Origin of the sequence: Mycobacterium malmoense (genome assembly GCF_019645855.1) — a bacterium.
Lineage (GTDB): Bacteria > Actinomycetota > Actinomycetes > Mycobacteriales > Mycobacteriaceae > Mycobacterium > Mycobacterium malmoense.
Window position 1 is genome coordinate 113,461 of record NZ_CP080999.1, and the last position, 57,671, is coordinate 171,131.

A 57,671-nucleotide genomic window follows, 5' to 3' on the forward strand; every position below is an offset into this window, starting at 1 on the left:
GCCGGCGGGGTGCAGCAGCATCTCCCTGATCGCGTCGCAGTTGCCACCGGCGTAGTTGAAGAGCGGCACCATCAGCATGGCGGTCGCGTCCGACTCGAGCATGAGGTCGTAGAGGGTCGACAACGGATCCTCGCCCCGCTGCTTGGCGATCGCGGCGACGGTGCGGTCCGGCGTGGGCTCGTAGTCGGGCGGATCGCCGAGCGCGTAGAGACGGTCCAACGAGTGCTGCACGAAGGCGAACATGCCGTCGAACAGCAGCGTCGGGTCGACGGGCAGATCGTCCTCGGACAGGATCGCGGCCTTCACGGCCGGATCGGCCAGGCGCCGCGCGATCTCCTCGCGGCCGCATTCGGCCTTGAGCCTGCGATAGGTGGGCCGATGGCTGAAGGCATGGTGGCCCTGGAATCCGATCATCATGCCGAACGGGCGCGCCGCGATCTGTGGGTGTAGTCGACTGCCTGCCTCATGGGCGGCGGCGGAGAGGTCCAATTGCGCGCGCCAGAGGTTCGGATCGGCGTCCACCTGAATGAGGGCGAACGACAGCGGCCGGTCGATTTCGCCGCCCAGCCGCCGCATCCAGTCCAGCTCCTTCTTGGGGCCGACGATGTCCTCGCCCGCGGCGCCCTGCGGGGCCAGTTCGAACACCGCCTGACCGCCGGCGGCCATGGCGCGGCCAAGCCCGAACAGTTCTTCCTCGGCGGCGAACGTCCCGGGCACGGGTTCGCCGTCCATGGCCCGGTGGGCCAGCGTGCGCGACGTGGAAAACCCGAGCGCGCCGGCTTCGATCGCCTCGGTGACCAGCCGGCCCATCGCCGCAATGTCGTCGGCCGTGGCCGGCTCGTTGCGGGCGCCCCGCTCCCCCATCGCGTACGCGCGGACGGCGCCGTGGGCCACTTGGCTGCCGACGTCGATCGCGAACTTCTGCTTGCCGATCGCGTCGAGGTATTCGGGGTAGCTCTCCCAGCCCCAGGTGATGCCCTCCGTCAGCGCGGTGCCGGGGATGTCCTCGACACCCTCCATCAGCCTGATCAGCCATTCCTCGGTGCCGGGTCGCACCGGGGCGAAGCCGACACCGCAGTTGCCGGTGACCACCGTCGTGACCCCGTGACCGCTCGACGGCTCGAGCAGGCTGTCCCAGCTCACCTGGCCGTCGTAGTGGGTGTGGATGTCGACGAAGCCGGGGGCCACCACATGCCCTGTCGCATCGATGGTTTCGGCGGCCTCGGCCATCTCCAAGCCACCCATCTCCGGGCCGTTGGCACCCCGGCGGACGACGTCGACGATCTTGCCGTCCTTGACGCCGATGTCGGCGCGATAGCGCTCCGCGCCCGTGCCGTCGACGACGGTGCCACCGGTGATCTTCAGGTCGAACACGCGACTCTCCTCTCGTCGCCATGGGCCGCTGACGCGAGACGCACAGCATTTCGCTACGCGACGTAGCGTAACTCCTGACGATATTCCTGCCGATAGATCGAGTCAATGAACCTTCTGCAGGTTCGCGGTCTGCCACCGCGGGCCGGCTCTTAGCGGCCGCGAAGACGTGCATGACCCGGCTACATCGAATCTTTCAGTGCCACAATGGTTTCCAGGTCGTCGAGCGCTTCGACACCGCGCCGAAGGCCTTCCACGGCGATGTCTTCGACCTGCATTCCCCCCATCCCGGCGGTGATCAGGGGCGCGACATATCCGTACAGCGCGCCCTGCCGGTACCGCAGCCACAGTTCGTCGCGATCCAGCTCGGGTCCGCCGGCCGCCGCGAGCGCGCGTCGGTAGTCGTCGAGTAGGTCGCGTTGAGTCGCCCGGCGGTCTTCCGGCGTCAGACTCGTGATCAGGGTGTAGGCCAGTTCGCGGGAGGGGTGCCCGCGCCGCACCGCCTGCCAGTCGAGAAGTCCCGCCTTGCCGCCGCAGAAGTACATGTTGCCGGGATGGGCGTCGCCGTGCATGACGGTATGTGGGGGAGCGTCGATCAGCGCGGCGACGGTGCGGTAGTTGTCGGCGATGAAGCGGCCCTTCTCGACGGGGATGCCGGCCGGCGTGGTCGTGCGCCCGGCAAGGCGCTTCATGGAGGCGTGCATGAGCGGACCGGTCAACAACGAGGTGACGTCGCTCGATGGCGTGTAGAGCCATGCCAACGGGCCACGGCCGTCGCGGGGCAGGCGGTTCCAGAAGGCGGCGTGCAGGTCGGCCAGCAGTTCGACGACGAGGCTGGCCTGGTCGGGGGAAAGCGGGTGCAAGGTGTCGGGAAATTCGCACGACTCGGCGGGAAGGTCTTCCAGGACCAATAGATAGCGGCCCGTCCAGGCGTCGAATGCCGCGCCGTAGGCATCCGGGACGCCGGTGAGTTGCGGCGCGAGTTGACTGTAGAAGCGCACCTCGGTGTGTCCGAGCCGGCCGAGTTCACCCATCAAACGGGTGGCGGCGGTCTTTGCGGCGATCTTGACGAACACCGACTCGGGTACGTTTTTTCCGGTCAACGCCAACCGGGCCCGTGTCGATGTCCCCGCGTGGCCGTCAAGGACGCGGACGGATCCGACGTGGGTCCCCATGACCCTGGACAGGACCGCGGCGTCGATGTCTTCGACGGTGCGGGGCAACCCCACCCGGCCTCCGAGCGCGGCGTCGGCAGTCACCCGACCGACGCCGCGACCCAGATGGGCGGCCAGGCCGACGACTGAGAATACTTGTCTGACAACACTTTTCATCAAATATCCGTCCCGCCAAGCTTCACCCATCGGCAATACCGCTCAGCGCGCTGTCAAGCGTGCTGTGAAGCGAGAGCACGCTGTCTATTCCCATGAGTTTGATCGGCCTACTGGTGGCCGCGCCGTTCGCGACGACGGCGAACCGAGTAGGCGGCACGACCTCGGCCTGCGCGGTAACCAGGACGGTCATCCCCGCCGAGGCGAGAAAAGCCACCTTCGACAGATCAACGATCAGCGCCGCGGGCCGGGCGGCCAGCGCGGTGTGGATCGCCTCGGCCAGCCGCGGCGCACTGAGCATGTCCACTTCACCCGAGACGGTGACCACGACCGCCCGATCTATCCGGTGTGTTCCCACTTCGAAAGCCATCGGATCGACCGAGTCGCCGGATTGTTCGGCCATGCTCATCACCCACATTCGTCCCGCGTGGGACACCGCTGGCTCTGACGGCCACTGTTAGCCGGGGGCGAAACACGCTTCACGAGGAGAACCCCACTTTGCCGATTCTGCTCCGCTAGGCGGAAGCGCAGCCGCACGTGTTTAGTCGATGGTAAGCCACGCGGAAAGCGGCGGTCTCGGGCGACGGCGCGGCGCCGCCGGCGAATCCGGCCGAACCAATTCCGGCGCCGCGACGTAGTCCGAGTGTGTGCGAGGGTCACCGAAAGAGCCCGAAAGAGCCGGAAAGGACGGTGGGCATGGAGCCCGGTGACCGTGACGCCGAGCGTCTCCACCGCCTCGCGCTGACTCGGCGGAGCGCATTGCTGGGGATGGGCGCGGTAGCCGGCTTCGCCGCGGCGGACGTGACCGGGTTTGCCTATGCCGGCGGCTGGCTGCGGCCCGGCGCGCCGGCCCCGCTTCTTCCCTCAAGGTTCGCCGATCGCTTCGAACACGTCTACGGCCGCCATGACGGGTTTCGGCGGAATCATGCCAAAGGCCTCAGCGCCACAGGGTTTTTCGCGAGCAGCGGGGCGGGCGCTGCGATCTGCCGGGCGGCGGTCTTCCAGCCGGGCACCGTCCCGCTGGTCGGTCGGTTTTCGCTGGGCGGCGGTCTGCCGGATCAGGCCGACAAGCCCGACACCGTCCGCGGCCTGGGCCTGCTGTTCCAGGCGCCCCACGGCCAGCAGTGGCGCACCGCGATGATCAACCTTCCCGTTTTCACCGACAGCACCCCGCAAGGGTTTTACGAGCGGTTGCTTGCGTCCAAACCGCTGCCCGAAACGGGCAAGCCCGACCCGAAGAAGATGGCCGCATTCCTCGATCGCCATCCCGAGACCGTCGCGGCGATGAAAATCATCAAGCAGTCGCCGCCCAGCGCGGGATTCGCGGACAGCACGTTCTACGGGCTGAACGCTTTTTGGTTCACTAACAGCGCTGGCGCCACTGTTCCGGTGCGTTGGTCCGCAGTGCCGCAGGATGCCGGGGGCCAGGACGCCCCGGGGCCGTCGCCCGGCAAGGACTATCTTTTCGACGACCTCATTCGCACGCTGGCGCGCCGGCCGCTCCAGTGGCGACTCGTTCTCAGGATCGGCGAGCCGGGCGATCCGACCAACGACGCCACCAAACCGTGGCCGCGGTCGCGGCGGTCCGTCGACGCCGGCACCATCACCATCACCGCCGTGCAGACCGAGGAAGCCGGCAACGCGCGCGACATCAACTTCGACCCACTGGTGCTGCCAGACGGCATCACCGCCTCCGATGACCCCTTGCCCGCGTCCAGATCGGCCGTTTACGCGCGTTCCTTCACCCGCCGCGCCGAGGAACCCAAGTCGCTCAGCGAGGTCAACGTGGCCCGGGTGCTCTCATGACGGGCGAGCCAACCGAAACCACCACCGCCCCAGGATGTTTCGCGCTCACTTCGCGGATTCTGCACTGGCTGATGGCGCCGATGGTCATCGCGCAGCTGCTCGTCGGCGTGGCCATGATCGCTTCCTTGGGCTACTACCCGCTGCTGTTGGCCATCCATCGCCCGTTGGGGGTGGTGATCCTGGCCTTCGCGGTGCTGCGCCTGGTGAACCGGCTGACCCAGCGGCTCCCACCCTTCCCGGCCACCATGAGTCGCGTCGAACGCCGCATCGCGTCGTGGTCGGAGTACTTGCTTTACGCCTTGCTGCTCGTCCAGCCCCTGACCGGGTGGGCCATGCTGTCGGCGGCCCGATTCCCGATCATCCTGGGAGGGCCACTTCGTCTGCCCGGCATCGCGCCGCACGACATCGACGTTTATGCGGTGCTCCGACAGGCCCACAGTGTCTTCGCCTTCTTGCTTTTCCTGACGTTCACCGCCCATGTCTGCGCCGTGCTATTCCACACGCTGGTCTTGCGCGACCGGCTGCTTGATCGCATGGCACCGTGGCCCACCAAACCCGCGGCGCCGCAACATGACCAAACCAAGGTGTGACGCGTTGGGATCGTCGGCGCCCCGACAGCTACCAGGCTGCCGCGTTGAAGGTCGCGGTGGACGCGATCAGCTAACCGACGACCTGCCTGCTCGCGCCGTGATCGGCCGAATATGATCGGCACCGTTCGAACTTGACGGTGCGTCGCCACGACAGCGCCATGAGGGAGTGGAGAATTCCATGGCGAACCAGAAGCAAGCGGACCGGATGACCTCCGGCAAGGGATTCGTCGCAGCGCTCGACCAGAGCGGTGGCTCGACGCCAAAGGCGCTGCGCCTGTACGGCATCGAAGACAACGCGTATTCCTCCGAGAAGGAGATGTTCGACCTCATTCACCAGATGCGTTCGCGGATCATCACCTCGCCGGTGTTCACCGGCGATCGGGTGCTGGCGGCGATCCTGTTCGAGCAGACCATGGACCGCGAGATCGCGGGCAAGCCGTCGACCACCTACCTATGGGAGACCAAGGGCGTCGTGCCCATCCTCAAAATCGACAAGGGGCTGGCCGAGGCGTCCGACGACGTGCAGCTGATGAAGCCGATGCCGGGGCTGGACGAGCTGCTGGAACGGGCCGTCGGCAAGGGTGTGTTCGGCACCAAGGAACGCTCGGTGATCGGCGGCGCCAACCGCGAGGGCATCGCCGCGGTGGTCGCCCAGCAGTTCGAGGTGGCCCGGCAGGTGCTGTCGCACGGGCTGGTACCCATCCTCGAACCCGAGGTCACCATCTCCATCCCGGACAAAGCACAGGCCGAGGACATCCTGCGCGACGAGATCACCAAACAACTCGACACCGTGCCCGACGGGCAGCGAGTGATGCTCAAGCTCAGCCTGCCCAGCGAGGTCAACCACTACCGCGACTTTGTCGAGCACCAGAAGGTGATGCGGGTACTCGCGCTGTCCGGCGGCTACTCCCGTGCGGAGGCCAACAAGCTGCTGGCGGAGAACACTGGGGTAATCGCCAGCTTCAGCCGCGCCCTGACCGAGGGCCTTTCGGCCGGCCAGTCCGACGAGCAATTCAACGCCATCCTGGATGAGGCGATCCAGTCGATCTACGACGCCTCAGTCGCCGGCTGAGCCGGCGCGGGCCCGGCCGATCGAGCCGGACGAACGGTGCTAATGGCTTCTACCCCTGGGTTATCTCGGTTTGAGTGTCGCATGACGTGCCGAGAATGACCGGGAGCGGTATTATGTAGAGTCGGCTGTGAACCTGCAAAGCGATGAGGCTCGCTCAATGCACTAGGGGCTCAGTTGATCGAGCCGGACCAATGGTGCTAATGGCTTCTACCCCTGGTGATCCGCGCGTCGGGAGGTAGGAGCTGCAATGGCCGCTGGGGTACCTGGACGGATATGCCCGGCGGTTTCCCGACCGTGATGGCGCCGGTCGATTCCGGGATCGTGGCCGAGGCCGCGGCATGTCAGGCTGGGAGCGGCTCTCGGTTCAACCGCGGCGAACGTTGCGCCGACGCGGTCCTCGGCCGGTTTCGAGTCAATGGTCGTCCAGCAATTCGATACCCACACCTGCAGCGTGGATTCCACGGTGATCGCGGGGACCAAGAGCACATCGCGGTAGCGACCGTCACGCGATAGTCCTTTCCGGCCCCGAAAATCTCCTGCATCCCTTCAAGGAGTGGATCAATGCTGCTCGAATTCTGGCAGAACTTCACCCATAACCTGTTCAAACCGCTGTTGCTGTTCTTCTACCTAGGATTCTTGATCCCAATCCTCAAGGTGCGCTTCGAGTTTCCGTATGTGATCTACCAGGGGCTGACCATGTATTTGCTGCTGGCCATCGGGTGGCACGGCGGCGAAGAACTCGCGGAGATCAGCCCGGCGAACATCGGCGGCATCGTCGGATTCATCGTGGTGGGCTTCGTCTTGAACTTCCTGATCGGCACCCTCGCCTACTTCCTGCTCGACCACATGACGACGATGCGGCGCATCGACCGGGCGACGGTGGCGGGCTATTACGGCTCGGACTCGGCAGGAACCTTCGCCACCTGCGTGGGCGTCCTGACCGGCCTCGGCATGGCCTTCAACGCCTACATGCCGGTCATGTTGGCCGTCATGGAGATTCCCGGTTGCTTGGTCGCGCTCTACTTGGTAGGGCGGCTGCGGCGCAAGGGTATGGACGCGAACGGCCTGATGCCGGATGAGCCCGGCTACAGCCCGGGGGCCGGACCCGGTGCGGCCGTCCTGCCCAGCCGCGAACAAGACCTCGACGCTGAAAGTATTGAACGCGGACACGAGGCTGAACGCCGGATGGAGATCGCGCTGGAAAAGCGTGACGATTCCCGCTCGGACGCGCCGGGTCGTCGAAAAAAGGCGCCGCCCATCATTTCCCGCGAGCTCCTGGGCGAAGTCTTCCTCAATCCCGGGCTTGCCCTGCTCATCGGCGGCATCGTCGTCGGCCTCATCAGTGGGCTGCAAGGTGCGAAGGTCGTCCACGACGACGACACGTTCTTTGTGTCGGCGTTTCAGGGCGCACTGTGCCTGTTCCTTCTCGAGATGGGTATCACGGCCGCCAGCAAGCTAAGGGACCTCAGATCGGCGGGCCTCGGCCTCATCCTCTTCGGTCTGGTGATGCCGAATCTTTTTGCCACGATTGGGATTAGCGTCGCCCACGGCTACTCCTACCTCACCCACACCCAATTCAAGCCGGGAACGTACATCCTGTTCGCGGTGCTGTGCGCGGCGGCGTCCTACATCGCCGTCCCGGCGGTGCAGCGACTGGCGATCTCCGAAGCCAGTCCAACGTTGCCTCTGGCCGCCTCGCTAGGTTTGACGTTTTCCTACAACGTCACCATCGGGATACCGGTCTACATCGAAATCGCCAGCCTCTTCACGTGATTGAGCGTGCGGGGCCGAAACCACGGCGGCGGGAAAAGGAATTCACGATACGGATTACGACCCCGACGTCCGCGCTACGGGTAACCGGGTGACCGAAACGGCAAGGTCGACGCTGCGGGCGCCGTGTGGCGGGCCGGGCGCTATGCGCACGGGTTGATTTTCGGCTATCCTGGACAGCGGCGATGGGGCTCGCCATAACTGCCGCACCTGGCTAATGGCCTCTATCCGGTGACTAGTCGGGTAGAGGCAGGTGATAAGCGATGTACGCCTCGATTTCTCATTTCAACGCGATCGCTGGCCGGCGGGCGGCGGGCACAGTCGACTCATCCGTGTGGCACGTTCGAGCGGCAATGCGCTCGGCGATACCGCCTTTGATCCCGCCCACGCTCGCATACCTCGACAAGCGTCGCCAGCATGTGCAAAAGTCTGTCCGCTACAACGGTTCCGGTCAGATGCTCGACATTTGGCGCGGCCAGAATCAGCGACCCAATGCACCCGTGCTGATTTGGGTGCCGGGTGGCGCCTGGGTGAGCGGCAGCAGGATGACATTCCAGGGTCACGCACTGATGTCACGCATGGTCAAGCGGGGCTGGGTGTGCCTGTCCATCGACTACCGGGTGGCGCCGTGGTACCGGTGGCCGTGCCAGCTGGAGGACGTGCGGGCCGCGGTCGACTGGGCGCGCAACAACATCGCGGACTTCGCAGGCGATCCCGATTTTGTTGCGATCGCCGGGGCTTCCGCCGGCGGACATCTGGCCACGCTGACCGGACTGCTGGACGGGGCCGATGCCGTTGTCAGCATCTACGGCAGCTACGACTGGGAGAGCAGGTCAACGCTGTGGCGGAAGCTGTTCATGGAATATCTCGAACGAGTCGTCGTCGGCAACCGGTCCGACCTGTGCCCGGAAATTTTCTGCGAGGCATCGCCGGTGGCCCAGGTACACCCCGGCGCTCCGCCGACGATGATCGTGCACGGCACCAAGGACCGGCTGATCCCGATCGACGAAGCGCGCAACTTCCATCGGGAGTTGCGCTCGGTGTCGCGATCGACGGTGCGCTATCTCGAGCTACCCGTTGGGCATGCGTTCGACGTTCTCGACGCCCGCCGGTGTGCCGAGGCCAACAAGGCCATCGCCGAATTCCTTGACCAGGTGTGGGCCGCACGCGGCCAGGCGGTGGCTTGATCGAAGCGGAAAGACGCGCCGATGGCATACCGGTCGACCGGCGACTATCGGCGTTAGTAGCGGTGGTGGGCCATGGGTGGTCCACCACCGCTGTTGTCGCCATCGGCCGACACGACCGCCGGCACCATTTCGCTGGTCACCAGCCCCTGGTCTCGGGTCAGTTCGTCGACCACATCGAAGGATTCGGCGATGTTGGCCGGGGTGTCGATGACGATGGTGACAACCGGGACGCGACGGCTCAGGGAGAGCAGCTTGTCACCGTGCGGTTGGTGATCGCCGTGGAAGCCCCAGATACCCCGCAGCACGGTCGCTCCCTGAGACGTTTTGCGCTGCCGAAGCTGTTGTATCAGGGCGCGGTGAATCGGCGCGCGGCCGTGGCGCGCCGATTCGGAGGTGTAAATCATCAACTTCTGCCACAGCGGCAGGCCGTGCTCGTCGGTTCCCGGCAATGCGTGCGGTCGTTCCAGCGATTCACCGTCGCGCTTGCAGACCCGGACCCGTTCGACCGTGATCAGGGGGCGCCTGAGCAGCCCGCCGAGCTCCGGCAACACTCGCCCGATCAGGTCGCCTGGGCCGACCGCGATGATCATCATCGGTACGTCGACATTGCGGCCGAAAAATTGCGCCCGCTGCCGATGGCCGTGGGCGGTGCCGTCGACACCAAGAAATACCGACGCGCCCGCAAGGCGGCGCCGGTACAGCAGATCGCAGATCGCGATATAGGCGGGCACGCCGTAAACGCGTTCCTTGCGGCCGACATAGATCGTCAGTTTGATGGCCTCGTGCAGCTCGTCCGACAATTCCATGGGCTCGATGTCATCGCGCAGCAGCCGGGAACGCTCGAGGGTGACCAAGCCTCGTCGCTTGATGGCTAACACGGGGTCGAGCAGCGCTTCGATCTTTGTTCTGGTGTCGACCGCGATAACCGCAACGGGTGGGTCCTCGGACAGGGTTAATGATTGGTCGGTCCTGAGGTGATGTCCTGACCCGAAACCGCCGATGCCGCGCAGCACGATGCTGGTCGCAATCCGGCTTTCTTCACAAAGGCCGAGCATCACGTCGGCGACAAAGCGATCACCGCTGCGTCGGCGCTCATCGAAATAGGCGCTGAGCTTGAGACAATCCTCATCCATTGCTGCTCCTTACCGTTGTCGTGCAAGAGCTTTCACGACGGTATTCGGAGGTATGGGCGGCCCGCGAACTGAGTATGCTATAAATTGGCAACGCACGGTGGCGGTGGGGCTCGCCATAATTGCGCGTCAAGCATCGACGGCCAACGGTCCCTGCGGAACAGATCAATATTCGGCTGGCCAGCTGCGCAGCCGAGTATGACGCGAAGGAAGACAGATGGCCGTTGAGTTTTTGTCGATAACTGCGCTCGAGATCCTCGACTCCCGCGGGCGGCCTACTCTCGCGGTCACTGCAACGCTGGCCGACGGAAGGCAAGTGCGCTCGGGTGTACCGTCCGGCGCCTCGACCGGCAGCCGGGAAGCCGTTGAATTGCGCGACCATGACGCCGAGCGCTACGCCGGTTTGGGCGTGCGCCAAGCCGTGGCACACGTCAACGGGCCGATCGCGGAATTGTTGACCAGCCGCCCGTTTACCGCCTTGGAACAAGTTGATCTGGCGCTGCAGGCGCTGGATGGCACGCCCAACAAGTCGCGATTGGGCGCCAACGCGATTGTCGGCGTCTCGATGGCCGCCGCTCGGGCGTTCGCCTTGGTATCCGGACAATCGTTGTGGCAGTGGCTGACTCCCGCCGGCGTGAATCCTCGGCTGCCGGTGCCGCACTTCAATGTGGTCAATGGCGGCGCCCACGCGCTCAATGATCTTGACTTCCAGGAGTTCATGATCGCCCCGATCGGGGCGCCGTCCTTGCCGGAAGCGGTTCGTGCCGGCGCGGAAGTGTACGGGCGACTGCGTTCGGCTTTGGCCGAGCGCAATCTGACGACCGGGTTGGGTGACGAGGGCGGCTTCGCGCCCGAGATCGGCTGTCCTGAAGATGTTTTGGCACTTCTCACCGGTGCCATTGAAGACGCCGGCTACATCGCCGGGCGCGGCGGTGTCGCGATCGCACTCGACCCCGCCGCGAATTATTTTTACCGTGACGGCCACTACCAGGTCGACGGCGAGTCGTTTTCCAGCGACGACCTGATCGATCGCTATACAGCCATCGTCGATCACTACCCGGTATGGAGCATCGAGGATGGAATGGATGAACACGACGTGGAGGGCTGGCGGAAGCTGACCGAGAAATTGGGCGGCAGAGTGCAACTGGTCGGCGACGACAACTTTGTGACCAATCCCGATTTGATCGCGTTCGCGGTGCGCAGCGGTATCGGCAACGCCGCACTGATCAAGGTCAACCAGATCGGCACGGTGTCGGAAACCCTTGAGGCACTGGCCCTGTGCCGGCAATCGGGTTACGGCGCGATGATTTCTCATCGTTCGGGTGAAACCGAAGACTCGTTCATCGCCGACCTCGCCGTCGCGGCGGGGTGTGGGCAGATCAAATCGGGCGCCCCGGCCCGTGGAGAACGCGTCGCCAAATACAATCGCCTGCTCGAAATCGCCGCGGCCGCACCGGACCTTCCGTTCGGGTTGCCCACCGCTCATCGTCTGAATTTGCGGGTCTGACCTATTCCGGTCATGGAGCCGGTCATGATGTCGCGATTACGACGGCGAGAACGGCCAGCACCGCGATGAGCATGTAGGCCATGTATGCGTCGAGACGACCCGACTGCAGCTTCTTCGCGGATCGGGAGACGGCGAGCATACCGCGGGTCAAGGGGCGGTAGAAATATTGTTCGACGACGTCGATGACGTCGATGCGGTAGGTGTAGCGGCGCGGCGCAACCTCGTGATTATCGGGTTCGTCATCGGCCTCGAGTAATGCGGAGCGGGTCAAGAGCACGGTGGCCAGGACGTTGCGCACCGGGTTGGCGTACGCGGAGGAGGTGTAGCCGACGCCTCGGTCGACTCCCGGTGAGGCCGACGACCACGGCGCCACCGCACGCGCGCGAAACGGATTTCGGCCGGCGAATACCGTTGAGAATGCCGCGATGATCGCGGCCATCGCCGGAAGCACGATCCACAGCCAGCTCGGGGACAACGCGGAGAAGTCGGCGAATACGGGCTGCAAGACCCACGGCGCCGCGTTCGCGCCGGCGGCTTGGTCGTGCACGATCGGCTGCAAGCCGCGTGCGATCAAGCCCACCTGTAGCGGAGCGAAGGCCGCGGCGCCCAGGCAGCCCGCCACCAGAGCGGCCACGCCTAATCGGTAGGGCCACTGACGATCCACCCGTGCGGCCGCCGAATTCAATTGCGGCTCATCCATGCGGGCCGGACCGAACGCGGTGAGCGCAACCACGCGCACGAAGGTCACGCCGGCGATGCCGATGGTCAGCGCGATCAACGCTCCCGTGGCGGCGGTAGACAGTTGCATCGCCAGACTCGTAACCCTGAATTGCTGCATCAGCGATTCGAGCGTGAACCATTCCGATGCGAAACCCGCGGTCAGTGGCAACCCGGCCAGCGTCAACGAGCCGATCACCAAACCGGCGCCCGCCCATGGCAGACGCCGCACGATACCGCCGAGCCGGTCGAGTTCGGTGGTCGCGGTCGCGTGCTCGATCGTGGACGCGGACACAAACATCAAAGTCTTGCCCAAGGCGTGCGCCATCACCTGGGCGGTGCCGGCAACCAACCCCGCGGCGACCAGTTTGGGTTCAGCCGCGGCGGCACCCACCAATGCCACTCCGAAACCGGACGTGATCACGCCGGCGTTCTCCACACTGGACCACGAGATCAATGTCGCCAGGTCGGGGTTCACTGCGGCGTGGGCGATGCCCAATATGGCGGTGACGCCACCGATGATCAGCACCACACAGATCAGCCAAACCGGCGGAGCGCCGAAAATGTTCAGTGTGCGCCACATTCCGTAGAACCCGACGTTGACGGCGGCGCCGGCGATCAGCGCGCGGGCCGGGCCGGGGGCGGCGAAGTATCCTCGCGGCATCCAAATGTGGGCCGGCACCAGACCGACTTTGATGCCAAAACCAAAGAGCAGCAACGCGTACGCGGCCTGGCCTGCGGCGCTGTGTGGATCCAGCGACCCGGCGGTGAAGGCGAAGGTGTGGGTGTGCGCGGCGAGCAGCAAAGCACCCATCAAAAGCGCCGCGCCGCTCGCCTTGCCAAACACCACTGTGATGACCGAGCCTCGGGCCCTGCCCGGCAGATTGCGGTCGTATCCCGATATCAGGTAGAACGCCACGCTGAGCAGTTCCCAGCCGAAGAGCAGGACGAACAAGTTGTCGGCGGTAATGATTATCGCGACCGCGATCAGAGTCACCGCGATGGCGGCGGGCAACCGCGGACGGCGTTGGTTGGCCGGTGCCGCCGCGGCGATCAGGGCGGGGACGGCGACCCCGAAGGAGATGATAAGGAACAGCCCCGAAAGCGCATCCACGCGCAGGGCGGCCGGCCCGAAACCCGCCAACCCGCCAAGGTCGAGTCGTTGCGGGCGGCCGGCCACCGCACACCCACCGGCGATCACCAACACCACGGCGCCCGCGGCGTTGACGGTCCACGCCGCAACGTCCAAAAACCCCTGTGCGTCTCGGCCGCGGCCACGTCCCGCGCACCAGCCGATCAACGCCGCCGCGGCCAGCAGCGCCAGGCCACCGATCAGCATGGCACGCTCCGGGGCCCCGGCAGCGGGACGCGGCCCAATGCCAACAGAATGCCGTGCAGGATGCTGAACGGCGAGGCCGGTGCTCCTGGCACCCAAACGTCGACGGGCACCACGTCGGATACCCCGACGCCGCCGGTGTACCCGCGGCCGATCAATCCCCCGCTGACGGCGTCGGTTCCGACGGCAATCACCACTGTCGGCGCGGGCATCGCGTCGAGTGTGCGCCGCAGCGGTTCAACCATTCCCGCGGCGCCTATCCCGGTGACCAACAGGATGTCGGCGTGACGAGGGCTGGCCGTGAAAAAGATCCCCAACCGGTGCAGATCGTAGACCGGGTTGGTGAGGGCCTGAATCTCCCATTCGTCGCTGCCGTCGGAACCGGTGTCGATGTGGCGCAGATGCACCGAACGTCGCAGCCGCCGCACCCGCTTGGCCAGCGCCGCCCGCAGCTCGGCGATCGCCTCGTCGCTTTCGTCGACGCTCCCGACCACGAGCGTCTCGCGCGTCAATCGCGCTGTGGCGGAACCGGTATCCCAGCCGAACCAGTTGGGGGCCACTTCCACGCAGCGTCCACACACGATGCAGCGTCCGCGGTCGAGCCGTGGTAGCGGTTCGACCGAAATGGCTCTCGTCGGGCATGCTTCCATGGCTGAGACGACGTCGGCCGCGGCGGCGTCCGGGCTACCGACGATGCCCACCGATGCGGGGAATTCATCGAAGTAGTCGTCGGCGCGTTTGGGCCACCGGCTGGTGATGACGCCGTCGCGCAGTCCCCTCAGTACCCACGGCATCTACATCGCCACCCCGGCGTAGCAGAGCCCGAAACTTGCTTCTATGAAAGGGAAGTCGGTAAAGATATCGCCCCCGAACACATCGTGAAAGAGCAGCATGTTGTGCAGGGAGGCGGTTCGCGCAAAGCAGCGCCGGATCGTGCCGTCACGGACTTCCAAGCCGTAGAGCACCTCACCTTGGGGCGATTCGGCCCAGCCCAGCGCGAAACCGTCGACAACCTCGACCGGTGCCGCAATCTCGATCTCCGAGATCGTGGAGAGCCGATCGCATGCGCGCCGGATCAACTCGGCGGCGATATCGATCTCGCCCCAGCGCACCCGCAACCGAGCCAACGCGTCGCCTTGATCGTCGACGACGGTGCCATCGACGACGGGGAGTTCCGTATAGCCGTCGTATGGCCGCCCGCGCGCATCGTCGTCGCAGCCGGATCCGCGACCCACCGGACCCAGCGCCCCATGCGAGGCGGCCAGCGTCGCATCGAGACGCCCGGTGCCGCGGAGCCGGTCGAGAAACGACGCGTCCACCATCAGGGCATCGCGGTCGTGGCGGATTCGGCGTACGATCGCCGCCAATCGTGCCGAAACTTCGGCCGGTTCTAACCGCGGTTGGGCGCCGATTCCTCCGACACGCACGACTGACCGACCAAATCGGTTGCCGCACAGCGCAGATGTCAATCGCATAATGCTCTCTTTGTGCCAGCCGAACCGCGCGAGAGGGACGGCAATCCCGGCGGAGTCGCACAGCCGCGTCACCACGTCGAGGTGGTTGGCGATGCGCTCCAGTTCGGCGTGGATCACCCGAACCAGTCGCGCCCGCCGCGGCGGAGTCGCGCCGGTGAGATTCTCTACGGCATGGGCGAAGGCCAGGGCATGCGCCACCGACGCGATCCCTTCCACGCGTTCCGCGACCAGTATCCCGTCGGCGACGGGCAATGTCTCGAACCGTTTGGCAATCCCGCGGTGCTTGTAGTGCGGCCGGATGTTGAGGTGGGGTATGTCCTCGCCGGGGGTTTCGATGAGGAATTCGATGGATTCATACACTCCGGACCGCACCGGACCAAGCGGCAAGGTGAACACGCCGCCGCCGCCGACATCCACCGGGCCACGCGGTTCGGTGGCGCTGGAGTGGACGTGGCGATCGAGCGCAGCGCGGTCAACGTACCCGGGCCGCGGTGAAGGTTGTCCGGGTTGGCGGGCCAACAGCAGCGGCTCGAGCCTGGGGTGCCCGATCGGGACCACGCCGGACAGGTCGTGTAGAGCTCGCTCATACCAAAATGCCGATGGCACTTCGGGTGTCAGCGATGGGTAGGACATCGAGCCGTCGGCGTCCGGTGTCAATCGCGTTCGAAGGCAGCTGACCCAGGAACCGCCAACCAGGAGGGCGTGCAGTTGGGCCGTTTTCGCATCATGGGAGGCATACACGCCGGCGAAGCGATCGCCGGCGCCGACGTGTTCGACCACTTGCGCGCGCCACCGCGCCAGCGGCAGGTCAATGAGATCGGTCGTGGTAGCGGAGGTCATTGTGCACCGGTCGCGAGTTCGGTGGCGCCGTGGTTGAGCAGGCTGACCAGATCCGACGGTGGCGCAAGCCCCAGAATCAGCAACACCACTACCCCTGCGACGACGGGTGTCACCATCCAGCGGCTGGGTTCACCGGGAATCTGGGAGGGCTCGGTGGTGGTCGGGTCGATCCGGCTGGGGCGGAAGAGGATTCGGGTGGTTGCAAGAGTCAGGCCGAGAAACGCCAGGGTGACCAGGCAGACGAGGGCCGCTGCGGCGGCATTGCGGGGATGGGCAAATCCGCCGGCGACGATCTGGAATTCGCTGCGAAACAGGCCGAACGGCGGCATGGCCGATAACGCCAGAACGGCGATCAAAAACAGCGGACCCGACCAGGGTAGGACCCCGATGCCGTCGGCCATTCGGCCTAGTTCCTTGGTGCCGAACTTGCGCACCAGCACGCCCGCGCCCATGAACGCGTTGCCCTTCGCGGCGGCGTGGGCCAGGACGTGCAGCAGCACGCCGGACAGGGCGATCGGCGCACCGAAGCTCATGCCGATCGCCAGTATGCCCATGTGCTCGACGCTCGAATACGCAAGCAGCCGTTTGATATCCCGCTGCTCGAGCAGATACAGCGCAGCCAAGAGCAACGACAGCACGCCGAAGACCAACAGCACCATCTGAGGGAAGCGCGGCCCCAACGTGGCGAGGGTGATCTGGTAATAGCGCAGGATCGCGTAAAAGCTCACCGCCAGCAGCGACCCCGACAGCAGCGCCGACACCGGAGTGGGCGCCTCGGCGTGTGCGTCGGGCAGCCAGGTGTGCACCGGAAAAAAACCGACCTTGGTGCCATACCCCACCACCGCGAGCACGAAAGCCAATCGCACCGGAGTCTGCGGCAATTGGTGGGCCGCACTGATCAGCGGATCGAATGCCAAGTCATAAGACTGCCCCAACACCTGTGCGCCCGCGTAGTACATAAAGATGGTTGCGAGCAGGCCAATCCCGAGCCCGGACGACGCAATCAGCACGTACTTCCATGCCGCCTCGGTCGCGCCCTCGGTGTTGTCCAACGCGACCAGCAGCGCCGAAATGACCGTCGTGATTTCGACGGCGATCCACAACAGCGCCAGACCGTTGACCAACGGCGCACAAATCATCGACCACGCAAATGCGTTGAAGCCAACGTAGAACCGGGCGCTGTGGCGGGCGAACGAGGCTTGCTGCTCGGCCGTTCCCGCACGCACCGCGCGCTCCTCGTCGGCGAGGTAGCCGACGGAATAGATACCGACGGTGGCGTACAGGAAACAGGTGCCGAGCAGAAAGATCAACGACAACGAATCGGCCCTCAAGTACCGCAGCGCGGTGACGGTGTGGTCGATACCGGCCGGCACCAGCGCGGCGGCCAGCACAAACGCAACGACACCGCTCAGCGCGGTCACCGCCGCAGCAACCCGATGCGGGGCGCGGAGGCACACCAGCGTGGTGCCCAGCGGCATGACGACCAATACCACCATCAATACGGACATGGGCTATCCCCGCAGCCGGTCAAGTGTCTGGGTGGACAGTGACTGTGTTCGTCGGTGATGGGTGCGCATCAACACCCCGAAAACCACCACCGCGACCAACAGATCGAATAAGAACGCGACCTCGAGGATGAGCGGCATCCCGGCGGCGACCACGAGGCTGGCCAGCGAGACCCCGTTTTCCAGTGAGAAGAACCCGATTGCCTGGCTGACGACGTCGCGCCGGACGATCATCAGGATGAAGGCCACCAAGATCACGGCCACCGACAGGCTCAGCGCGGCCGTGGGCAGCACGCGGGAATGGATGCCGAGCACACCGACGGCGAAAAACCCGAACGCCGCCACGGCGATGGAGATCAGTACCTCGTTCGCCACCCCAAGCGCGCCGCTGCCGGCGATCTCTTCGTTCGCCTCGCGCAGCAGGCCCACCACCAAAAGGGGCACGATGATTACCTTCAGCAGTAGCGAAAGAACCGCCAGCGCATACAGTTCGGGGACGTCGCGCCCGAATGCGACGACGGCGGCCAATACGCTGACGGCCAGCGACTGCCCGGCGTATAGGCGCACTTGCCCACGCAGCAGCGCGGCGCGCAGCATTCCGAACTCCAGCAGCAGCACGATCAGCGCCACCGTGTTTGCGATGCCTTCGTATACGGTCGGAACGGACTCAGTGGTCGCCAGAACGATCATCAGCCGCCTCCCAAGTACAGGGTGAATACTGCCAGGATCGCCAACAGCAAGGCGGCCGAGACGAATTCGGTGATTTTGAACAGTCGCAGCTTGGCGTAGCTGTTGTCGATGACGGCGACGATACAACCCAGCAGCGCGGCCTTACCCAATAGCGCGAGGATCGCCAATCCGACCGCGGTGACGTCGGTAGTTGACGCCATCCCCCACGGGGCAACGAAGACATTGAGCCAGATCACATACAGAACGAATTGCTTGGCCGCGGCGCCCCAATGCAGAAGGGCTAGATCCGGTCCGGAATGCTCGAACGGGCGTCCCGTTTCGATCATCCCAAATTCTGTTGTGCCGGTGTGCGTTTCGACCGGTATGCGTGCGGTCTCGTACAAGATCACCAGGAACAGCGCTGCGGAGGCCAACAGGTGGGCGGGACGCACGATCTGGTCGGGGCCGCTGCGCACGGTGGCTCCCAGGACATACGGCAGGTCGGTCGTCGTGATCAACGCCACCGTGAACACCACGAGCAGCACCACCGGCTCGGTGATGGCCGCGAACGTCTTGGCACGACTGGACGCCAACTGCGCGTAGGCGTCGCCGGTTTCGGCGGCGGCGGCCGCCACCAGGAAGCTGGCGAATGCCAGAATCAGGCCACCGCCTTGGATGTCGCCCATGTAGCCGAGAGGCAACGCGTAACTGGTGAGCACGGGGATCAGCATCGGAACGGTGAGGTAACAGGCGAAGGATGCCAGCGGTGCCAGCCGGAAAAACGGACCCGCGCCGTGCGGTGCCAGCGTCTCCTTCCCGAAGAGTTTTAGGAGGTCGAAATACGGCTGCAGGATCCGCGGCCCGCGACGACCTTGAAGACGCGCCTCGAACCAGGCGATGAAGCCGCTGACTCCCGGCGCCCCACCGGCGACGGTGATCACCTGCAACCCCTGGATGACCGGCAATGGCAGTGTTGTCATCAGATAATCGACCCCGGGCGCCACAAGTTGCCCAGATAACGGGCGTGTTTACCGTCCCCTCGCGATAGCTCGCGGAGGAAACCGCCGATGGGCGGATGCAGCGCCACGTCCTTCATGTCTTCCCAAGGCACCCACATTGGCCACCGCCCCGGCTCACCCGTTATCTCTGCTCCAGAATCGAACTTGTCTGCGAGGAAGACCAATTCGACGATCCGTCGACGAGTTGTGGGGTCGTTGACCTCCAGGACGAGAGCGCAGCCACCGGGTTGGACATCCAGGCCGGTCTCTTCGCGAGCCTCCCGCCGCACGCATGAGCCCATACTCTCGTGCGGACGGGGACGACCGCCAGGCAGCACCCAGTCTCCCAGATCGCGCTGCAACAGCAGCACCGCATCCCTGCGGACGATCGCTACAGCGCAACGCAATTCGACCAACGAGTCATCTACCGATCTCATCACGGCGCCGCCGAGAGCACCGGGCTGGCACGACAAAGGACACAAACCACCTGCGACTCCTTGCGTTCGCAGGTGCCATCAGCCTTACGGCGGTTCGAAAGTGTGCTTCCCGGCGGGCGCCATCGCCGATGCCAGTTAACCAACGGCGATTCGCTTGGTCAAGTCGGAAGACGCTGGTCGGGCGGGGTCTCTGGTGCTGAGCCGATGAACGCCCAGCTCCGCCAGATTGACCACCACCATGTTGTTGTCGATCGGACCGCCGTTTTTGCCCAAACCGTCCACCACAGTGCGATATCCGTCACCGCAGAGTACGGATTGGTAGCGGTGGTGAAAGTGCCCGTGCCACAGCCGGGCTGGACGAACCGCATCGACGACGGACCGCAACCGTGCCCGGTAAAGCTCGGAACGCCGCAGCTCTCGTGCCGGGAACCCGAACCGGTCGCGGGCGGCGCCCGGAACCGTGATGCCGGCCGGACAGTCGTGGCAGAACATCACGTCCGCGGGTCCATCGGCCGCGGCGTCACGAGCTTGCTGCGACGTGAGCCACTCCTGGGGCCACCACGACTGTCCGGGCTTGCGCAGAAAGCGGTCGATGGAATAGGCGCCACCGAGGGCCAAGCAACTGGTCTGCGCCCACTGCCATCGAAATCCTCGCGGCAAGTGGACGATGCGCTCGCGCAGGTACCGCAAGCCGTCGGCATCGACGGGCCAGCTTAACAACCGATCGAAGTTCTCGTGGTTACCGTCGACGAAAGCTAAGACGATGCCGCAGCGGTCAAGCGCATCATCGAGCGAATCCAGATAGTCGTCGGTGAAGTTGTAGCCGAAGTCACCCAGGTGAATCAGCACCGTCGCATCACGCTTGGCGGCATGTTCGATCGCGGCGACGCCGTATTTGGTGTCGGCATGCCAGTCGCCCGCGATCGCAATACGGGACGGTGGGGAAAGCACCGAGTGCGCCAGCAGTTGGCCAGGGGACGGCAGGCGCGATGGCAGTTGTACTCGATTCATAGTCGCCTCCTGGGTCGATTTCCGATTGGCGACGTGCCTCGCTGGCACGCCGCACAACCGGAGCTGATCAGTTCCCAGGGACCGTTGGCAACCGCCGGGCAATCCCTTGATTGCAGGATGCGGGCCCCACCGCCTGTTTTCGGTCCAGGCTACGCGGCTTTTTCAGGCCGGGTCAATCGCGTTGACGCTGGTCCCCACCCGGGCCGAGCGGCTAGCCTGTACCGAGGCGATGGATCTCCGCCTGGGCAGCCCGCCCGAACCGCCGGCCCGGCTGATGGCTCCTGTGTTACCTGGCAAGCTGTGGGCAAGGAGTCCGCCATGGCATTGGTCGTCGGATACGACCGCCACCCGGCCAGCCGGGCGGCGGTGCTCTTTGCCGCTGAACTCGCCGGCGCCCTGAATGTGCCTGTCCATGTCGTCCACGTGGTGGACATGGCAGATAGCCCCATCTCCGGCACCTCGACCGAGTCGGCCGAAGCTGCCAAGAAAAGGCTCGACGCCGAGCGCCAGCATGTTGGGGAAGCCCTCGATGCCGCCCATGTGCCGTGGACCTATCACCTTCTGAACGGCGATCCGGTTAAGGCGCTTCTCAAGACCGCGGATGACTGCTCCGCGACCCTGATCGTGGTCGGCCGGCCGCAGCACGGAATCGTTCCGGCCCTGAGCCACATTGTGACCGGCACCGTGGCGCGAAACCTGTTGCGCCACAGCACACGCCCGGTTGCGGTGGTGCCCGAGTTCGCGGACAGCCTGTGAACGCGGGCAGCGTGAGTCGGGTCTATTTGGCCCGGCACGGCCGCACCGCGCTCAACGCCGAGGGGCGTCTGCGCGGGCTCAGCGACCCGCCGCTGGATGAGGTCGGCATCGCCGAAGTCTCCCGGCTCGCCGGTGCGCTGGCCGCCCGACATCCCACCGCGGTGGTCTCCAGCCCGCTGCAGCGGGCGGTGGCGACCGCGCAGGCAATCGGCGCTGCCGCCGGCGTTCCGGTCACGATTGATGCCCGGCTCAACGACCGCGACTATGGGCCCATGACCGGCCTTCGTCGCGATGATGTCGAACATCGTTACGGCAGTGTCGATTCCGCACCTGGCGTGGAAAGCCGAGCGGCGGTCGCCGAGCGGGCACGACGAGCGTTCTTCGAGCTCGTGGACGAACTCGGGCCGGGACCCGTCGTCCTGGTGTCACACGATGCGTTCAACACCACCTTGCTGGAGCAGCTGGATCCCTCGCTGGACCACATCGGCCAGCGGACGGCGTGCTGGAACCAGCTCAGCCTGGTCGATGGAGTCTGGCGGGTGGACTCCTATGACGTTGTGGCCGACTGACTCTCGTCTGTGCGGTCTCTGCGGTTCAGGTAGGCCATGAGAACGTCTTCCGCGCGGTGATACTGCAGCGAATCCACCCACAGGCGGTGGATCGGAGAATGCGCACGCCGGCCGAATTGGCCGCCCGGAGTCGCCACGTAGCCGCCGACGTCGGCGTCGGCAAGTAGCGCCAGTACGGGACCGATGTCGCTGGACTGCAGATCGGCCAACTCTGCCCAGTAAGTCGCGAAGACCCCATTGTCAGTGCCACCGGGCGGTAGCCAGAACGTGACGTCGAACTGCGCCGGATTTCTGATCGGCCGCGACGGCGAACTCATCAGAACCCCGTTGACGTTGGATTGGACATGCGTTCTCCCTGGCTGCTGCCGTCCAGGGGCCATCGGCGACGTCCGCGGTTTCGGCGAGCCCCACCGCCTTGTCCCATGATGACCCGCTGACGACGAGTTCGCCAGGCTCTTTGCGCGATAACTTGAACATCGGGTAACATTGGCGGTCTGGCGATGAGGCTCGCCAAGATTGCCGCACCGGGCTAATGGCTTCTACCGCGTGAACGACCCACGGTAGAAGGCAGGTGAGTTAGATGACATGCCGGGTGAGCGAGCTGACGCACCGTCTCGGCGCAATTGTTGGCGCTGACGCTTTCGCGAGAATCGTTTGCCCGTCCGCTGCGTGCGCGGGTCGCGTCGATTCGCTCTGCGAGCTGCCCCGGCCGTCGGCCAAGCAACCCGCCGCCCGTCGACCTATCCTGGCAAACTCATCGAATGCTGTTTGTCCGCAACATGTTTACCGAAGTCCGCCGCCGACACGCAACCAAGCGCCATCCGACCATGTTCGGAGCTATCACAACCAAGGGAGGAAGCCATGTCATTTGTGACTACACAACCGGAGTTGCTGGCCACCGCATCCGGCAACTTGGCCACCATCGGTTCCATCATGACCGCCGCGAACGCATCCGCGTCCACCCCGACGACCGGGGTGATTCCGGCCGCCGCCGACGAGGTGTCGGCGTTGACGGCCATGCAATTCGCGGTACACGCGCAGATGTATCAGGCGATGGCGGCGCAAGCCGCGGCGATTCACGAACAGTTCGTGTCCACGCTGGGGGCCAGCGCCGTGTCATACGAGGCCACGGAGGCGGCCAACGCGATCGCGACCGCGTAAGGGACCCAATCTGACAAGCGCGAACCCAGTGATCGCGGGTAGCATGGAGCAAGGCGATGAAGCTCGCCTTAACTGCCGCACCGGCTGATGGCTTCTACCACGTGAACGACGCGCGGTAGAAGGCAGGTGAGGGTAATGGCGGGCTTTACCAGCATCCTTGGTCCGGATGTCGACGGTATGAGGGGTGCCGACATACCACCACCGGATTGTTTGGCCGATCTCCATCTCGACCAGATCGTCGCCGCGGTTACGGCTGGATATGGTGACAGTGATATCGCAAGCATCTTCTACACGCCCCTGCACGACGTGCCTACGGTGGAGTACCGCCAGCAGGTCTTCCGTGATCTCGAAAACGAGGAAACACGGTCACCGATACAGAATTTCGTCGAGGGCATGCGCGCGATGCGGGGCCGGCTTCACGTGGCCAGGAACGCCTGGCATCGGCTACAGCGACAGGGCTGGCTGGTCGCTGCGATCGAAAGCTATTGCCACACGGTGGCGTTGCTGCGAGACGATCTCGCCCACGTCCGGCCGCGTTCGCGGGGGCTATGCAACTTCGGCGAACACGTAACCCGCTACGTCACCAGCGAAGCGTTCACCACGCTGGTGGCCGACACCGAATCGATGCGGGACCAGCTGCGCAAAGTGCGATACACGGTGCACATCGAGGGCCTTCGGGTCCACGTCGAAAAGTTCGACGGCCAAAACGACTACAGCTCGGCGGTTGCCGAGACATTCGAACGCTTCGCCACCGAGTCCAGCAAGGACTATCGTGTCGCCCTTCCGGAGTTCAAAGACATGAACCATATCGAGGAGCAGATCCTCGGATGCGTCGCCGAACTTCATCCGGAGGTCTTTACGCTGCTCGGTGACTTCTGCCGCCGATACGAACACTTCATCGAACCCGTCGTCGCCAGATTTGAGCACGAGATCCAGTTCTATCTGGCATACCTTGCGTTCGTCCAACGCTTCACCGCGGCCGGGCTAGCGTTCACCTATCCGCGTGTCACCCAGGAGCCGGGCGTCGTGGACGCCCGGGACGCCTTCGACCTGGCGCTGGCAATCAACGCGGTGCAAGACGAAAGACGCCTTGTTACCAACGACTTTCACCTGACGGAATCCGAGCGGATTTTCGTGGTTACCGGTCCGAACCAGGGCGGTAAGACGACCTTCGCCCGGACCATCGGCCAATGCGCCTATCTCACCTCGATTGGGTGCCCGATACCCGCCAGCGACGCCAGACTGACATTGCCCGATCAGATCTTCACCCATTTCGAAAGGCAGGAAGACCTGTCGACGCTGCACGGAAAGCTCGACAACGAGCTGGTACGGATTCATGACATCCTTTCGCGCGCAACCGATGCGAGTATCATCATCATGAACGAGAGCTTCTCGTCGACCACCGTCAATGATGCCCTGTTGATCGGCCGTGAGGTGCTCGAACGAATCATCCAGCTGCGCTGCGTCGCGGTTTACGTCAGCTTCCTCGACGAGCTGTCCACACTGGATCCGGCGTGTGTGAGCATGGTCGGCGAAGTGGCCCAGGATGATCCAACTCGGCGGACATTCAAGTTCACCCGCCGACCCGCGGACGGCCTGGCCTATGCCGCCGCACTAGCCGACAAGTACGGCCTCAGCTACGAGGCGCTGGGGCGGAGGATCAGCCAATGAAGGTTCGACTGCTACACCCCGTTCACGACCCCGACCTAGCGCCGCGGCTTCCGTGGCCATTGCAGAATCTCGTCGATGACGATCTCGAGCTCCGGCGGATCTACAAAGCGATGGCCGCCGGCGACGAATTCTTGCTCGACACCGCCAAAAAGATAGTGCCACAGGCGGTTGTCGATCCCGACGTCATCGTCTACCGTCAGCAAGTCTTGGCGGATTGCCTGGCCAATCGTGCCGCGGTGCAGCGGATGTATGACGTCGCGGTCGACGGTGTCGAAGTTCGGCGCAAGGTGTTCCTCGGCGGTTTGATGTCCCGCGACCCACAGGCCATCCTGCGTCGCTCCGTTCGGATTCTCGAACTGCTGGTCGGCAACCTCCGGCAATTGCGCAGCCTGTGCGATGAGCATGCCAACGGATTTCGCTCGCCGGGGTTTCGGCAGCTGTTGGCGATGATTGGCGAGCAGATCGGCGACGAGTACCTCGAGCAGCTCGACGCGGACCTTCGCGAGTTGCATCTTCCGCGAGGTGTTCTGCTCAGCGCCGCGCTCGGAATGGGTAACAAGGGCGTGGATTATCTCCTTCACCAGCCACCTCGCCGTAATTGGTGGGACAAATTGACCGGAAACCGCAGCAGCGGTTGCGGCTTCGTTGTTGATGAGCGCGACGAAACCGGCGCGCAGGCGCTAACCGAGTTAGCCGGGCGGGCCATCAACGACATTGCCAATACGGTCACCCGATCTGCAGATCACGTCGAGGGGTTCTTTGGCCGGCTGCGCACCGAACTGGGGTTTTACCTGGCCTGCGCGAACCTTTACGATCAGCTCACCAAAGCCGGTGTGCCCACCTGCTTTCCGATTCCCACACCGATCGGCCCGCCACAGCTCTGCTGCCGCGACCTGCGCGACGTGGGACTGTGCCTGACCGCCGGTAAGCGGGTCACCGGCAATGACGTCGACGGCGACGCGAAGTCGTTGATCGTGATCACCGGCGCCAACGAAGGCGGGAAGTCCACGTTTTTGCGCAGCTTGGGCGCGGCGCAGGTGATGATGCAAGCCGGCATGTTTGTCACCGCCACATCGTTTCGCGCCAACGTCCGAGACGCTGTCTTCACGCACTTCAAGCGCGAAGAAGACGACACCCACACCCACGGCAAGCTCGACGAAGAACTTGCCCGTATGAGCGACATCGCCGACTTCGTCGGCTCGGCGTCAATGCTGTTGTGCAATGAGTCGTTTGCCGCGACGAACGAGCGGGAAGGATCGCAAATCGCGCGAGACGTGGTGCGGGCCATGGTCGAAAGCGGGGTGAAAGTGGTTTTCGTCACGCACTTGTACGACCTCGCGCATAGCCTCAGCTCGCGACACGATCCGGCCTACTTGTTCCTGCGAGCCCAGCGCCGCCCCGATGGTGTGCGGACGTTCCGATTGGAACCGGGGCAACCGGAACCCACCAGCTACGGCGAGGACTCGTTTCGGCGGGTGTTCGGCATCGCTTCGAATCGCGACGTCAGCCGGGAAACTGTAGGGTCCGGCTGAGCGGTGGAGAGCGCTCCCGCAATCTGAAAATATGTGCCGGCCGGTCAGGCTAGGTGCGCCACTCCTGTGCGAACGACACGACCAGCGATGCTTACCCAGCCATTCGGGCTCCACAGGGTGTGGATCAGTGACCCTTTGCCCTGGGTGATGGTCAGATCGCGGCTGAGGTACTCGCTGATGCGTATTGCCGCGGCGCCGGTGGCTTCGTCTTCCTGCACGCCAAGCTCGGGTCCGAACGAGCGGGAGCGCACGCGCCCGGCGTCTCGGTCGATCCAAGCCCATACATAGTGCGGGAAGTCGTCGGAATAGTCGCTGGGGTCAGCATCGATGACATCCTGAGGCGAGATCAGTTGATGCATCACGAATTCAGGAGTCCATTCGGCGTATGCCCGGATGATCGCCAGCTCTGAGGCGTAATCGACTTCGACGATGCCGACCGGGAGCCGTAGGCTTCGAACGGGTGTGCCACGGTCACGCAGCCACCAAGCCGCTCCCACGGCGGGGTGGCCAACGAATGGCGATTCAATGGCCGGCGTGAAGATGTGAGCCTCGGCCGTAGCATTCCCCCGCTTCGGAAGATCGACGAAAATTGTTTCGCTATAACCCAATTGGGTCGCAATGCGTTGTCGGTCCGCGTCTGGCACTGCAGCGGCGTCAATCACGCCGAGCAGGTTTCCGAATCTGCCGTCGATGTCGGTGAACACCCGCAGAACGGTTACGTCGGTAGCCATCGGCGCCAGTATCCTCTCATCATCAGTACGCCGCCACAGCGACTGCTCGTATCGGTGTGCACCGTCATCCGCTGCCAAGTGCCCCCAGCAGGTAGGCGACTAGGACGACGAGGAATACGTAGAGCAGGTACAAGTTGACATCGCCCGATTGGATCGGGGTCACCAGACGCGCGCAATATTGCACGGCGGTTATGACCGGACGATACAAGTAACGTTGAAACAGCGGTGTGACCTCGGCTTCGTAGTGCACCGGCCCGGACCTCCCGGCGGGCTCGTCGGACGCTCGCTGCAGGGTGACCGTCGGTTGATATAGGCGGTCGAATGTCACCCGTACGGGCGCGGCAAATGTCATGGCCGAGTACTGCATTCGCGGTTTGAAGGTGACGATCCCACCGTCCCACACCGGGGTCCGCCGACTTGGCGCCTTCGGGCGTCCAACGGCATGGATCATGACCGGCACGATCAAGACGGCAACCATGAATGCCGCAAGGTACGTTGGGGAGAACGCCGAAAAATCCGTGTTCGCCGGAATGATGGTCAATTTATCGACCATCACCCGCGGCAGCAGGTTGACCGAGGTAACGGTGTGGACGGCACGTCCGAGAGCCGTGATCACTAAAGGTGCCCCCACCCCGAGTGCCACACACCCCATAGCCAAGAGTGCGGCTCCGAGCACAGGCTGTCCGGATTCCTCGGCGGCAGCGGCATCTTTGGTCCGCGCCATGCCTAGGAACGGGATACCATACGCGCGCACAAAGGCGCACACGGCCAGGCCTCCCGTTAGCCCCAGGCAGGCCGCTGCCACGACGATCAAGATGCCCACGAGATGACTCGGTATCCGAAAACCCTGAAACAGTCCCTGGAAGATCAGCCATTCGGAGACGAAACCGTTCAGCGGCGGCAACGTCGCAATTCCGAGGGTGCCTATCATGCTGATCACCGCGGTACGTGGCAACCGGTGAACCAGACCACCGAGCCGATCCATGTCGCGGGTGCCGGTGGCGTGCTCGATCACCCCGGCCTCCAAGAACAGTAGCGTCTTGTAAAGGCCATGGTTAGCAACGTGATACAGCGCGGCAAGCAGCAGGAATGCGCCCAATACCGGCTGCCCGTAGGAGGTGAAGGTCATCCCGGCTCCAATTGCGATGGCGATAACTCCCACGTTCTCGATCGTCGAATAGGCAAGGAACTTCTTGATGTCGCGTTCGGTGAGCGCGTACAGGATGCCAAGCACCGCGGTGAGCGCGCCCAGGCCCATGGTTATGAGACCCCACCATGCGGGACCCGCACCGAGCAGCTCGGTGGCGAACAGCAGGATGCCGTAGACGCCAAGCTTTACCACCATTCCGGACAGAAATCCGGAACCGTCGGCGGGTGCCACGGGGTGTGCCTCCGGCAACCACACGTGCAGCGGTACCAAGCCCGCCTTGAACCCGAAACCAATGAGCGCCAGCAGGAATATCGCGTCACGAGACCCCGGCGAGACGTGCCCCGATCGCATGGCAATCGTCGCGAAATCTGTGCTGCCCGCATCGGCGGCAAGAAGCACGAATGCCGCGACGATCAGCCCGAAGCCGACCTCGGAAAGTGCGAGGAACCAGAACGCGCCCGCGGCAACCCCCTCGCGGCGTTGATGGCGCAGGATCATCAGATAGCACAACAACGCCATCGACTCCCATGCCACCAGGAACACCACGACTGTGCCCGCAATCAGTACCGTTAGCGTGGCCAGCAGCGCGAGATGGTAGATCGCGAGGTACAGCGACGTGCCCCGGCCCACGGCATGGTATCGCGGCGCATAGCAGGCGATTCCGATCGCGACGGCGCCCAGCACCGCGACGAACACACCGGCCAGCGGCGTGAGCCGCAGCGTCAAGGCGCCGACTATGTCGTTGCCGCCCAACGTCTTAGACACCGACCCGGGATGCATGAGCAACAGCCTGACCCCGCCGATGAGCGCGGCCAAGCCACCCGCACCACCCAGGGCGGGCGAAAGCCGCACCGGACCGTGTGCTGGGACGAACGCAGTCGCCGTGGCCGCGACCCACAACGCTGCGGCGGCGCCGAACATAACCCATTCGATCACGGCAGCTCACCTTGATCCACGAAGGGCATTGCGGACACCTTCTCGGCAAGCCGACCCACCGCGACCATCAGTCCCTGTAGTAGCGCCATCGGACTGGGTGGGCAGCCCGGCACGTATACATCGACGGGGAGTACCGCGTCGAGCGTGCCGTGGGCGATCGGGTCTGCGGGATAAACCCCGCCGAGCGCGCAGGCGCCGACGGCCATCACGAGCTTGGGTTCGGGCGTGGCGTCGTAGGTCTTGCGCAACGCCACGTCGAACGCTCGTACGGCCGGCCCGGTCACCATGAGAATGTCGGCGTGACGCGGGGCCGGGGTAAAAAAGAATCCCAGCCGGTGCAGATCGTAGTGGGGCGCCGCGAGCAACCGTATTTCCTGCTCACACACCGCACAGGAGCCCGTGTCAACGGTGCGGATATGCAGGCTACGCCCAAACAGTTTGCGCACGCTACGGCGCAGATCCTCGGCCGCCGAGTCCCGTCGCACCGTGCTTGTTGCCGCCGTCATGACAAGCCCTCCCTGCGTGGCGATTTGTGGTTACGGAAAGTGCAGCCCGATGATCCGGGCAATCTCGATATAGAGCGGAATCCCGACGGTGACGTTGTAGGAAAACGTCAAGCCCAGCGATGCGGCGAGAGGCAGGCTCGGGCTGGCCTCCGGGATCGCCAGTCGCTGCACCGCCGGGACGGCGATATAAGACGCCGCACCGCACAGCACCGCGAACAGCACGTAGGTTCCGGGCTTGAACGCCGTGTCGGTCAAGTAGGCATAGGTGTGGGCGACGAGAATACCCAGCGTCGCAAAGAAATTCGGTGCGAGCAGACCAAATAGCACAAAGCCGAGTCCCGCCGACCGTAGGTCGCGCAACTTGCGGGAGGCCGTCATGCCCATCTCAAGCAGGAAGAGGCACAGGACGCCCTGGAACGCCGACACGAAAAAGGTGTCGTCGTCGTGGATCACCTTTTGGCCTTGCAGGCCACTGATGAAGCCGACGATGACGGCGCCGATCAGCAGGCACAGCCCGGGATTGAGCAAGACCTCCCGCAGCGTGGCTGTGGTGTTGTGCCGCGCGGCATCTCCGCCCAGGGGGTTTCCCTCGGGATGCTCGCGTTGTTCCGGGGAGGTTTCCGGCTCGTGCCCGGTCTGATGTTCCTGCTGGGATCGCAGGCTCTGGCCGTAAGCGGGCCGCGCGGCGGTGCCGGGCCCCGCCCCCACGGTCGCCGGCGTCGCGTAGCCCGCCTCATCCGGCATCTTCCCTGCCGCATCCATTCCCCGGGCACGCAGTCGAGCCACCAGATACAGCGCCACCAGGCAGCCGGGGATCTCCATAATGGCCAGCATGACGGGCATGTAGGCGTCGAAGGCGATGGCGACGCTGGTGAGCACCGCCACGCAGGTGGCAAAGGTCCCCGCCGAGTCCGATCCGTAATACCCGGCCACCGTCGCCCGGTCGATCCGCCGCAGGGCAGTCACGTGGTTGAGCACGAAGTAGGCGATAATGCCGATCAGGAAGTTCAAGGCGAAGCCCACCACCATGAATCCGACGATGCGTCCGATGCTCGACGGGCTGATTTCGGCGAGCTCTTCGCCGCCGTGCCAGCCGATGGCCAGCAGCAGGTACATGGTCAGTCCCTGGTAGATCACGTACGGGATTTCAAACCGCACCTTCAAGATCGGGATCAGGAAGCCGAAATAGAAGAACAACAACAGCGGCTTGAATAAGTTGTGGATGAAGTTTTGCCAGAACTCGTAAAGCATTGGTGGCTCCTATAACTGCTGCCGGGGGGTTAACAACCCGTCGGGGCCGAGACGAATATCAGGAGCTGCTTCGATTCCGCCGTGGCAACCGCGCAATCAGGCACCACGGCCACCGTTTCCGTCATGAGAGTCCTTCCGGCGGGGACGATTTACGCAACCCAATGTGTTTGATCAGCTGTTCGCGGGCGGTAGCGGCCAGTTCGAAAACCCCGCTGGGGCGCACGACGGCGGGTGCGGCCGCCAGGCAGCGGCCGCAGGAGGTGCAGGCGCCGACGTCATAGATCAGAACGTCGTCGTCGCGTCGCAGCGCGGAACTCGGACACATTGCGACCAACCGGTCGGCCACGCCGGTATCCAGCGGCGAGGCGTCGAACACCGGTGGGCTGGGCAACTCACGTGTCCACGGTTCCGGCGCCCCGCGCGGGTAACGAGTCGTCACTACGCCTCGGCGCAATCCACGAAGGAACCACAGTGCCATCAGCGTGCCCTCCCGGCTGCGGTGAGCCAGAAGCTGGCCTCGATGATCGGAATGTCGGTGAAAACGTTCTGGGAGCGTGCCGCGTCGCCGAAGGCGCGCCAATTACGCACCGCCGCAGGCCGCAGCCTGCACCGAAGAATTCGCCCGTCGGAACCGAGTTCGACCCACACCAGCGCCTCGCCTCGTGGCGATTCCGCCCAGCCGAGGCCGGATCCGGCCCGCTGCGGAATCGGCGCCGGTTCACAACCGACGCTGGAATCCGGAATGGCGAGTTCGTCGATCAGCCGCAACGCCTCGTCGATTTCGGCCAAGAACACTCGGTACCGGGCCCGCGCGTCGCCGCCGCTGGCAAGCGCAACTTGCACCGGATGGTCGTCATACGGTGGCTGCAGGTGATCGCGGCGCGTATCGAGGGCAATGCCGCTCGCGCGCACCACCGGACCGACGAGACCGAGCGAACCGGCCTGCGCCGTGGTGATGACACCCGTCGCCTCCAAGCGGTCGAGGAACGAGTTGGTGCTGTTCAACGCGTCGGTGACGCGTCGCAAATCGGCACAGGCCATGTGGGTTTCGGCGCTGAGTCCCCTAAGGTCGACCCCGCGGGCGACGCCCCCGATATCGACGACACCGAATAGGTACCGGTGTCCGAAGAATCGTGCGGCCAACCGCAAGAGCTGCTCCAGCACGATTTCGCTACCCGCCTGGCCAACCGCGAGGCCGGTGGACTGGCACAATGCGGCGATCGCGGCGACGTGGTTGTAGATCCGTTCGAATTCCACTGCCGCGGCACGGATCCGGCTGGCGGCAGGTGAGACCGAGATGCCGAGCGCCGTTTCGATGGCGGCGGCGAACGCCCACGCATGTGAAGCCGCCGACAGGCCCTCCGCCCGTTCGACAAGAAACAGCGCCTCCCGCGGCGTCATTCCGCGCAATCGCCATTCGATGCCACGGTATTTGTGCCAGGTGAAGAGGTAGAGGTCGACCACCTCCTCGCCGCTTGTGACCAGGCCGTAGTACAACGACTCGAAGCCGGCCGCGCGTACCGGCCCGAATGGGAATTCGAACGCGGCCCCACCGACGGTGTGCGGGGCGCGGACATCGGCGGGTTCATGGGTGGGCGCTCGGCCCAAGCGGGGGAATTCGGCTCCTGCATGGGGTGGCAGCGCGATTCGGTTCAGCGGGCCGCCATCGGCGGGGCGCAGCCCGAACTGCTCGTAGATCTCGCATTCCTCCACGAACGCCGCTGGTTCGATGACGGATAACGAGGGGTACTCAGCTGTAGCACAAGGTGTTTCGGTCAGGAGATAGGGATGCGCTTCTGTGTCGAGCGCCCACGTCAATCGTAAGATCGGGTCCGCGCCGGGTCCGTGGTCGGCGAACATGTCGGCGAGACGGGCGCTGGCGGTCAGCTGTTGTACGGTGGCTTGCAGCTCGCTGATTGGGACGTCGACACGAAAAACCTTGTCTTCCTGGACCATCCGTGTCCGGCTGGGCAGGGTGGCCTGCCACGTAGTGGCGTCGATACCGGTCACGTCAACGCTCCGATTGATCCAAGGATCACGGTGTGCAACCCAGTGGGGATCCACAGGCCGAGCACCAGCAGTGCGGTGAGGCCCGTGACAATCGGCAGCGCTGCCAGCACCCGCTGCCCACCGAACCCGAGCGCGATCGCGATGATTCCCATATGCTCGACCGATGAGTAGGCGAACAGTCGCTTGAAATTGGTTGTGGTGACCAGGAATAGCGCTCCTATAAGGACCGAAGCAAACCCGAACGAGAGCATCACCACCTGCACGTAGTGGGTGCCGAGGCCCGTGCGGGCGATAGCCAGAAAGCGGATGATCGCATACATTCCGGTGTTCAGCAGCGCCGCGGATAGCATCGCGCTGGTCGGGCTCGGGGCTTCGGAGTGCGCGTCCGGTAACCAGGTGTGCATCGGCGCCAGCCCCACCTTGGTGCCGTATCCCACCACGGCCAGCAGGAATGCCAACTTCAGTGCGGGGTGGGCTAATTCGGATGCGTGCTGGAACAGGTACGGCCAGGTCAACCTGAGGTTGTCGGTCAGTGCCAGGCCGGTGCCGGAGTAGAAGAGGAACATGGTGCCGACAAGTGCGATGGTGACACCGAGCGAGGAGATAATGATGTATTTCCATGCTGCCTCCAGCGAACTGGCCTGTGCTTCCAAACCGACCAGCGCGGCGCTGGCCAGCGTGCTCGCCTCGATCAGCACGAACAGCATGCCCAGGTTTCCTGTGCTGAGCGACGCCAGCATCAGCGCGGCGAACGCGCCGAAGAATCCGAAGTACATCCGCACCTGGAATGAACTCAGCAGCCCCGAATTCTCCTGTGCCCGAAGATAAGCTGCCGATCCAAGCGAAGAAAGCAACACGACCACGGCCACGGTGAACAAGAAGAACGCACTCAATCCGTCGACATAGACGAAGCCCGACAGGGCCGACAGCACACGGTGGCCGCCGATCCACAGGAGCAGCCAGATTGATAGTCCGAGCGATCCGCAGCCCGCGGCAATAGCCGTGTAGCCGGCTACCCGTGCCTTTGCGCCGGCGATGGCGGTCGCCGTGGTCGCCAACGGCAACAACGCGATCAGGACCACGAGCGCGGTCATCCCCGCAGCTCCCTGAGTTCGGCCGAACTCGCCTCGGCCAGCTGACGGGTCATGCCCGAGACAAAAACAACCATGATGAGTACGCCGGCGACGATGTCGAGAAAAACCCCGGCTTCGACAATGAACGGAAAGGTTGCCACCAGCGTAATCGCGCCCAGAAACACCCCGTTCTCCACGAGCAGCCAGCCGATCAGCTGGGCGACGGTGTGGCGCCGCACCACCATGACTTCGCAGCCGAGCAGGATCATCGCGGTTGACAGCGGGACCACCGCGGATGCCACCAGCCCCTTGGGTAGCAGCTGCGGCCGAGTCACCAAGTAAGAGAACGCGGTCAGCGCACCGCCGAAAATAATGGCCGTCGACAATCCAGTGGACATCGCGACGTCACGTTTAAGTTCCAGCCGCTCGATCAGCAGCCGCCTTGCGGCTAGCGGGATCCCAACGCCCTTGACCGTTAACGTGATTACGGCCAGGGCCCACAGTTCAATGCGGCCGAACCTATAGGCAACCACTCCGCAGGCGATCGCGAGCAGCCAGGACTGTGCGCCGTAATAGGTGAGGTACCGGTTGAACAGCTTCGAGCCCAGGCATGCAAACGCGCACAACAGCATCAACACGCCACATAGATCGAGTAACACACCCGCGGTCGACGTTGCCGTCAGGCTCTCCATGCTCATGCTCCGATCACATACGAGGTTGCGATGCCGACCAGAGCTAAAAGAAATGAGGCACCGAGGAATTCGGCGATTCGGAAGAACCGGAGTTTGGCGAACGACGTGTCGATGACGACGATCAAAAGCCCGCAAATCGCGAGCTTGCCCAATAACGCCGGAATCGCCATCAGGCCGCCGCCGATCGTCGTGGCATTGCCGAGGCCCCAAGGCATCACGAACACGTTCATGAATATCGACGACAGCAGCAGCAGTTTCATCCAGGAGCCCCACTTGACCAGGGCGTAGGACCGGCCCGAGTATTCGAGCACCCGGCCTTCCTCGATCATTGAGATCTCGATCGAACCCGTCGGGCTATCGATCGGGATGCGCCCGTTTTCCACCAGGACAAGCAGGAAAAACGCGACCGTCCCCAGTAGATGGGTGGGTAGCACGAGCACATAGGGAGAGTCGGCGACCGCGTGATTCATCAAATAGGGGTTGTCCGAGGCTGAAACGGCGCCCACCGTGAAGAAGACCAGGATTAGTGCGGGCTCGGCAAGGCTGCCTATCCAACTCGCGCGGCTCGCTCCCAAACCGCCGAGGGGGCTGGCGGTGTCCAAACCCGATAGCGAGATCACGAATGACGCCAGCGTGAGCACAAACGCGCCGCCGATGAGATCGGCCAGAAAGGCAAGCGGCAACGGCTCATTGGTGATGATCGGGACGATCGCCGACACGGTCAGGTAACAAGCGAAGGCCACGAATGGCGCACCGCGGAACACCCATGAAGCCTGATCGCTGACCGCGCTGGACTTGCGTAACCACTTCGCCAAATCGCGATATGGCTGCAGAACGCTCGGGCCCCGCTTCGACGCCACGATCGCCTCGGCGCGTGCCAACACCCCTGAGTACAACGGAGCCAACGCGATCACAACCGCGCTCTGCAGGACCTGCAGAAACTCGGCGCTGCCCATGACCAGCTCCTACCCTGTAGGGGTGGGTCGCACGAGTCGACAACCCACGGGTAGAAGCCATTAGCGCCATCTAGCCGGCCGGATTGCCCGGACAACGGCGCGTATAGCGAGCTCCATCGCTTTATTGCGTCTACTTATTGCATGTAGTAGCGACTTTACACACCGAACCCGGGCGGGTGAACACCCCGGTGGCTGCCGCCTTACGGCTGTGTCGGAGCGGAAGTGGCAGGCGCGAGCGTAAAGCTGGCGAAAGGCTTTGCCCGATCCGCCCGCGAAGGCGGCACCGCACGTCGGCGGCATCCGCTGGGCGGCTGTGACATTCGACCCTATCGGCCGCCGGCCGCCGCAACGTTCGATGTAGCCATGCCGAAGCAAGACAGGCGTGTGCTGGACGAGCACCAACGCGACCGCCCGATCGTCGCACGATGACGAAGGTGCCTACCTCCGAAACCCGCCTTGTCATGCTCGATTGGCGGGCCGCGGCAAGGTATGTGTTGAGTCGGCGGACCCCTGAAGGTGGATTCTGCTTCTATCGCACACCCCGATGGGGCGTCGAGGAGCCGAACACGCCCGACACGCTGGCGGCGTTGGGATCGTTACTGCTGCTGGGCGTCGAACCTCCTCAACCCGACGTAACCGGTCGCTGGCTGAGGGGCGCACAAGACGACGATGGCGGCTACGCCAGTCTGACCATCGGCTGGGCGGCGCTGCGGGCGCTGGAGCTGTTGGGTTTGTCCCCGCGTCGTTCGCCGAAAGCATGGCTGACGGGTTGGGCGCGGCGATTGCTGAATGCGCGACGAACCACGACCCAAGATTGGCGCGCGGCCCTTGACGGCGCACTGCGCCTCGCGGAGTTGCTGCACTTCGATACCGGACAACGCGCCGGTGTGGCCCAGCTGCTCGCCGCCTCGGCCGACCCGCGGGGCGGCTGGGCGCGGCCCGGCGCGGACCTGGAGACCACCGCGGTGGCCATGCTGCTGGCGCGACGTGCCAGCAGCAGTCCACCGGATCGCGACCGGGTTGTCGGCTTCCTGCACGGTTGTGAGGACGCGGCTATCGGGATGCGGCTGTGCCCCGATACGCAAGTAACCACGGTCGGGGCGCTGTGGGGAGGCCAGGAGCTAGCCGCCGCGCTCGGTGTGATCCCTCGCTATCCCGCCGCAATCGCCGCAAGCCTGGCCCTGCTGCAACGGCCCGACGGGGGTCTGGGAGCGCGCCACGAGGCGGTGTCCACTTTGCGCGACACCTGGCTCGGGTTGCGCGCCGCCCGCATGCTCGACGAGTTGGAGGAACAACCATCATGACGAAGTCCAAGCAAGCCAGCTATGTGCGGTTCTTCGAGGAACTCGGCGTCCACGACGTGCCCCTGGTGGGCGGCAAAAACGCGTCGCTGGGCGAGCTGTACCGCAAGCTATCTCCGGCCGGGGTACGGGTCCCGAACGGCTTCGCGGTCACCGCCGACGCCTACCGGCACACACTGGATGCCGCCGGCGCGTGGGGCGCCCTGCACGCCGCCCTCGACGATCTCGACCCCGCCGACGTGGCGGGGCTCGCCCATCGGGCCAAACAGGCCCGCGAGATCGTCTACGGCGCCCCCCTACCCGCCGCGATCGAGCACGAGATCCTCGCCGGTTACCAGCGCCTGCAGCAGGAGTATGGCGAGCAGGTGAGCCTGGCAGTGCGCAGCTCGGCCACCGCCGAGGACCTGCCCACCGCCAGCTTCGCCGGCCAGCACGACACCTACCTCAACATCCGCGGCAAGCAGAGCCTGCTCGATGCCTACCGCCGTTGCCTGGCAAGCCTATTCACCGACCGGGCCGTGCACTACCGGATGGACCAGGGCTTCGACCATTTCAAAGTGGCCCTGTCCGTCGGGGTGATGAAGATGGTGCGCTCCGACCTGGCCGCCTCCGGGGTGATGTTTTCCCTCGACACCGAATCGGGGTTCCGCGACGTCGTCTTAATCACCGGCTCCTACGGGCTCGGGGAGAACGTCGTACAGGGCGCGGTCGATCCCGACGAGTTTTATGTCCACAAGCCCACTTTCGCCCGCGGGCACCGCGCGGTGCTGCGCCGCCGACGCGGTGAAAAGACGGTGAAGATGGTGTTTGTCGAGGGCAACACCAAGCACACCACGCGCAATATCGCCACCCCGGAGGCCGACCGTGCCCGCTACTGCGTCGACGACACCGCGGTGCTCGAGCTGGCCCGCTGTGCTATCGCGATCGAAAACCATTACGGACGGCCCATGGATATGGAATGGGCGCTGGACGGCGTCGACGGCCAGCTCTACGTCGTACAGGCCCGGCCCGAAACCGTTGCCTCCCAGCATGCCCCCGCGGCAGGCGAACGCTACGTGCTCGATGCCAAGGGCGAGGTCCTCGGCGAAGGCCGAGCGGTGGGCGACAAGATCGCTTCGGGACCCGCCCACGTGATCGCGAATTTGGCCGGGCTGCCCAGCTTCGCGCCCGGTGAGGTTCTGGTGGCCGACACCACAACCCCCGACTGGGAACCGGTCATGAAAACCGCGGCCGCCATCGTCACCAACCGCGGCGGACGGACCTGTCATGCGGCGATCATCGCCCGCGAACTGGGCATTCCGGCAGTCGTCGGTACCGGTGAGGCCACCGAGCACATCGCAAGCGGTGAGGAGGTGACCGTGTCGTGTGCCGACGGCGAGGTCGGACGCATCTATCGCGGCCAGCTCGACTTCCACGTCAACCGCAGCCCGATCACCGAAATCGCGCGCCCCGCCACCAAGGTCATGATCAACCTCGGCAATCCCGACTTGGCGTTCAAGACCTCATTCCTGCCCAACGACGGAGTGGGACTGGCCCGCATGGAATTCATCATCAGCGAATCGATCACCGCGCATCCGCTGGCCCTGCTCCACCCGGATCGGGTGAGCGACCCCGCCGCCCGCGACCGCATCGCCCAGCTCACCCGCGGCTACCCCGATGGCCAAAGCTTCTTCGTGCAGCGCCTCTCCGAAGGGATCGGCGTCATCGCCGCGGCGTTTTGGCCCAAACCGGTCGTGGTGCGCATGTCGGACTTCAAAACCAACGAATACGCCACCCTCATCGGCGGCACAGATTTCGAACCCCACGAAGACAATCCGATGCTCGGCTTCCGGGGCGCGTCACGGTACGCGCACCCCGCCTACGCCGAAGGCTTCGCGTTGGAGTGCCGGGCAATGCGGCGGGTACGCGAAGACATGGGACTCACCAATGTCATCTTGATGGTGCCATTCGTGCGTCGCGTGGTCGAAGCCGAGACCGTTTTGGCACGGATGGCCGAGTTGGGCCTGCGGCGCGGTGAGGACGGCCTGCAGATCTACGCGATGTGCGAAATCCCCAACAACGTCATACTTATCGACCGCTTCGCCCCACTTTTCGACGGGTTCTCCATCGGATCCAATGACCTTACCCAGCTCACCCTGGGGGTGGACCGCGACAGCGAGATCGTCGCCTTCGACTTCGACGAACGCGACGAGGGCGTCAAGCAAATGCTCCGCCTGGCGGTTGAGGGATGCCGCCGCAACAACATCCACTCCGGATTGTGCGGGCAGGCCCCGTCCGACTACCCAGACATGGCCGAATATCTCGTCGAAATCGGCATCGACTCCATCAGCCTCAACCCCGATACCGTCATCGACACGACACTGCGCATCCTCGACGTCGAACGCCGCCTCGGACGCAGCCCGCGCCAGCCGGCGCCCAACGCCGAACCCCGGCAATCTCAACCGGCCGCCGACAACGTCTCGGCGACGCTTTAGCTCTCTGGTCCCAGCCGCAGCCTGAAACCGCGGGCAACGGCTGGCCTCTCTCCGCTCACGCGCGCGGAGCAAAACCCCTTGTCGTACAAGCATTTACCGAACCCTAACGTCGGGAAGCCGTTTCCACCCGGACTCCGTCTCCCGCGCGGAGAAACGAAGTCAAGCAGATCCGATCTCACATGGGTCGACGAGGCTCCCATAGTGTGGAAGCGAATGACGGGAGAGAGCGGCCGAGTTTCGCTGCGCCAGGGCGGCTCCCCGAATGCGACCACGGAGCAGGACATAGACCGAATGACCTCAGAGGAGCCCGCGATGAATATTCGTCGCATGCAGTTGGATGTTGACAAGGCAATTACGAGACCGGATCTTTTGGAGCTGGCCGCGGCGATCGATGACGTTGCTGGTGTTGAGGCGCTCAACATCACCGTATCGGAGATCGATCTGGAGACGGTCGGTCTTGAGGTCACGGTCGAAGGCGAATCCATTGACGCGACACAGTTGATCAGACAGATCGAGAAGACCGGCGCGGCGGTGCACAGCATCGATGAAATCGTTGTGGGCAACCGCATCATCGAGCGGGTGCCTCGAACTCGGTGATTACAGTGAGGCGCCGCAGCGCGACCCGTCTGCGCCAGTCGGGAAGGATGATGTTTGCGATGGCGCTGGGCGTGTCGGACGGGATACTCAACGCCCTTACCCTGGCATCGGCAACCGTGCTGCGCGGCGTCGGACTGAGCCTGGGCTTGAGCGCCCGCGTCGGCATTGTCGCCTTCGCTTCGGCGGTGCTGACGCTGTTCGTCGCCGAGTACAGCCAGAACCGATTGGAGTTGGTACGAGCCGAACGCCAACTGATGTTCACCCGGTCCGGTCGACTGGCGGCGACGAACCTCGGCAGGTCGGTGCTTCGCGACTCGGTCGCCTCGGCGACCGTGGCGGGCACGTCCAGCTTCGCCGGCGCTGCGCTGCCATTGGTAATGGGTACATTGCTGCCGCGGATGTCCTGGATCGCCCTTGTGGCGTCCGCCGGTGCCTTAGGGTGCCTCGGCGTGCTGCTGGCCAAGCATGTGGGCGGTCGCCGAATCGTGTGGGCGCTCGGCCTGGTCGTGGCCGCCGTTGTCGTGACGATCATCGGCGTCCAGGTGGATCTCGTGTGACGACGACTGCGGCGGTGAACGTGGCGCGCTGACTCGCTGCGCTGCTACGATGGCGGCAACCGCAAGTTCTTTCGCGGCCGGCGATGAGGCTCGCCACCATAGCGCCGTCGGCGCTGATGGCTTCTACCCACTCGACATGTCGTTGGGGGAACAACTGTCCTCCGATCGAGCGAGGGAGAAGCCGTGGACACTCCAACGCGCTACACACCCACAAGGGCAAGCGTGGTTGAAATCAGTTCGTTGACGGTGGTAGAGGCGAGGGATTGAACATGGGGGTGGCAATCGAGATCGAAGGTCTCACTAAGTCGTTCGGGCCCCAGCGGATCTTCGAAAATGTCACGCTGACTCTGCCCGAGGGCGAAGTCAGTGTCCTGCTGGGCCCGTCGGGTACCGGCAAAACGATCTTCTTGAGGACGCTGATCGGGCTGTTGCCCGCCGACAGCGGCAAGATCATGGTCGACGGGGTAAACCTCGTCGAGGCTACGGCCAGCGAGCTCAATGAGATTCGCACGCTGTTCGGAATGATGTTTCAGGACGGTGCGCTGTTCGGGTCAATGACGTTGTTTGACAACACCGCCTTCCCGCTGCGCGAGCACACCAGGAAGAAAGAGAGCGAGATCCACCAGATTGTCATGGAGAAGCTCGACATGGTGGGCTTGGCCAACGACGGGGACAAGTTTCCCGGCGAGATATCCGGTGGTATGCGCAAGCGCGCTGGGCTGGCGCGCGCGTTGGTGCTTGAGCCGCAGATCGTGCTATGCGACGAACCGGATTCGGGGCTGGACCCGGTGCGCACGGCTTATCTGAGTCAGTTACTCATCGACATCAACGCACAACTCGACTGCACGTTGTTGATTGTCACGCACAACATCAACATCGCCCGCACCGTGCCGGACAACATGGGAATGCTGTTCCGCCGCAAGCTGACGATGTTCGGGCCCCGGGAGGTGTTGCTGACCAGCCGACAACCGGAGGTCCGGCAGTTCCTCAACGGCCGGCGCATCGGTCCCATCGGCATGTCCGAAGAGAAGGACGAGGCTCAGATGGCCGAGGAGCGGGCGATGGTCGAGGCCGGTCAGCAGGACGGCGGTGTCGAGGAAATCGGCGGCGTGCCACCGCAGCTTCAGCCCACCCCCGGCTATCCGCAGCGAAAGGCGGTGGAACGGCATCGGGCGCGGGTACGCGAGATCCTGCACACACTGCCTCCAGAGGCGCAGCAAGCCATCCGCGAAAGCTTAGATGGCACATACTGATACGGCCAATGCCCGGTCGTGGCAATGCGTGGGCGGCCAGTGATCACCGGGTCGGTCGGCTCACTTACAGATGTTCCCCAAGCAGGTGGCCGATCAGGCCGAGAATGGCCGCGCCACTGAGGTCGACCACGAGTGCCTGACGGAAACGAACCACCGGCGCGTGCGGTGATGAACTGGTCGATCCGGAAGCGGGCAACCGCGCCCGCACCGCCGACGAGCAGCATGCCAAACCACTGACAACCGCTTATCTTTCGTCGGCCGTGCGCAATTCGTCGAGTAACCCACCACCCATCCGACAGCCGATCTCTGGCGAAGCGTCGCCGGGTCGCCCCCGATCCCTGGTATGTCCGATGCCGTCGAACTGTATGGAAAACACCGAATCACCGTGTGTACGAATATCACTCGTCGCCATCGAGCGCTACCGCCGTTGCCGCAGCTCTTCGGCTACGCGGTCGCGCTCACCTGGTGCATACGCCACCGACGCGCCGGCAACCGCGGGCCGCTCGAGACCTCGCCACTGTGACCGACCCCACCTCTCACCGTTGCGCATGGCGTGGGCCGATGCGTCATCGCGTCACGAAGCGCACCGTGCCGGCTATGGCGAGCACACCGACGCGCAAAGGTTGTGCGCTGCCTATTGGGCGCCTGCGCGATACGAGTGGTTTCACTTCGAGTGCTTGGAGTTTCGGCGATTCGCGGTAAGGTATGCAATACGCTGGCGGAGGGGCTCGCCAACGAAATCGCGGCGCGGTTGCGTCCGCCAACGGTCCCTGCCTTTCCGAAAGGTAGGAAGATCATGGCGGTGCGGCGATCAAGCTTTTTCAAGCGCCTACCTGGTCGTCGGCCGGCTCCGCCGGAGCCCGCCGCTTGGGATCCGCGGTCGCGGGGGCTGATCTCTCCGTGGGAGATACCTCTCGATCGCGAATTGGCGGCGCAACTGAGCCCCGGAAGCGGATACGGGCCGGCCTACTTCCCGTCACAGTGGGGTTCGATTCCGGAGGCGGCGACACAAGCGCTCACCGAGCTGATCTCCGTCAGACGACCGCATGACATGCTCGTGGCCCCCGCCGGAATTCGTCGAGTCGGGGATACCGACATCTATTGCCCGACAAGGATATTAGCCGTCGGTGACCACGGAGTCGCGTTGTGGGTCGACGACCTGCCCTTCGACAGGGTCGTCGGAGTACTCGCCTATCGCGACATCCGCATGGTCGAGCACAGGTGGGGTACCGACTCCGCGCATCTGGCGATTATCGGTGCCACGCGGCGGTTCACCCTGCATTACCGGCGCCCCTGGCGAGGGTGGCGGGGACCGAAGCTCGAGGAGCTGCTCATGCGCATTCGGCTGCGCGCGGCCGGTCCGCTCAGTGACCTCGGGCAGCACGATGGCCATCGCCACGACGTCGAGGCGGCAGCGCTGGCGATGGAACTCGGCATATCACGAGTCGTGGCTTCCTTCAGCGCGGACGGGCGGTCGAAATGGACTCCGTGGAAGCGCGACGGGCAACGAGTGTGCCGAACTGTTGCGCTCACCGACCGTGAGTTGGTCGTGGCGCGCACCGTGGCGGCGCGCTCCGTGCGCGACGGCGGCAGGCACATCCTGGCCGTCCCGCGCCGCCACCTTCGAGGGCTGAGCGTGGCGGGGACGCGCCTGCATGTAGACGCGGAAGCCACGCACGACTTCACCCTTGGAGCCGCGTTCGCCCGACGTGTCGTCCGGGAACTTTCGGGGAAGGCCGGTCAGCCCTCGTCTCTCGCGCATCCTGTCGTGACGCTGATGTCCGTTCGCGATTCCGAGTACGATCAGTACAGCTGGGAGACGAGTCGCGTTCCGCACAGAGGTCCGTCGTGACAGTCGCTGAAACTGTGGTGCCGCTGGTTCGGGCGGTTCTGGGTCAAGAGGTCCCGGTCGCGCTTCGCGGGTGGGACGGTAGCCGGTCGGGGCCGTCGAACGCGCAGTGGGAGTTGAAGATCAACAACCGACGCGGCCTGCGCCGGCTGATGTGGGCCCCAAACGAACTCGGCTTCGCGCGCGCCTACGTGTCAGGTGATATAGAAATCCAGGGAGACCTACTCGCGGGCATGTCGGTTCTCGAGCGGATGTCGGATCCTGCGTGCGGCCCGGGTGTGCGTATCGACAGTGAGATGAAACGTTCGCTCGTGAAAACGGCGCTGCGGCTCGGAGTCATTGGTCTGCCGCCCAAGCCGCCGCCAGAAGAGGTGAGGCTGGCGCGCGGGCGTCGTCATGCCAAGTGGCGCGACGCTGCCGCGATCAGCCACCACTACGACGTTGGCAACGACTTCTACCGCCTGGTGCTGGGCGAATCGATGGCGTACTCGTGCGGATACTGGGCATGCCCGGGCGACAACCTTGACGCGGCCCAATACGCCAAATGCGACCTGGTGGCCCGCAAGCTGGGCCTGACGGAAGGCATGCGGGTGCTCGACGTCGGCTGCGGCTGGGGGACTTTCGCCGTGTACGCGGCCCGTCGCTACGGAGCGCATGTGGTGGGTGTCACCCTGTCGCGCGCACAGGCGGACTACGCCAGCAAGCGAATCGTCAATGAAGGCATGGGCGACTCGGTCGAGATTCGTGTGCAGGATTACCGCGACGTCTCCGACGGACCGTACGACGCCATCTCGAGTATCGGGATGGCCGAGCATGTCGGGGCCGTGATGCTGCCGACCTACGCGGCGAAGCTATACGCGTTGCTGCGTCCGCGGGGCCGGCTGCTTAACCACGCCATTTCGCGCCGGCCCGGTAAGCGCCAGGCGTTTTCGAAGACGTCCTTCATCGATCGTTACGTGTTTCCCGACGGTGAGATCGAGCCGATGGCAACGATGATCGACGCGCTCGAAGGAGCGGGCTTCGAGGTGCGTGACGTCGAATCCCTTCGTGAGCACTACGCGCTGACACTGCGGGCATGGGTTGCGAACCTGGAAGACAACTGGGACAAGGTGGTTGCGGCGAGCACTGCGGGGCGTGCACGGGTCTGGCGGCTGTACATGGCCGGCTCGGCGCTGGCGTTTGAAGCCAACCGCCTCGGGATCAACCAAGTGCTGGCGGTCAAGCCCACAGACCGGGGTTGGAGTGGCATGCCGCGTACCCGCACCGAACTCCTCGCCTCCCGTCAGAGGGAGCTCTGAACAAGGCAGCGGCCGAGGCGAATGCGGCCGCTGTCATGGTCGATCTGGCAGTTATTGCGTTGCACCCTTCGGGATTTCGATGGCCACGCACACGGCCCGCCTGCCCTATCTTTGCCGGCCCGGCCTGGGTTTAGGAGGGCTGGCGCCATGTGTGGCGATCGAATGCCGTTGCGGACGCCGCCGCGGCGAGATCGCCGGTATCGGGGGCAGCGCCGCCGGGCCATGTTCGCGCAACGCATGTATCAGGTCCGCCGCCACTTTGGTGACCCGGCGTTCGTCGGCGTGAGCCAGCCGCGACGGCAGCGCCTCGAGCGGCATCCACGCAACGTCGGTGACCTCGTGGTCGTTGGCGGCGATCGGCTCACCTTCCCGGAACCGCAGCAGGTAATGGTGGACGGTCTTGTGCACCATGGTGTCGTCCGCGCGGAACCAGTATTCGACGCTGCCCAGCGCGGCCAGCACGTCGCCGCGGATGCCCGTTTCTTCGGCTATTTCGCGCACCGCCGTCTGTTCGGGCCGCTCGCCTATTTCGATGTGGCCCTTCGGCAACGACCATAGGGTGCGGCCGCGACGGTCGTCCCGGCCGATGATCACCCCGAACTGTTGGTCGCAGTCGATGCCGTGCACGACCAGCCCGCCCGCCGAAAACTCGCGCACCGTGGGCAGACGCTGTGACGCGGTGTCGGTCCTGCGGGCGCCGCCTTGGCGGGGCCGTTGGCCCTGTCGTCCCGATTGGGTTGGTTCCGCGTTGAACTCACTCATTCGAGGTGATCTCCGCCATGATGTGGGCTTTGGTGTCCTCGTAGGCTTGCATCACATCCCCGACGCTGCCGGTCATTTTGATCTCGCCGTGGTCGATCCAGACCGCGGTCTTGCACAGCCGCACGAGGAAGTCGTTGGAGTGGCTGGCGAACACCAGGATGCCCGAGCGTTCCACCAATCCTTGTAACCGGGACTGGGCCTTGTCCAGAAAGTGGGTGTCGACGGCCCCGATTGCCTCGTCGAGCAGCAGGATTTCCGGGTCGATGCTGGTGACCACACCGATCGCCAACCGCATCCGCATGCCGGTGGAGTAGGTGCGCAGCGGCATCGACAGGTAATCGCCGAGCTCGGTGAACGCGGCGATCTCATCGACTTTGGCCTCCATCGTTTTGCGGGTCTCGCCGAGGAAAAGTCCACGGATGATGATGTTTTCGTAGCCGGAGATCTCGGGGTCCATGCCGACGCCGAGGTCGAAGATCGGTGCCACGCGGCCTCGGATGGCGGACCAGCCGCGGGTGGGTTCGTAGATTCCCGCCAGTAGCCGCAGCAGAGTCGACTTGCCCGCCCCGTTGTGCCCAACCAGGCCGACCCGGTCGCCGACGTTTAGCGAGAGCGTGATGTCACGCAGCGCTTCGATGATGGGCACGTTGGAGGCGGTGCGTCCGATGGTGCCGCCGGCCTTACCCAGGAACGTCTTTTTCAGCGACCGCGTCTTGGCGTCGAAGATGGGAAACTCGACCCATGCGTCGTGTGCCTGGATGCTCACCGGTGCCATCGATGTCAACGGCCGGACGGGTGCGTGACGGCCACCGAGCCAGCTCGAGATAGACACGATCACCCCTGTCGAATCCGGACGTGTTGTCAGCCAGGAACTTCGGTGTGTGGCGACGCGGGGGCCGTGGCGGGCATCATGGCTGAACCTCCGAGGCCAGCGCTCGGACGGCGGCGCGGAAGGTGCCGCAGTCTGCGACCGGCCCCCGCTGCCCTGTCCCGGTCGCGATCCATCGGCTGCCGTTGCGCCTGACCCGGCCCACCAGGACGCCGTCGACGGCAACCACCCGGATGACCGGGCTATCCGGAAACAAGCGCGTCCATTTCACCGAGGATGTCCGCGCCAGTCGCCGAGCGGCGCGTTCCTCGCAGATCCGGAACTTTTCTCGGTACAGGATGCGCTCGGCGTCGTTGACCACCTCGACATCAGGGGAATTGCGGGTGTCCATGGCTCCTCCCTCACTGCAACGCAAACATGCGTTTTGTGGGTAGAAGCCATCAGCGCCGGGCGGCGCGAAGTTGGGCGGAGCCTCATCGCCGACCGCGAAAACATTTATCGCGGCTGTTTTCGACGCTAGCAGAAGCGCTGCGCTACGGGCTAGGCTTGAGGTCAGAGTTGGCGGTGGGACCCGCCATGCAACCGCGGCCCATACAGCTGGGCGGCCGCCGATGGTTCCTACGGATGGACGTCAATTCGTAGCGGGAGGCCGTTGTGCAGTGGATCTATCAACTGAACCGAGCGCGCCTGGTGCGCGGCGAGAAGGTGATCCTCGACGACGTCACTTTGTCGTTTTTGCCGGGCGCCAAGATCGGCGTGGTCGGCCCCAACGGGGCGGGGAAATCGACGCTGCTGCGGGTGATGGCCGGGCTCGAGCGGCCGTCGAACGGGGACGTGCGGCTGGCTCCGGACGTCTCTGTCGGGCTGCTGGCGCAGGAGCCAGTCTTGGACGAGACCGAGACCGTACTGGGCAACATTCGCGCGGCCGTCGCCGAGACCGAGGCGTTGTTGGCTCGCTACAGTGAGATCACCACTCGCCTAGCCGACGAGGTCAGCGACGAGCTGATGGCCGAAATGGGTTCGCTGCAGGAACAATTGGATCACCGCAACGCATGGGATCTCGAGGCCCGTCTCGAGCAGGCCATGGACGCGCTGCGCTGCCCGCCACCCGACGTCGACGTCAAGGACCTCTCCGGCGGGGAACGACGCCGGGTAGCATTGTGCCGCTTGCTGTTACAGCAACCGGGTCTGCTCCTGCTCGACGAGCCGACCAATCATCTCGATGCCGAAAGTGTGCAATGGCTCGAGCAGCATCTGGCCGACTATCCGGGCACAGTCGTCGCGGTTACGCACGACCGCTACTTCCTGGACAATGTCGCGGGCTGGATTCTCGAGCTCGACCGTGGCCATGCCTACCCGTACCAGGGCAACTACGCCACCTACCTGGAGACCAAGGCCGCGCGCCTGCACGTGGAGGGCCGCAAGGACGCCAAGCGGCTGCGTCAGTTGCAACGAGAACTGGAATGGGTGCACTCCGGAGCCAAGGCACGCCAGGCCAAAAGCAATGCGCGGCTGCGCCGCTACGAGGAGATGGCGGCCGACGCAACCAAGACCCAACGGTTGGACTTCGACGAGATCCACATCCCGCCGGGTCCACGACTGGGAAGCCTGGTGATCGAGGTCGAGCATGTCAGCAAGGCGTTCGCCGACCACGAGCTGTTCAGCGATCTATCGTTTTCGTTGCCGCGCAACGGAATTGTCGGTATCATCGGTCCCAACGGTGTCGGTAAGACCACCCTGTTTCAGATGCTCACCGGCAACGAGCGGCCCGACACCGGCGCGATCCGGATTGGCGAGACGGTGCGAATCGCCTACGTGGACCAAAACCGCGCTCATATCGATCCCGATCAGACCGCCTGGGAAGTCGTCTCCGGCGGCGATGACATGCTGCACATCGGGCCGGTTCAGGTGCCGTCGCGCGCCTACATCGCCGCGTTCGGCTTCAAGGGCCCCGACCAGCAAAAGCCCGCGCGACTGTTCTCTGGTGGGGAACGTAACCGACTCAACTTGGCGCTCACCCTCAAACAGGGTGGCAACGTCCTGCTGCTGGACGAGCCGACCAACGACCTAGACACCGAAACCCTTGCGTCGCTGGAGAACGCAATCATCGAGTTCTCCGGCTGCGTAGTCGTCACCGCGCATGACCGTTGGTTCCTCGACCGCATCGCCACTCACATCCTGGCCTGGGAAGGCACCGAAGCTCATCCCGCGCAATGGTATTGGTTTGAGGGCAACTATGCCGGCTACGAACAGAACAAGGTCGCAAGGCTCGGTGCGGAAGCCGCCCGCCCCCACCGAGTCGCGCACCGCCGGCTCACCCGCGACTAGGCAAGGGAGCCACAGGGATGGCACACCTGAAGGTCCACGACCCTACCGAACCGTGGCACTCGCGGCTGCATGACATTTCGCCCGTGACGTATACGAACTTCGCACAGGTTCTCGCATCAGCCACCGTTGTCGACGTCCCGGGTGGCGACACGGCTCCGCCGCGGGTCAAATTCACGCCCGCCGACGATACCCCCGAGTGGATGGTCAGGCCGCGCTCTCGAATTCGACGAAATCGGGTGCTAGACAAGCGAATTAGTTACGCAGGGCGCTCCGGCGCAATGGCCTCGACGATGATTCGGACGGTGCGTTCGGCCCGCCGTCGTGAATAGTGTTGCACGCCGGACAGTATCGGATATACCACACCGCCGACAATCGCGTCCGCGGCCGACTCCGCGGCGGTCCCATCGATGCCGTCGGCGAGAAGCCGGGCCCGGACGCCATCGTGCAGCGGCGCACTGAACCCGGCGCGCAATTTGATCGCGGTGTCCTCGTGCTCCATGCCGGCGACGGTCAAGATCCGCAGCATGGCCAAGCCGCGCGCCGTCGTCAGGCTGGCGACGAGTTTGCGCACCCACCCCACCAAGTCGGCGGACAGGTCGTCGCTGTGATCTACCGACGCCAGGATCTTGTCGGCATCTTCGAGCATCACGTCGGCGACCAGTGCGGGACGGCTGGGCCACCAGCGATAGATGGTCTGTTTTCCCACGCCGGCCCGAGCGGCCACGGCCTCGATGGTCAGGCCATCGAAGCCGCGCTCGAGAAGCAGTTCTCGCGTGGCGGTGACGATGGCCGTGCGCGACTTCTCGCTGCGACGCCTCGGGGAACCTGCCCGCGGGTTGTCCTGGGTGAGATCGGTTGGCATCCAGTGATCCTCGTTTCTCAGGTCCCTCGCGATCGTGACAGCTCGCCGGAGGGATCGAGCGCGCTTTACATATCCTGACCCGCCCCGTAGTCTGCCACAAGACGAGACGGTTCGTCTTGTAAGGGAAAGGGTAGCAGTCTTCGATGGCGTGTCGTCTCAGCCGCGAGGGGTCGGCGTCATGACGCTAGGGCTCACCCCGGAGCAGCAGGACCTCAGCGACGCCGTCGGCCATTTTGCCGGCCGGCATGCCCCGGTCGCCGCGACGCGCGACAACTTTGGCGCGCTGGCGACGGGGCAGCTCCCAGGATGGTGGGATGCGCTGGTCGCCAACGGCTTCCACGCGGTCCACCTGCCGGAGCGCCTCGGCGGGCAGGGCGGCCGGCTGATCGATGCGGCCTGCGTGCTGGAGGCGGCGGCCAGGGCGCTGCTACCCGGTCCGCTGCTGCCGACGGTGACGACGGGAGCGATTGCGCTGCTGGCCGATCCGACACCGACCGCCGAATCACTGGTGCGCGATCTCGCATCCGGGGTGCCCGCTGCAGTCGTCCTTCCCGACGGCGGCGACTTCCGCGCACACGCCGACGGTCAACGATGGCTGATCAGCGGTGCGTCGGACGTCACCGCCGGCGCGTGTTCGGCACGGGTGATATTGGTCGGCGCCGCCGCCCAGGACGGTGACGTCATCTGGGTGCTGGTGGATACAGAAAAACCCACGGCGACAGTCGAATCCGTATCCGGCACCGACCTCGTAACCGACGTCGGGATCCTGCGGCTGGCCGAGTATTGCGCCGCAGAATCCGACGTGCTCACCGGCATCGAGCCCGACCGCGCGCACGGCATCGTCGTGGGGTTCGTCGCCAGCATGACGGCCGGCATCGCGCAGTGGTGTGTCGAGGCGGTTACCGGGCATCTGCGAACGCGGGAGCAGTTCGGCAAGGTGATCGGCACCTTCCAGGCGCTGCAGCACAACGCGGCGATGTTGCTGGTCAACAGCGAGCTGGCCACCGCGGCGGCCTGGGACGCGGTGCGCGCCGTCGACGAACCGCTCGACCAACTCCGACTCGCCGCGGCTACAGCGGCGATGATCGCGCTCTCGCCGGTGCCGGACCTCGTGCTCGACGCCCTCACGATGTTCGGCGCCATCGGTTTCACCTGGGAACACGACCTGCACCTTTACTGGCGGCGGGCGACAAGCCTGGCCGCGTCGATCGGGCCGGCGAGCCGTTGGGCCCGACGCCTGGGACAACTGACGTGCACCCTGCAGCGTGACATGTCGGTCGACCTCGGCGACGCCGAATCCGACTTCCGTTCGTGGGTGGCCGAAACCCTGGATTCGGCGTTGGCGCTGCGCAACGATCGGCCCGGACGGCAGGGTGACTACGACCACTTCGCTACCGGGCCGCAGCGCACCGCGATCGCCGACGCCGGGCTGATTGCGCCGCACTGGCCTTCGCCGTGGGGAATAGGCGCAGGTCCACTGCGCCAGCTCATCATCGACGAAGAATTCGACAAGCGACCAGCCCTGGTGCGTCCCTCGCTGGGCATCGCCGAGTGGATACTGCCTTCGGTGCTGCGGGCCGCGCCAAAGGACTTGCAGGAACTGCTGATTCCGCCGACACAGCGCGGCGAGATGGCATGGTGCCAGCTGTTCAGCGAGCCGGCCGCCGGCTCCGACCTCGCCGCGTTGACAACGCGCGCAACCAAGGTCGACGGTGGTTGGACCATCAACGGACACAAGATCTGGACGTCGGCCGCGCACCGGGCCGACTACGGGGCGCTGCTGGCGCGCACCGACCCCGCGGCGAGCAAGCACCGCGGCATCGGCTACTTCATCGTCGACATGCGATCCCCAGGGATAGAAATCCAACCGATCACGACGGCGACGGGTGAGGCGCACTTCAACGAGGTCTTCCTTAACGACGTCTTCGTACCCGACCGGATGCTGCTAGGTGCCCCCACCGATGGTTGGGACCTCGCGATCGCCACCATGGCCGAGGAGCGTTCGGCCATCGGCGGATACGTCAAGTACGACAGGGCGGTCGCACTGCGTCGGCTCGCGGCGGAACCGGGACCGGACCGCGACGACGCGCAGCGCGCCCTCGGAGAACTGGACGCCTACGCAAACGCCATCAAGGCCCTGGGTGTGCGGGAAACCATCCGGCTGCTCGACGGCCAGGCATCCGGGCCGGCGTCCAGCATCGCCAAAGTGGCGATGAACGAACTGCTGCGGCGCACGTTCAAGGCGACGCTGCAGCTGACCGGCACGTTGGCGATGGTCGCCGACTCCAACCCCGCGGTGGTGGCGCCGTATCTACAACTGCCCGCCGAGCTGCTGGGCGGAGGCACCAGGGAGATTCAGCTGAACATCATCGCCCAGATGATTCTCGGCCTGCCTCGAAAATAGGACTCTAAAAAAGGGAAAAAAGGGATATGCCATGGGATTACGTGGGGAAGCGGCGATCGTCGGATACGTCGAGCTGCCGCCCGAGCGGCTCACCAAGGCCTCGCCCGCGCCGTTCGTCATCGAACAATGGGCCGAACTCGCCGCCGCGGCGCTCACAGACGCGGGACTGCCGGGTGACGTCGTTAACGGCATCGTGGCGTCGCACCTGGCCGAATCGCAGATCTTCGTGCCCTCCACCATCGCCGAATACCTCGGAATAGGAGCGAGGTTCGCCGAGCTGGTGGATCTCGGGGGAGCCAGCGCCGCGGCCATGGTCTGGCGGGCGGCCGCCGCGATCGAACTCGGCGTCTGCGACGCCGTTCTGTGCGCACTGCCCGCGCGATACATCACGCCGTCATCCAAGAAGAAGCCCAGGTCCATTGTCGACGCGATGTTCTTCGGTTCGTCGAGCAACCAATACGGCTCTCCGCAAGCGGAGTTCGAGATCCCGTACGGCAACCTCGGCCAAAACGGGCCCTACGGCCAGGTGGCCCAGCGGTACGCGGCAATCTACGGCTACGACGAGCGCGCGATGGCCAAGATCGTCGTCGACCAGCGGGTCAATGCCAATCACACCGAGGGCGCGATCTGGAAAGACAAGCCGCTCACCGTCGACGACGTCCTGGCCAGCCCGGTCATCGCCGATCCGCTGCACATGCTGGAGATCGTGATGCCCTGTGTCGGCGGCGCCGCAGTCGTCGTCGCCAACGCCGACATCGCCAAGCGGGCGCGTCACCGTCCGGTGTGGATCAAGGGATTCGGCGAACACGTGCCGTTCAAAACCCCGACCTACGCCGAGGACCTGCTATGCACCCCGATTGCGGCGGCCGCCGAAACCGCCTTCGCCATGACGAATCTGAGCCGTGAGCAGATGGACATGGTGTCGATCTACGACTGCTACACCATCACCGTGCTGCTGTCGCTGGAGGACGCCGGTTTCTGCGAGAAGGGCAAGGGCATGGAATTCGTCGCCAACCACGACCTGACCTTCCGTGGCGACTTCCCGCTCAACACGGCCGGCGGCCAACTGGGCTTCGGCCAAGCGGGATTGGCGGGCGGAATGCACCACGTCTGCGACGCCACCCGCCAGATCATGGGACGCGCGGGCACGGCCCAGGTCGCCGACTGCAACCGCGCTTTCGTGTCCGGCAACGGCGGCATCCTGTCCGAGCAGACGACGCTCATCCTGGAGGGGGACTGAGGACTCATGGTGACATTCGAACGACCCATGCCGGTCAAAACGCCGACGACCGCGCCATTCTGGGACGCGCTGACGCAGCACCGCATTGTCATTCAGTACTCGCCGTCGCTGCAGGGCTACGTGTTCTATCCGCGGGTGCGCGCGCCACGCACCTTAGCCGACGACCTGGAGTGGCGCGAGATCTCCGGCATGGGCACGCTCTACTCGTTCACCGTGGCGCGCAGGCCCGTCGGCCCGCACTTCGCCGGCGCGGTCCCGCAGCTGCTGGCCATCGTCGAATGGGATGAAGGGCCAAGGTTTTCCACCGAAATGGTCAACGTCGATCCGGCCGATCTGAGCGTCGGCATGCGGGTGCGGCCGGTGTTCTTCGACTATCCAGAACACGACGTCACCATGCTGCGATACGAGCCCGCCGAGTAGCGCGTCGAGACCGACGCGGGCGTGCGGTCTACCGGTGCGGCCGGTTAGCGCGGGTGCTCGGTCGGTACGGCGTAGCGCTCCTGATACGCGCGCACTCGGTCACGAACCTCGCCGGCGTCCAGGCCGGTGTCCGACCAGGTGTAGCGCCCCCGCCCGCCGTCCGAAGGATGGGCGGCCAGGAACTCACGCATCTTCGCCTCGGTGTCGGGTCGCAGCTCGCGGCCCAGCTTCTGGTAGATGCCGCCGATTGTGCTCCAGGGGTCCTTCACGAAATCCGCGAACTGCACGTCGATCACGCGCCCCGCCGGGACGGCGCCACTGTCGCGCAGCGTCATCCCGCGGTCGAGGCCGACGACGATTTCTTCATAGGACTGGGCCGCGCACTCCGCGATCTTCGACTCGTCACTGCCCATCCTCCGCAAGTGGTGGGTCAGTGCGGCGATCGACGAGATGACATTGAGCGGATCGCGGTGCGTCTGCACGATCAACGCGTCGGGGTATTCGGCGAGTAGCTTGTCGAGCTGCCACAGGTGTGCCGGCGACTTGAGCAGCCACTGCCCGGGCACGCCAGACTGAAGGTGCTGCAGGAAGATTCGATGAAACCGGTAGGCGCCGGTGTGGTCCGCGTCGTACAGCAGCCAGCGGTAGTAACTCGGCAGGCGGTACTGCACCGAAAAGATCATGCTGGTGAATTCGCTGGCGGTGATGCGGACGCACTCCTGGCCGACGAGGGCGCCCATCGGGTGAAAGGCCAGGAATCCGGGGATGATCTGTTCGGAGAGTTCGATGCCGGCCTGCGTTTGCGCGATGCGCGGATCGGTGTGATAGGTCTCGGGCTGCGGGACCGGGCAGGGCGCGTCGACCTCCCAGGTCAGCGGGACGCGGAGGCCCGGATCCTGGGCCAGCAGGTCGTAGAGGATCGTGGTCCCGGTGCGCGGTTGGCCGACGATGAAGATCGGCGAAGTGATTGGCTTGCCGGCGATTTCGGGATGTTGCTTGCGCCAGGCGATCACACCGAGCCGGTTCTTCAGGGCGCGGATGATGTCGAGGTAAGCGATCTCCACGCCGATCGCCGACAGTCGCGCATCGTTGACCAGGCCGTCGGTGACACGCCGCAACCCGTCCCGCCAGCCCTCCTCGCCGAAGTCGTCGCTGCCGACTTCCGCACAGGCCACGGCGATGAGGCGTTCCGGGTTGAACCGCTCCTGCAGCGTCACGCCCGCTCCTGTCGCTCGCGGACCGAAACCTTGACGTCGGGCGGGCGGGGGTTGTCCAGCCAGCGCACGACGACGAATCCGCGATGCCGGCCACCGGTGTCGAGCCAATGGCCAAACCCGAAGTCCTGCGCGGAGATCGCGATGCGCACCCGGCCGTCCGCGTCCGGCCGAACCGCGCGATTGGTCACCGAACTGTGCCGGCGGCGCGGCTCCAGGCACTCGTGCCAGATGCTTTCCAGTGTGACGTTCCAGTACCGAGTGTCGGGTGGCTCGATGTCGAGCACCAGCGCCTGGCCGAAATCGAGCCGGAAGGTGCCAATCATGTACAGGTTGTCCGGGGTGGTGTCGGCGGCGCCCAGATCGGCCGCCCCGGCCGTCAGCAGCGTGTTCGGGCTCTCCAGCAGCTCGGGCTTGATGGTGCGGTGCAGCGTGGTGAGCTTCATCAGCGACCACGCCATCGCGGTGAACTGCTCGGCGAGCTCGTCGTCGGACAGCGCGGTCACGGGGCCGGGGTCGAGGGCCTCGATCCGCAGGGTGGCCGGCTCTTCGGAGTCACGATCGCCGACGTATTCGCGGACGACGACCGACGACGCGTCGTCGGGAATCCGCACCCACTGCGCGCCACCGAGATCGGCAGGCTCTTCGGCCGAGAGCACCAGCGCGAATTCGCCGGAATTCAGCGCCAGGTCCGCGTCACCAACGTAATTGGACATTCGGCGCGGGGTCAGGCCGGTGCCGGCGAGGATCTGAAATCCGAGATAGGCGGTGCCGCCGCGGGTGCCGGTGATCCGGTAGCGCCGATCACCGCGGATCATCGCCAGGAAGTAGTTGCCGTCGGGATTGGGCCCGCCGATCATCCTGGTGTCCGAGCACATGTCGAAGAACGACGGGTGACCGGGGCCGGCCTCGACGGACATTTGTGAGCACAGCGACGACACCCGGGCGATGACCCGCAGCCCTTCGAGGAGTTCCCGCTCGGATTGGGCGTCCTCGGTTACGACCTTGGTGACGTCGGTGATCATCTGCTGGAAGAACTGCCACGCGGCACGGGCCTTGGGGGCGAACCGATCGGAAGGCTCGGGCGCCGGATTTTGAATCATAGTCTCATGCCTAGACCACGTCTTACGTTTTGGGAACCGATTCAGCTGACTGCCGCCGGGGCCCGCAACTACATCTGCGCCCAAACGATTTTCGTCTGCAAATAGGTCTCGAGGCCCGCCTTGCCGGACTCGTAGCCCCAGCCGGACTGCTTGTATCCGCCGAAGGGCATGGAGTGATCGAACTGCATCTGGCAGTTCAGCCCGACCGTTCCGGCCTTGAGCCGCTTGGCGATTCGGTGTGCGCGACCAAGGTCGCGAGTCCAGGCCGTCGCGGCCAGCCCGTAGGTGCTGTCGTTGGCCAGGGCGACGGCCTCGTCCTCGTCGTCGAACGGGATGACCGCGACCACCGGCCCGAAGATCTCCTCCTGGAACAGCCTGCTGGTGGGGGCGACATTGGTGAGCACGGTCGGGCGCACGAAGTAACCCTTGCGATCGAGCCGGTGCCCGCCGGTGACGACCTCGACGCCGTCCGTCTTGCCCTGATCGAGGTAGCCCAGGACGCGGGTGAGTTGCTTCTGGCTGATCAGCGGGCCGATCAGGCTGCCGTCGTCCTTGGGGCCGCCCTGCGGCAGTCCGTTCGCGACGTTCGCCAGTTGCTCCACGAACTGCTCGTAGACGCCGCGCTGGACGAAGATGCGCGACCCGCACACACACGCCTGACCGGAGTGGATGAAGGTGCCGAACGCCGCCATCGGGACGGCCTTCGACAGGTCGGCGTCGTCGAAGACGACGACCGGCGATTTGCCGCCGAGTTCCAGCGTGACCTTCTTCAGGTTGCTCGCGCCGGCCGCGTGCACGATTTCCCTGCCGACTTCGGTGGATCCGGTGAAGGCGACCTTCTCGACGTCGGGGTGCGCGGTGATCGCGGCCCCCGCGGTGTGCCCGTAGCCCAACAGCAGGTTGGCCACCCCCTCGGGCACCCCGGCCTCGTGCAGGATGTCGTCCAACACCAGCGCCGACAGCGGGGTCTCCTCGGCCGGCTTGACGACGCTGCTGCAGCCCGCCGCCAGCGCCGGCGCAAGCTTGCAGCAGAAATTGAAAACCGGCCCGTTCCAGGGGAATATCAGCCCCACCACGCCGTAGGGTTCTTTGAGGGTGTAGGCGTGCTGATGGGAGTCGATGCCCGTGAGCCCGCCGGTGTGCACGTCGGCCGCGATGCCCTCGATCTTGGTGCACCAGCCGGCGTAGTAGCGGAAGAACTCGGAGCCGACGGTCACGGTGCCCTGCGCCTGCAGCGGGGTCATGCCCGCGTTCAGCGATTCGAGCTCGGCCAGCACCTCGGCGTTCCGGTCAATCAGCTCGCCGACCCGCCAGAGCACCTTGGCCCGCTCGCTGGGCGGCAAATCCCGCCAGACGCCCGACTCGAAGGACGCCTTCGCCTGCGCCACCGCGTCGTTGACGGCTTCCGGCCCGCAATCCTTGAACTCGGTGACCTGC

Annotated in this window: 51 protein-coding genes and 9 riboswitches (2 of these 60 only partly in view); of the genes, 22 read left to right on the forward strand and 29 right to left on the reverse strand. The window is 64.9% G+C overall.

Features of this window, described 5'->3' with window-relative positions:
• The 3 genes from K3U93_RS00570 to K3U93_RS00580 form a co-directional block, all read right to left on the reverse strand.
• Positions 1-1,374 carry the 5' portion of an N-acyl-D-amino-acid deacylase family protein gene (locus K3U93_RS00570; RefSeq protein WP_083008804.1) on the reverse strand. It extends 399 nt beyond the left edge of the window, so only the first 1,374 of its 1,773 coding nucleotides appear in the window; the start codon lies at positions 1,372-1,374; the stop codon falls past the left edge of the window.
• 179 nt (positions 1,375-1,553) lie between these two features.
• Positions 1,554-2,702, reverse strand: a complete 1,149-nt coding sequence (locus K3U93_RS00575; protein WP_083008807.1) for a phosphotransferase — start codon at positions 2,700-2,702, stop codon at positions 1,554-1,556.
• A 22-nt stretch (positions 2,703-2,724) separates the two neighbouring features.
• Positions 2,725-3,102, reverse strand: a complete 378-nt coding sequence (locus tag K3U93_RS00580) for an STAS domain-containing protein (RefSeq protein WP_083009128.1) — start codon at positions 3,100-3,102, stop codon at positions 2,725-2,727.
• 293 nt (positions 3,103-3,395) lie between these two features.
• Here K3U93_RS00580 and K3U93_RS00585 point away from each other — a divergent pair, with 293 nt between their 5' ends.
• The 5 genes from K3U93_RS00585 (at position 3,396) to K3U93_RS00605 (ending at position 9,124) form a co-directional block, all read left to right on the forward strand.
• A complete protein-coding gene (locus K3U93_RS00585) occupies positions 3,396-4,505 on the forward strand; it encodes a catalase family peroxidase (RefSeq protein ID WP_230981549.1) in 1,110 nt (369 codons plus the stop codon).
• Entirely contained in the window at positions 4,502-5,095 is a 594-nt protein-coding gene (locus K3U93_RS00590; protein WP_083008812.1) for a cytochrome b, read from the forward strand. The genes K3U93_RS00585 and K3U93_RS00590 overlap by 4 nt, the downstream gene beginning before the upstream one ends.
• A 178-nt stretch (positions 5,096-5,273) precedes the next feature.
• Positions 5,274-6,167: a fructose bisphosphate aldolase gene (locus K3U93_RS00595; RefSeq protein ID WP_083009130.1), complete on the forward strand. Its 894-nt coding sequence runs from the start codon at positions 5,274-5,276 to the stop codon at positions 6,165-6,167.
• Between the two features lie 561 nt (positions 6,168-6,728).
• Positions 6,729-7,940, forward strand: coding sequence for a sodium-dependent bicarbonate transport family permease (locus tag K3U93_RS00600; RefSeq protein WP_083008815.1), 1,212 nt, complete (start codon positions 6,729-6,731; stop codon positions 7,938-7,940).
• A gap of 169 nt (positions 7,941-8,109) precedes the next feature.
• A riboswitch (Fluoride riboswitch) is annotated at positions 8,110-8,171 on the forward strand.
• 185 nt (positions 8,172-8,356) lie between these two features.
• Positions 8,357-9,124 (forward strand): alpha/beta hydrolase, encoded by a 768-nt coding sequence (locus tag K3U93_RS00605; RefSeq protein ID WP_176219863.1) that lies wholly within the window; start codon positions 8,357-8,359, stop codon positions 9,122-9,124.
• 53 nt (positions 9,125-9,177) lie between these two features.
• Here K3U93_RS00605 and K3U93_RS00610 read toward each other — a convergent pair whose 3' ends face one another.
• Positions 9,178-10,257: a DUF190 domain-containing protein gene (locus tag K3U93_RS00610; RefSeq protein ID WP_083008820.1), complete on the reverse strand. Its 1,080-nt coding sequence runs from the start codon at positions 10,255-10,257 to the stop codon at positions 9,178-9,180.
• Positions 10,258-10,471: 214 nt separating this feature from the next.
• On the opposite strand from K3U93_RS00610, the gene eno reads away from it, so the two are divergent.
• Entirely contained in the window at positions 10,472-11,761 is a 1,290-nt protein-coding gene (eno, locus tag K3U93_RS00615; RefSeq protein WP_083008822.1) for a phosphopyruvate hydratase, read from the forward strand.
• 22 nt (positions 11,762-11,783) lie between these two features.
• Here eno and K3U93_RS00620 read toward each other — a convergent pair whose 3' ends face one another.
• The 8 genes from K3U93_RS00620 to K3U93_RS00655 all read right to left on the reverse strand — a co-directional run bounded on the left by K3U93_RS00620 (position 11,784) and on the right by K3U93_RS00655 (position 20,749).
• Positions 11,784-13,817 carry a proton-conducting transporter transmembrane domain-containing protein gene (locus K3U93_RS00620; RefSeq protein ID WP_083008824.1) on the reverse strand — a complete coding sequence of 678 codons (2,034 nt, stop codon included), beginning with the start codon at positions 13,815-13,817 and terminating at the stop codon, positions 11,784-11,786.
• Positions 13,811-14,608, reverse strand: a complete 798-nt coding sequence (locus K3U93_RS00625) for an NADH-quinone oxidoreductase subunit B family protein (protein WP_083008827.1) — start codon at positions 14,606-14,608, stop codon at positions 13,811-13,813. The genes K3U93_RS00620 and K3U93_RS00625 overlap by 7 nt, the downstream gene beginning before the upstream one ends.
• Positions 14,609-16,129, reverse strand: coding sequence for a hydrogenase large subunit (locus tag K3U93_RS00630; protein ID WP_083008829.1), 1,521 nt, complete (start codon positions 16,127-16,129; stop codon positions 14,609-14,611).
• On the reverse strand, positions 16,126-17,637 hold the full coding sequence (locus K3U93_RS00635) for a proton-conducting transporter transmembrane domain-containing protein (RefSeq protein WP_083008832.1): 1,512 nt from the start codon (positions 17,635-17,637) through the stop codon (positions 16,126-16,128). Before K3U93_RS00635 ends, K3U93_RS00630 begins: the two co-directional genes overlap by 4 nt.
• A gap of 3 nt (positions 17,638-17,640) precedes the next feature.
• Positions 17,641-18,324, reverse strand: a complete 684-nt coding sequence (locus tag K3U93_RS00640) for a hydrogenase (RefSeq protein WP_071512727.1) — start codon at positions 18,322-18,324, stop codon at positions 17,641-17,643.
• Positions 18,324-19,283 (reverse strand): respiratory chain complex I subunit 1 family protein, encoded by a 960-nt coding sequence (locus K3U93_RS00645; RefSeq protein WP_083008834.1) that lies wholly within the window; start codon positions 19,281-19,283, stop codon positions 18,324-18,326. The genes K3U93_RS00640 and K3U93_RS00645 overlap by 1 nt, the downstream gene beginning before the upstream one ends.
• Positions 19,283-19,738, reverse strand: a complete 456-nt coding sequence (locus K3U93_RS00650; RefSeq protein ID WP_083008836.1) for an NUDIX hydrolase — start codon at positions 19,736-19,738, stop codon at positions 19,283-19,285. Before K3U93_RS00650 ends, K3U93_RS00645 begins: the two co-directional genes overlap by 1 nt.
• A gap of 62 nt (positions 19,739-19,800) precedes the next feature.
• A riboswitch (Fluoride riboswitch) is annotated at positions 19,801-19,874 on the reverse strand.
• Positions 19,874-20,749: a metallophosphoesterase family protein gene (locus tag K3U93_RS00655; RefSeq protein WP_083008839.1), complete on the reverse strand. Its 876-nt coding sequence runs from the start codon at positions 20,747-20,749 to the stop codon at positions 19,874-19,876. (Overlaps the previous riboswitch by 1 nt.)
• A 216-nt stretch (positions 20,750-20,965) precedes the next feature.
• Positions 20,966-21,040, forward strand: a riboswitch (Fluoride riboswitch).
• 27 nt (positions 21,041-21,067) lie between these two features.
• Here K3U93_RS00655 and K3U93_RS00660 point away from each other — a divergent pair.
• Positions 21,068-21,505, forward strand: a complete 438-nt coding sequence (locus tag K3U93_RS00660; RefSeq protein ID WP_071512811.1) for a universal stress protein — start codon at positions 21,068-21,070, stop codon at positions 21,503-21,505.
• Positions 21,506-21,516: 11 nt separating this feature from the next.
• Positions 21,517-22,074: a histidine phosphatase family protein gene (locus tag K3U93_RS00665; protein WP_071512810.1), complete on the forward strand. Its 558-nt coding sequence runs from the start codon at positions 21,517-21,519 to the stop codon at positions 22,072-22,074.
• Here K3U93_RS00665 and K3U93_RS00670 read toward each other — a convergent pair.
• Positions 22,053-22,391, reverse strand: coding sequence for a hypothetical protein (locus tag K3U93_RS00670; protein ID WP_083008844.1), 339 nt, complete (start codon positions 22,389-22,391; stop codon positions 22,053-22,055). The genes K3U93_RS00665 and K3U93_RS00670 overlap by 22 nt on opposite strands.
• Positions 22,392-22,437: 46 nt before the next feature.
• Positions 22,438-22,498: riboswitch (Fluoride riboswitch) on the reverse strand.
• 63 nt (positions 22,499-22,561) lie between these two features.
• A riboswitch (Fluoride riboswitch) is annotated at positions 22,562-22,623 on the forward strand.
• Between the two features lie 312 nt (positions 22,624-22,935).
• Here K3U93_RS00670 and K3U93_RS00675 point away from each other — a divergent pair.
• From K3U93_RS00675 to K3U93_RS25780, 3 genes are all read left to right on the forward strand, one after another.
• The gene (locus tag K3U93_RS00675; RefSeq protein ID WP_083008846.1) at positions 22,936-23,235 is read left to right on the forward strand and encodes a PE family protein; all 300 of its coding nucleotides are present in this window, start codon (positions 22,936-22,938) and stop codon (positions 23,233-23,235) included.
• Positions 23,236-23,278: 43 nt separating this feature from the next.
• A riboswitch (Fluoride riboswitch) is annotated at positions 23,279-23,339 on the forward strand.
• Positions 23,340-23,370: 31 nt separating this feature from the next.
• A complete protein-coding gene (locus tag K3U93_RS00680) occupies positions 23,371-24,906 on the forward strand; it encodes a MutS-related protein (RefSeq protein ID WP_083008849.1) in 1,536 nt (511 codons plus the stop codon).
• 110 nt (positions 24,907-25,016) lie between these two features.
• Positions 25,017-26,438, forward strand: coding sequence for a MutS-related protein (locus K3U93_RS25780; protein ID WP_491562392.1), 1,422 nt, complete (start codon positions 25,017-25,019; stop codon positions 26,436-26,438).
• 44 nt (positions 26,439-26,482) lie between these two features.
• On the opposite strand, the gene K3U93_RS00690 is transcribed toward K3U93_RS25780, so the two are convergent.
• From K3U93_RS00690 to K3U93_RS00730, 9 genes are all read right to left on the reverse strand, one after another.
• Complete coding sequence (locus K3U93_RS00690) at positions 26,483-27,169, reverse strand: PhzF family phenazine biosynthesis protein (RefSeq protein ID WP_083008853.1); 687 nt, start codon at positions 27,167-27,169, stop codon at positions 26,483-26,485.
• 64 nt (positions 27,170-27,233) lie between these two features.
• On the reverse strand, positions 27,234-29,255 hold the full coding sequence (locus K3U93_RS00695; protein WP_083008854.1) for a proton-conducting transporter transmembrane domain-containing protein: 2,022 nt from the start codon (positions 29,253-29,255) through the stop codon (positions 27,234-27,236).
• Positions 29,252-29,761, reverse strand: a complete 510-nt coding sequence (locus K3U93_RS00700) for an NADH-quinone oxidoreductase subunit B family protein (protein WP_083008855.1) — start codon at positions 29,759-29,761, stop codon at positions 29,252-29,254. The genes K3U93_RS00695 and K3U93_RS00700 overlap by 4 nt, the downstream gene beginning before the upstream one ends.
• A gap of 30 nt (positions 29,762-29,791) precedes the next feature.
• Entirely contained in the window at positions 29,792-31,012 is a 1,221-nt protein-coding gene (locus K3U93_RS00705; protein WP_083008857.1) for a sodium-dependent bicarbonate transport family permease, read from the reverse strand.
• Positions 31,013-31,133: 121 nt separating this feature from the next.
• Positions 31,134-31,451 carry a hypothetical protein gene (locus tag K3U93_RS00710; protein WP_139796728.1) on the reverse strand — a complete coding sequence of 106 codons (318 nt, stop codon included), beginning with the start codon at positions 31,449-31,451 and terminating at the stop codon, positions 31,134-31,136.
• 38 nt (positions 31,452-31,489) lie between these two features.
• Positions 31,490-33,022, reverse strand: coding sequence for a hydrogenase large subunit (locus K3U93_RS00715; protein WP_083008863.1), 1,533 nt, complete (start codon positions 33,020-33,022; stop codon positions 31,490-31,492).
• Positions 33,019-34,104, reverse strand: a complete 1,086-nt coding sequence (locus K3U93_RS00720; RefSeq protein WP_176219864.1) for a proton-conducting transporter transmembrane domain-containing protein — start codon at positions 34,102-34,104, stop codon at positions 33,019-33,021. Before K3U93_RS00720 ends, K3U93_RS00715 begins: the two co-directional genes overlap by 4 nt.
• Positions 34,105-34,112: 8 nt before the next feature.
• Positions 34,113-34,787 (reverse strand): hypothetical protein, encoded by a 675-nt coding sequence (locus K3U93_RS00725; RefSeq protein ID WP_071512714.1) that lies wholly within the window; start codon positions 34,785-34,787, stop codon positions 34,113-34,115.
• Positions 34,788-34,789: 2 nt separating this feature from the next.
• Complete coding sequence (locus K3U93_RS00730; RefSeq protein WP_083008868.1) at positions 34,790-35,743, reverse strand: respiratory chain complex I subunit 1 family protein; 954 nt, start codon at positions 35,741-35,743, stop codon at positions 34,790-34,792.
• A gap of 425 nt (positions 35,744-36,168) precedes the next feature.
• Between K3U93_RS00730 and K3U93_RS00735 the strand changes: the two genes are divergently transcribed.
• The 7 genes from K3U93_RS00735 (at position 36,169) to K3U93_RS00765 (ending at position 45,072) form a co-directional block, all read left to right on the forward strand.
• Positions 36,169-37,047: a prenyltransferase/squalene oxidase repeat-containing protein gene (locus K3U93_RS00735; protein ID WP_083008870.1), complete on the forward strand. Its 879-nt coding sequence runs from the start codon at positions 36,169-36,171 to the stop codon at positions 37,045-37,047.
• Positions 37,044-39,518 (forward strand): phosphoenolpyruvate synthase, encoded by a 2,475-nt coding sequence (gene ppsA, locus K3U93_RS00740; RefSeq protein WP_083008873.1) that lies wholly within the window; start codon positions 37,044-37,046, stop codon positions 39,516-39,518. Before K3U93_RS00735 ends, ppsA begins: the two co-directional genes overlap by 4 nt.
• Positions 39,519-39,731: 213 nt before the next feature.
• Complete coding sequence (locus K3U93_RS00745; RefSeq protein ID WP_230981552.1) at positions 39,732-40,115, forward strand: DUF211 domain-containing protein; 384 nt, start codon at positions 39,732-39,734, stop codon at positions 40,113-40,115.
• A 59-nt stretch (positions 40,116-40,174) separates the two neighbouring features.
• A complete protein-coding gene (locus K3U93_RS00750; protein ID WP_230981553.1) occupies positions 40,175-40,672 on the forward strand; it encodes a hypothetical protein in 498 nt (165 codons plus the stop codon).
• 70 nt (positions 40,673-40,742) lie between these two features.
• Positions 40,743-40,805: riboswitch (Fluoride riboswitch) on the forward strand.
• Between the two features lie 136 nt (positions 40,806-40,941).
• A complete protein-coding gene (locus tag K3U93_RS00755) occupies positions 40,942-41,925 on the forward strand; it encodes an ABC transporter ATP-binding protein (RefSeq protein ID WP_071512711.1) in 984 nt (327 codons plus the stop codon).
• Between the two features lie 925 nt (positions 41,926-42,850).
• Positions 42,851-43,777, forward strand: a complete 927-nt coding sequence (locus tag K3U93_RS00760) for a hypothetical protein (protein ID WP_139796729.1) — start codon at positions 42,851-42,853, stop codon at positions 43,775-43,777.
• Complete coding sequence (locus K3U93_RS00765) at positions 43,774-45,072, forward strand: SAM-dependent methyltransferase (RefSeq protein ID WP_083008879.1); 1,299 nt, start codon at positions 43,774-43,776, stop codon at positions 45,070-45,072. Before K3U93_RS00760 ends, K3U93_RS00765 begins: the two co-directional genes overlap by 4 nt.
• A gap of 105 nt (positions 45,073-45,177) precedes the next feature.
• Here the strand turns inward: K3U93_RS00765 and K3U93_RS00770 are convergent, their stop codons facing one another.
• The 3 genes from K3U93_RS00770 to K3U93_RS00780 all read right to left on the reverse strand — a co-directional run bounded on the left by K3U93_RS00770 (position 45,178) and on the right by K3U93_RS00780 (position 47,054).
• The gene (locus K3U93_RS00770) at positions 45,178-45,834 is read right to left on the reverse strand and encodes an NUDIX hydrolase (RefSeq protein ID WP_083008881.1); all 657 of its coding nucleotides are present in this window, start codon (positions 45,832-45,834) and stop codon (positions 45,178-45,180) included.
• Complete coding sequence (wzt, locus tag K3U93_RS00775) at positions 45,827-46,609, reverse strand: galactan export ABC transporter ATP-binding subunit Wzt/RfbE (protein WP_083008883.1); 783 nt, start codon at positions 46,607-46,609, stop codon at positions 45,827-45,829. Before wzt ends, K3U93_RS00770 begins: the two co-directional genes overlap by 8 nt.
• 133 nt (positions 46,610-46,742) lie before the next feature.
• Positions 46,743-47,054, reverse strand: coding sequence for a hypothetical protein (locus K3U93_RS00780; RefSeq protein WP_083008886.1), 312 nt, complete (start codon positions 47,052-47,054; stop codon positions 46,743-46,745).
• A gap of 33 nt (positions 47,055-47,087) precedes the next feature.
• A riboswitch (Fluoride riboswitch) is annotated at positions 47,088-47,153 on the reverse strand.
• Between the two features lie 61 nt (positions 47,154-47,214).
• Positions 47,215-47,291, forward strand: a riboswitch (Fluoride riboswitch).
• Between the two features lie 26 nt (positions 47,292-47,317).
• Between K3U93_RS00780 and ettA the strand changes: the two genes are divergently transcribed.
• A complete protein-coding gene (ettA, locus tag K3U93_RS00785; protein ID WP_083008888.1) occupies positions 47,318-48,991 on the forward strand; it encodes an energy-dependent translational throttle protein EttA in 1,674 nt (557 codons plus the stop codon).
• A 256-nt stretch (positions 48,992-49,247) separates the two neighbouring features.
• Here ettA and K3U93_RS00790 read toward each other — a convergent pair whose 3' ends face one another.
• Positions 49,248-49,853, reverse strand: coding sequence for a TetR/AcrR family transcriptional regulator (locus K3U93_RS00790; RefSeq protein WP_071512704.1), 606 nt, complete (start codon positions 49,851-49,853; stop codon positions 49,248-49,250).
• Between the two features lie 178 nt (positions 49,854-50,031).
• On the opposite strand from K3U93_RS00790, the gene K3U93_RS00795 reads away from it, so the two are divergent.
• Genes K3U93_RS00795 through K3U93_RS00805 form a run of 3 tightly spaced genes read left to right on the forward strand, consistent with a single transcriptional unit; the run spans position 50,032 to position 53,917 of the window.
• Positions 50,032-52,257: an acyl-CoA dehydrogenase family protein gene (locus K3U93_RS00795; protein WP_083008890.1), complete on the forward strand. Its 2,226-nt coding sequence runs from the start codon at positions 50,032-50,034 to the stop codon at positions 52,255-52,257.
• Between the two features lie 31 nt (positions 52,258-52,288).
• The gene (locus K3U93_RS00800; protein ID WP_083008893.1) at positions 52,289-53,497 is read left to right on the forward strand and encodes a thiolase family protein; all 1,209 of its coding nucleotides are present in this window, start codon (positions 52,289-52,291) and stop codon (positions 53,495-53,497) included.
• A gap of 6 nt (positions 53,498-53,503) precedes the next feature.
• Positions 53,504-53,917 (forward strand): Zn-ribbon domain-containing OB-fold protein, encoded by a 414-nt coding sequence (locus K3U93_RS00805; protein WP_083008895.1) that lies wholly within the window; start codon positions 53,504-53,506, stop codon positions 53,915-53,917.
• Positions 53,918-53,961: 44 nt separating this feature from the next.
• Here K3U93_RS00805 and K3U93_RS00810 read toward each other — a convergent pair whose 3' ends face one another.
• From K3U93_RS00810 to K3U93_RS00820, 3 genes are all read right to left on the reverse strand, one after another.
• Positions 53,962-55,134: a sulfotransferase family protein gene (locus tag K3U93_RS00810; protein WP_083008898.1), complete on the reverse strand. Its 1,173-nt coding sequence runs from the start codon at positions 55,132-55,134 to the stop codon at positions 53,962-53,964.
• Positions 55,131-56,234, reverse strand: coding sequence for a DUF1214 domain-containing protein (locus K3U93_RS00815; protein ID WP_083008901.1), 1,104 nt, complete (start codon positions 56,232-56,234; stop codon positions 55,131-55,133). Before K3U93_RS00815 ends, K3U93_RS00810 begins: the two co-directional genes overlap by 4 nt.
• 68 nt (positions 56,235-56,302) lie before the next feature.
• Positions 56,303-57,671, reverse strand: the 3' portion of a protein-coding gene (locus K3U93_RS00820; RefSeq protein ID WP_083008903.1) for an aldehyde dehydrogenase family protein. 86 nt of this gene lie beyond the right edge of the window; the window shows 1,369 of its 1,455 coding nt (coding positions 87-1,455); the start codon falls outside the window, past its right edge; it ends in the stop codon at positions 56,303-56,305.

Coding starts and splice junctions, on each gene's coding strand:
- K3U93_RS00610 (WP_083008820.1), bottom strand. CDS start 10,257: ATGGATGAGGATTGTCTCAAGCTCAGCGCCTATTTCGATGAGCGCCGA.
- K3U93_RS00750 (WP_230981553.1), top strand. CDS start 40,175: ATGGCGCTGGGCGTGTCGGACGGGATACTCAACGCCCTTACCCTGGCA.
- K3U93_RS00590 (WP_083008812.1), top strand. CDS start 4,502: ATGACGGGCGAGCCAACCGAAACCACCACCGCCCCAGGATGTTTCGCG.
- K3U93_RS00640 (WP_071512727.1), bottom strand. CDS start 18,324: ATGATCGTTCTGGCGACCACTGAGTCCGTTCCGACCGTATACGAAGGC.
- K3U93_RS00800 (WP_083008893.1), top strand. CDS start 52,289: ATGGGATTACGTGGGGAAGCGGCGATCGTCGGATACGTCGAGCTGCCG.
- K3U93_RS00600 (WP_083008815.1), top strand. CDS start 6,729: ATGCTGCTCGAATTCTGGCAGAACTTCACCCATAACCTGTTCAAACCG.
- K3U93_RS00670 (WP_083008844.1), bottom strand. CDS start 22,391: ATGAGTTCGCCGTCGCGGCCGATCAGAAATCCGGCGCAGTTCGACGTC.
- K3U93_RS00690 (WP_083008853.1), bottom strand. CDS start 27,169: ATGGCTACCGACGTAACCGTTCTGCGGGTGTTCACCGACATCGACGGC.
- K3U93_RS00815 (WP_083008901.1), bottom strand. CDS start 56,234: ATGATTCAAAATCCGGCGCCCGAGCCTTCCGATCGGTTCGCCCCCAAG.
- K3U93_RS00660 (WP_071512811.1), top strand. CDS start 21,068: ATGGCATTGGTCGTCGGATACGACCGCCACCCGGCCAGCCGGGCGGCG.
- ppsA (WP_083008873.1), top strand. CDS start 37,044: ATGACGAAGTCCAAGCAAGCCAGCTATGTGCGGTTCTTCGAGGAACTC.
- eno (WP_083008822.1), top strand. CDS start 10,472: ATGGCCGTTGAGTTTTTGTCGATAACTGCGCTCGAGATCCTCGACTCC.
- K3U93_RS00580 (WP_083009128.1), bottom strand. CDS start 3,102: ATGGCCGAACAATCCGGCGACTCGGTCGATCCGATGGCTTTCGAAGTG.
- K3U93_RS00620 (WP_083008824.1), bottom strand. CDS start 13,817: ATGCTGATCGGTGGCCTGGCGCTGCTGGCCGCGGCGGCGTTGATCGGC.
- K3U93_RS25780 (WP_491562392.1), top strand. CDS start 25,017: ATGGCCGCCGGCGACGAATTCTTGCTCGACACCGCCAAAAAGATAGTG.
- K3U93_RS00795 (WP_083008890.1), top strand. CDS start 50,032: ATGACGCTAGGGCTCACCCCGGAGCAGCAGGACCTCAGCGACGCCGTC.
- K3U93_RS00630 (WP_083008829.1), bottom strand. CDS start 16,129: ATGACCTCCGCTACCACGACCGATCTCATTGACCTGCCGCTGGCGCGG.
- K3U93_RS00655 (WP_083008839.1), bottom strand. CDS start 20,749: ATGAATCGAGTACAACTGCCATCGCGCCTGCCGTCCCCTGGCCAACTG.
- K3U93_RS00780 (WP_083008886.1), bottom strand. CDS start 47,054: ATGGACACCCGCAATTCCCCTGATGTCGAGGTGGTCAACGACGCCGAG.
- K3U93_RS00705 (WP_083008857.1), bottom strand. CDS start 31,012: ATGCTTTACGAGTTCTGGCAAAACTTCATCCACAACTTATTCAAGCCG.
- K3U93_RS00790 (WP_071512704.1), bottom strand. CDS start 49,853: ATGCCAACCGATCTCACCCAGGACAACCCGCGGGCAGGTTCCCCGAGG.
- K3U93_RS00635 (WP_083008832.1), bottom strand. CDS start 17,637: ATGTCCGTATTGATGGTGGTATTGGTCGTCATGCCGCTGGGCACCACG.
- K3U93_RS00730 (WP_083008868.1), bottom strand. CDS start 35,743: ATGGGCAGCGCCGAGTTTCTGCAGGTCCTGCAGAGCGCGGTTGTGATC.
- K3U93_RS00575 (WP_083008807.1), bottom strand. CDS start 2,702: ATGAAAAGTGTTGTCAGACAAGTATTCTCAGTCGTCGGCCTGGCCGCC.
- K3U93_RS00680 (WP_083008849.1), top strand. CDS start 23,371: ATGGCGGGCTTTACCAGCATCCTTGGTCCGGATGTCGACGGTATGAGG.
- K3U93_RS00650 (WP_083008836.1), bottom strand. CDS start 19,738: ATGAGATCGGTAGATGACTCGTTGGTCGAATTGCGTTGCGCTGTAGCG.
- K3U93_RS00675 (WP_083008846.1), top strand. CDS start 22,936: ATGTCATTTGTGACTACACAACCGGAGTTGCTGGCCACCGCATCCGGC.
- K3U93_RS00700 (WP_083008855.1), bottom strand. CDS start 29,761: ATGACGGCGGCAACAAGCACGGTGCGACGGGACTCGGCGGCCGAGGAT.
- K3U93_RS00595 (WP_083009130.1), top strand. CDS start 5,274: ATGGCGAACCAGAAGCAAGCGGACCGGATGACCTCCGGCAAGGGATTC.
- K3U93_RS00585 (WP_230981549.1), top strand. CDS start 3,396: ATGGAGCCCGGTGACCGTGACGCCGAGCGTCTCCACCGCCTCGCGCTG.
- K3U93_RS00625 (WP_083008827.1), bottom strand. CDS start 14,608: ATGCCGTGGGTACTGAGGGGACTGCGCGACGGCGTCATCACCAGCCGG.
- K3U93_RS00725 (WP_071512714.1), bottom strand. CDS start 34,787: ATGGAGAGCCTGACGGCAACGTCGACCGCGGGTGTGTTACTCGATCTA.
- wzt (WP_083008883.1), bottom strand. CDS start 46,609: ATGGCACCGGTGAGCATCCAGGCACACGACGCATGGGTCGAGTTTCCC.
- K3U93_RS00770 (WP_083008881.1), bottom strand. CDS start 45,834: ATGAGTGAGTTCAACGCGGAACCAACCCAATCGGGACGACAGGGCCAA.
- K3U93_RS00755 (WP_071512711.1), top strand. CDS start 40,942: ATGGGGGTGGCAATCGAGATCGAAGGTCTCACTAAGTCGTTCGGGCCC.
- K3U93_RS00805 (WP_083008895.1), top strand. CDS start 53,504: ATGGTGACATTCGAACGACCCATGCCGGTCAAAACGCCGACGACCGCG.
- K3U93_RS00745 (WP_230981552.1), top strand. CDS start 39,732: ATGACGGGAGAGAGCGGCCGAGTTTCGCTGCGCCAGGGCGGCTCCCCG.
- K3U93_RS00735 (WP_083008870.1), top strand. CDS start 36,169: ATGACGAAGGTGCCTACCTCCGAAACCCGCCTTGTCATGCTCGATTGG.
- K3U93_RS00645 (WP_083008834.1), bottom strand. CDS start 19,283: ATGACAACACTGCCATTGCCGGTCATCCAGGGGTTGCAGGTGATCACC.